Origin of the sequence: Pseudomonas sp. NPDC089554, assembly GCF_050280645.1 — a bacterium.
GTDB lineage: Bacteria > Pseudomonadota > Gammaproteobacteria > Pseudomonadales > Pseudomonadaceae > Aquipseudomonas.
Map to the genome: position 1 here is coordinate 1 of NZ_JBNNVR010000038.1, position 44,190 is coordinate 44,190.

General features: G+C 65.3%; 36 protein-coding genes. 30 read left to right on the top strand and 6 right to left on the bottom strand.

Annotated features, from left to right (window positions below; genetic code table 11):
* The 5 genes from ACQKPE_RS13365 to ACQKPE_RS13385 form a co-directional block, all read left to right on the top strand.
* Nucleotides 1–697: OmpA family protein (locus ACQKPE_RS13365; RefSeq protein WP_427666479.1), on the top strand; the 697-nt coding region annotated here is incomplete at its 5' end.
* Between the two features lie 49 nt (nt 698–746).
* Nucleotides 747–1,535: a ParA family protein gene (locus ACQKPE_RS13370; RefSeq protein WP_427666481.1), complete on the top strand. Its 789-nt coding sequence runs from the start codon at nt 747–749 to the stop codon at nt 1,533–1,535.
* Complete coding sequence (locus tag ACQKPE_RS13375) at nt 1,535–2,425, top strand: chemotaxis protein CheW (RefSeq protein WP_427666483.1); 891 nt, start codon at nt 1,535–1,537, stop codon at nt 2,423–2,425. Before ACQKPE_RS13370 ends, ACQKPE_RS13375 begins: the two co-directional genes overlap by 1 nt.
* 67 nt (nt 2,426–2,492) lie before the next feature.
* Nucleotides 2,493–2,972, top strand: a complete 480-nt coding sequence (locus ACQKPE_RS13380; protein ID WP_427666484.1) for a chemotaxis protein CheW — start codon at nt 2,493–2,495, stop codon at nt 2,970–2,972.
* A 1-nt stretch (nt 2,973) separates the two neighbouring features.
* Nucleotides 2,974–3,369: a DUF2802 domain-containing protein gene (locus tag ACQKPE_RS13385; protein WP_427666486.1), complete on the top strand. Its 396-nt coding sequence runs from the start codon at nt 2,974–2,976 to the stop codon at nt 3,367–3,369.
* Between the two features lie 68 nt (nt 3,370–3,437).
* Here the strand turns inward: ACQKPE_RS13385 and ACQKPE_RS13390 are convergent, their stop codons facing one another.
* The 4 genes from ACQKPE_RS13390 to ACQKPE_RS13405 form a co-directional block, all read right to left on the bottom strand.
* The gene (locus ACQKPE_RS13390) at nt 3,438–5,891 is read right to left on the bottom strand and encodes a dermonecrotic toxin domain-containing protein (RefSeq protein WP_427666488.1); all 2,454 of its coding nucleotides are present in this window, start codon (nt 5,889–5,891) and stop codon (nt 3,438–3,440) included.
* A 69-nt stretch (nt 5,892–5,960) separates the two neighbouring features.
* On the bottom strand, nt 5,961–6,167 hold the full coding sequence (locus ACQKPE_RS13395; protein ID WP_427666490.1) for a hypothetical protein: 207 nt from the start codon (nt 6,165–6,167) through the stop codon (nt 5,961–5,963).
* A gap of 68 nt (nt 6,168–6,235) precedes the next feature.
* Nucleotides 6,236–6,568: an EscU/YscU/HrcU family type III secretion system export apparatus switch protein gene (locus ACQKPE_RS13400; protein WP_427666492.1), complete on the bottom strand. Its 333-nt coding sequence runs from the start codon at nt 6,566–6,568 to the stop codon at nt 6,236–6,238.
* Nucleotides 6,565–8,130, bottom strand: coding sequence for a flagellar hook-length control protein FliK (locus ACQKPE_RS13405; protein ID WP_427666494.1), 1,566 nt, complete (start codon nt 8,128–8,130; stop codon nt 6,565–6,567). The genes ACQKPE_RS13400 and ACQKPE_RS13405 overlap by 4 nt, the downstream gene beginning before the upstream one ends.
* 185 nt (nt 8,131–8,315) lie before the next feature.
* On the opposite strand from ACQKPE_RS13405, the gene ccmA reads away from it, so the two are divergent.
* From ccmA to ACQKPE_RS13490, 17 genes are all read left to right on the top strand, one after another.
* Complete coding sequence (gene ccmA / locus ACQKPE_RS13410; protein ID WP_427666496.1) at nt 8,316–8,948, top strand: cytochrome c biogenesis heme-transporting ATPase CcmA; 633 nt, start codon at nt 8,316–8,318, stop codon at nt 8,946–8,948.
* Complete coding sequence (gene ccmB, locus ACQKPE_RS13415; protein WP_427666497.1) at nt 8,945–9,613, top strand: heme exporter protein CcmB; 669 nt, start codon at nt 8,945–8,947, stop codon at nt 9,611–9,613. The genes ccmA and ccmB overlap by 4 nt, the downstream gene beginning before the upstream one ends.
* A gap of 47 nt (nt 9,614–9,660) precedes the next feature.
* Nucleotides 9,661–10,428: a heme ABC transporter permease gene (locus tag ACQKPE_RS13420; RefSeq protein WP_427666499.1), complete on the top strand. Its 768-nt coding sequence runs from the start codon at nt 9,661–9,663 to the stop codon at nt 10,426–10,428.
* Complete coding sequence (gene ccmD, locus ACQKPE_RS13425; protein WP_375101224.1) at nt 10,425–10,601, top strand: heme exporter protein CcmD; 177 nt, start codon at nt 10,425–10,427, stop codon at nt 10,599–10,601. Before ACQKPE_RS13420 ends, ccmD begins: the two co-directional genes overlap by 4 nt.
* The gene (ccmE, locus tag ACQKPE_RS13430) at nt 10,598–11,050 is read left to right on the top strand and encodes a cytochrome c maturation protein CcmE (protein ID WP_427666502.1); all 453 of its coding nucleotides are present in this window, start codon (nt 10,598–10,600) and stop codon (nt 11,048–11,050) included. The genes ccmD and ccmE overlap by 4 nt, the downstream gene beginning before the upstream one ends.
* Nucleotides 11,051–11,061: 11 nt before the next feature.
* Nucleotides 11,062–13,035: a heme lyase CcmF/NrfE family subunit gene (locus ACQKPE_RS13435; protein WP_427666543.1), complete on the top strand. Its 1,974-nt coding sequence runs from the start codon at nt 11,062–11,064 to the stop codon at nt 13,033–13,035.
* On the top strand, nt 13,032–13,571 hold the full coding sequence (locus ACQKPE_RS13440) for a DsbE family thiol:disulfide interchange protein (RefSeq protein ID WP_427666504.1): 540 nt from the start codon (nt 13,032–13,034) through the stop codon (nt 13,569–13,571). The genes ACQKPE_RS13435 and ACQKPE_RS13440 overlap by 4 nt, the downstream gene beginning before the upstream one ends.
* Complete coding sequence (locus ACQKPE_RS13445) at nt 13,568–14,044, top strand: cytochrome c-type biogenesis protein (protein WP_427666506.1); 477 nt, start codon at nt 13,568–13,570, stop codon at nt 14,042–14,044. The genes ACQKPE_RS13440 and ACQKPE_RS13445 overlap by 4 nt, the downstream gene beginning before the upstream one ends.
* On the top strand, nt 14,037–15,221 hold the full coding sequence (gene ccmI, locus ACQKPE_RS13450) for a c-type cytochrome biogenesis protein CcmI (protein ID WP_427666508.1): 1,185 nt from the start codon (nt 14,037–14,039) through the stop codon (nt 15,219–15,221). Before ACQKPE_RS13445 ends, ccmI begins: the two co-directional genes overlap by 8 nt.
* Before the next feature lie 12 nt (nt 15,222–15,233).
* Complete coding sequence (locus ACQKPE_RS13455) at nt 15,234–15,659, top strand: hypothetical protein (protein ID WP_427666510.1); 426 nt, start codon at nt 15,234–15,236, stop codon at nt 15,657–15,659.
* Between the two features lie 57 nt (nt 15,660–15,716).
* Complete coding sequence (locus ACQKPE_RS13460; RefSeq protein WP_427666511.1) at nt 15,717–16,655, top strand: 2-hydroxyacid dehydrogenase; 939 nt, start codon at nt 15,717–15,719, stop codon at nt 16,653–16,655.
* Nucleotides 16,656–16,683: 28 nt separating this feature from the next.
* Nucleotides 16,684–17,472 carry a PhzF family phenazine biosynthesis protein gene (locus tag ACQKPE_RS13465; protein WP_427666513.1) on the top strand — a complete coding sequence of 263 codons (789 nt, stop codon included), beginning with the start codon at nt 16,684–16,686 and terminating at the stop codon, nt 17,470–17,472.
* A 104-nt stretch (nt 17,473–17,576) separates the two neighbouring features.
* Nucleotides 17,577–17,984, top strand: coding sequence for a GFA family protein (locus ACQKPE_RS13470; protein WP_427666515.1), 408 nt, complete (start codon nt 17,577–17,579; stop codon nt 17,982–17,984).
* 69 nt (nt 17,985–18,053) lie between these two features.
* Nucleotides 18,054–18,392: an FKBP-type peptidyl-prolyl cis-trans isomerase gene (locus ACQKPE_RS13475; protein WP_427666517.1), complete on the top strand. Its 339-nt coding sequence runs from the start codon at nt 18,054–18,056 to the stop codon at nt 18,390–18,392.
* Nucleotides 18,393–18,565: 173 nt separating this feature from the next.
* Entirely contained in the window at nt 18,566–19,225 is a 660-nt protein-coding gene (locus ACQKPE_RS13480) for a histidine phosphatase family protein (protein ID WP_427666518.1), read from the top strand.
* A gap of 122 nt (nt 19,226–19,347) precedes the next feature.
* Complete coding sequence (locus ACQKPE_RS13485; RefSeq protein ID WP_427666520.1) at nt 19,348–19,536, top strand: hypothetical protein; 189 nt, start codon at nt 19,348–19,350, stop codon at nt 19,534–19,536.
* Between the two features lie 6 nt (nt 19,537–19,542).
* The gene (locus ACQKPE_RS13490) at nt 19,543–20,055 is read left to right on the top strand and encodes a hypothetical protein (protein WP_427666522.1); all 513 of its coding nucleotides are present in this window, start codon (nt 19,543–19,545) and stop codon (nt 20,053–20,055) included.
* 47 nt (nt 20,056–20,102) lie between these two features.
* On the opposite strand, the gene ACQKPE_RS13495 is transcribed toward ACQKPE_RS13490, so the two are convergent.
* Together ACQKPE_RS13495 and ACQKPE_RS13500 are read right to left on the bottom strand one after the other, a co-directional pair.
* Nucleotides 20,103–20,831 (bottom strand): aspartate/glutamate racemase family protein, encoded by a 729-nt coding sequence (locus tag ACQKPE_RS13495; RefSeq protein ID WP_427666524.1) that lies wholly within the window; start codon nt 20,829–20,831, stop codon nt 20,103–20,105.
* A 16-nt stretch (nt 20,832–20,847) separates the two neighbouring features.
* On the bottom strand, nt 20,848–22,383 hold the full coding sequence (locus ACQKPE_RS13500) for an NCS1 family nucleobase:cation symporter-1 (protein WP_427666526.1): 1,536 nt from the start codon (nt 22,381–22,383) through the stop codon (nt 20,848–20,850).
* A gap of 538 nt (nt 22,384–22,921) precedes the next feature.
* Between ACQKPE_RS13500 and ACQKPE_RS13505 the strand changes: the two genes are divergently transcribed.
* The 8 genes from ACQKPE_RS13505 to ACQKPE_RS13540 all read left to right on the top strand — a co-directional run.
* The gene (locus ACQKPE_RS13505) at nt 22,922–23,860 is read left to right on the top strand and encodes a class I SAM-dependent methyltransferase (protein WP_427666527.1); all 939 of its coding nucleotides are present in this window, start codon (nt 22,922–22,924) and stop codon (nt 23,858–23,860) included.
* Nucleotides 23,861–24,076: 216 nt separating this feature from the next.
* Complete coding sequence (locus tag ACQKPE_RS13510; RefSeq protein WP_427666529.1) at nt 24,077–25,588, top strand: MFS transporter; 1,512 nt, start codon at nt 24,077–24,079, stop codon at nt 25,586–25,588.
* A gap of 84 nt (nt 25,589–25,672) precedes the next feature.
* Nucleotides 25,673–26,956: a condensation domain-containing protein gene (locus ACQKPE_RS13515; protein ID WP_427666531.1), complete on the top strand. Its 1,284-nt coding sequence runs from the start codon at nt 25,673–25,675 to the stop codon at nt 26,954–26,956.
* A gap of 58 nt (nt 26,957–27,014) precedes the next feature.
* On the top strand, nt 27,015–32,051 hold the full coding sequence (locus tag ACQKPE_RS13520) for a beta-ketoacyl synthase N-terminal-like domain-containing protein (protein ID WP_427666533.1): 5,037 nt from the start codon (nt 27,015–27,017) through the stop codon (nt 32,049–32,051).
* Nucleotides 32,051–37,006, top strand: coding sequence for an SDR family NAD(P)-dependent oxidoreductase (locus ACQKPE_RS13525; protein ID WP_427666535.1), 4,956 nt, complete (start codon nt 32,051–32,053; stop codon nt 37,004–37,006). The genes ACQKPE_RS13520 and ACQKPE_RS13525 overlap by 1 nt, the downstream gene beginning before the upstream one ends.
* 37 nt (nt 37,007–37,043) lie before the next feature.
* Complete coding sequence (locus ACQKPE_RS13530) at nt 37,044–40,304, top strand: non-ribosomal peptide synthetase (protein WP_427666537.1); 3,261 nt, start codon at nt 37,044–37,046, stop codon at nt 40,302–40,304.
* Nucleotides 40,297–43,893: a beta-ketoacyl synthase N-terminal-like domain-containing protein gene (locus ACQKPE_RS13535; RefSeq protein ID WP_427666539.1), complete on the top strand. Its 3,597-nt coding sequence runs from the start codon at nt 40,297–40,299 to the stop codon at nt 43,891–43,893. Before ACQKPE_RS13530 ends, ACQKPE_RS13535 begins: the two co-directional genes overlap by 8 nt.
* On the top strand, nt 43,886–44,190 hold a 305-nt coding region (locus ACQKPE_RS13540; protein WP_427666541.1), incomplete at its 3' end, for a beta-ketoacyl synthase N-terminal-like domain-containing protein. The genes ACQKPE_RS13535 and ACQKPE_RS13540, both read left to right, overlap by 8 nt.

Below are 44,190 nucleotides of genomic sequence, written 5' to 3' on the forward strand. Positions count from 1 at the left end.
GCCGATTCCCATCGGTGACGAGCGCCCGGTCACGGTCAAACCGGCCGAGCCGCTGGTCAAGGACAGCGAGCAGACCGACGCGGCCCTGGCGCAGAACAGTGCCGACCCGCTCAAGACCATCACCGAGGATGTGCGCGAAGCCTTCGGCGACCTGATCAGCTCCAACCAGATGACCGTGCGCGGCAACGAGCTGTGGGTCGAGATCGAACTCAACTCGGCGCTGCTGTTCGGCAGCGGTGATGCCATGCCCAGCGATATCGCCTTCGATATCGTCGAGAAGGTGGCGAAGATTCTCAGGCCGTTCGCCAACCCGGTGCATGTCGAAGGTTTCACTGACAACCTGCCGATTCGCACGGCCCAGTACCCGACCAACTGGGAGCTGTCCTCGGCGCGTGCGGCGAGCATCGTGCGTCTGCTGGCCATGGAAGGCGTGAGCCCGGGGCGCATGGCCTCGGTGGGTTATGGCGAGTACCAGCCGGTGGCCAGCAACGACACCGCCGACGGCCGTTCGCGTAACCGCCGGGTGGTGCTGGTGATTTCCCGTAACCTGGAGGTGCGCCGCAGCCTGACCGGCTCGGGCAGTGCCAACGCGACACCGGACGCTGCGTTGCGACGGGCTGGCACACAAAGTGCACCGCCATCGTCAGCCACGGCGGTCGGGCGCAATCCCGTCAATTCTCCGTCACCGAACCTATAGAACCGTTCCCGGCAGGGCACTTGACCATACCGGGAGGAAGCAACGCACGATGAGAGTCTGGGCAGTAGCCAATCAAAAAGGTGGCGTAGGCAAGACCACCACCACCATCGCTTTGGCCGGTCTGCTGGCTGAGGCGGGCAAGCGCGTGGTCGTCGTCGACCTCGACCCGCACGGCTCGATGACCAGCTATTTCGGGCATAACCCCGATGCCCTGGAACACAGCTGCTACGACCTGTTTCTGCACAAGGGTGCGGTGCCCGAGGGCTTGCCGGGACAGTTGTTGCTGCCGACCAGCCATGAGCGTATTTCGCTGCTGCCGTCGAGCACCGCGTTGGCGGTGCTCGAGCGCCAGTCGCCGGGGCAGGGTGGCTTGGGCCTGGTGATCGCCAAGAGTCTGGCGCAGCTTTGGCAGGATTTCGACTTCGCCTTGATCGACAGCCCGCCATTGCTCGGTGTGCTGATGGTCAACGCCCTGGCCGCCAGCCAGCAGTTGGTGATCCCGGTGCAGACCGAGTTTCTCGCGGTGAAGGGCCTGGAGCGCATGGTCGGTACCCTGGCGATGGTCAACCGCTCGCGCAAGCAGGCGTTGCCCTACCAGATCATCCCGACCCTGTTCGACCGCCGCACCCAGGCCTCGCTCGGCACCCTCAAGGTGCTGCGCGACACCTATGGCGAGCAGGTCTGGCAGGGCTACATTCCGGTCGACACGCGCCTGCGCGATGCCAGCCGCAATGGCGTCACGCCTTCGCAGTTCGACGGCAAGAGCCGTGGCGTGACCGCCTACCGGGCGCTGCTCAAGCACCTGTTGACCTACCGCAACGCGTTGCAGGTGGCCTGATGAACCAAGCCCGGATCACCAGCAAACCGCAATTGGCCTTGCAGACCTACCTGGACGGCCTGCTTCAGGAGGCCACCGAAACCCTCGACTTGCCCGAGCCTGAAGCGCTGGCGCCGCCGGTTCAGGCGCCGGTCGACGAATTCGCCGCTGCCGTGCGCGAAGAGCAGGCCCGCGATGCCCAGCGCCATGCCGCGCCGCCGGTGGCGCCAAGGCCTTTTGCCGAGCCGGTCGCCAAGGTATTGCCGACGGTGCTGGCCCCGGTGGAGCCGGTGCTCAGTGTGGTGGAGGACCAGGTGGTGGCCGAGGCGGCTATCCCGGTCCTGACCGAGACCCAAACCATCGAGCCGGTGGCGCCGCTGGTCGAAGTGCATCTGCCCGCGCCAAACCTGCCCGTGCCACCGGCCACCGGCGACGGTCGCCCCGCCTGGGCCGCAGAACCCTTCGAGTGCCTGCTGTTCGACGTCGCCGGCCTGACCCTGGCCGTGCCGCTGGTGTGCCTGGGCTCGATCTACAGCCTGGCGGGCCAGGAGCTGACACCACTGTTCGGCCAGCCGGACTGGTTCCTTGGCATCCTCACCTGCCAGGCTGGCAACCTGAAAGTATTGGACACCGCGCGTTGGGTGATGCCCGACCGCTACCGCGACGATTTGCGCCAGGGCCTGCAGTACGTGATTTCCGTGCAGGGCTACGAGTGGGGGCTGGCGGTGCACCAGGTCAGCCGTTCGCTGCGCCTGGACCCGTCCGAGATCAAGTGGCGCAGCCACCGCGGCCAGCGCCCGTGGCTGGCCGGTACGGTGATCGAGCACATGTGCGCCTTGCTCGATGTTGCCGAGTTGGCCGAGCTGATCGCCAGTGGTGCGGTCAAGCAACTGAACACCAAACACACATAACACAACGCCGCTACTGCCGCGGCCATACCGCACACACCGCCAACGGCGGGTTTAGAGGGCTAGGGGAATGAAAAAGTCGTCTGCACAAGGTTCCGAAGATCCGATCCTGCAGTGGGTTACCTTCAAGCTGGACAACGAGTCCTATGGCATCAATGTGATGCAGGTGCAGGAAGTGCTGCGCTACACCGAGATCGCACCGGTGCCGGGCGCGCCGAGCTACGTGCTGGGCATCATCAACCTGCGCGGCAACGTGGTGACGGTGATCGACACCCGCCAGCGCTTCGGCCTGGTGCCTACCGAAGTCACCGACAACACCCGTATCGTGATCATCGAGGCGGACAAGCAGGTGGTCGGGATCCTGGTCGACAGCGTTGCCGAAGTGGTGTACTTGCGTCAGTCTGAAATCGAGACCGCGCCGAACGTGGGCAACGAAGAGTCGGCCAAGTTCATCCAGGGCGTGTGCAACAAGAATGGCGAGCTGCTGATCCTGGTCGAACTGGACAAGATGATGACCGAGGAAGAGTGGTCCGAGCTGGAGAACATCTGAGTTGATCTTCGAGGTTGCTGTCATCTTCCTGGCGCTGCTGTGGGCGCTGAGCCTGTGGTTCTTCCTCAACTACAGCAAGCGCCAGCGCGAGGTGGCCGCCCAGCAGGCGGTGGGTGATGCCCTGCGTGACCAGCGCATCAAGGACCTGGCCAAGCGCCTGGATGACTACCAGAACGGTAGCGTGCGCATGGGTGAGGCTATCCACGAGCTGCGTGCGGCGGTGGCGCCGTTGCCCGAAAAGCTCCTGCAACTGGAGCAGCGCGACCCCAACAGTGTCACCTTCGTGCAGGCGGCCAAGCTGGTGGGCATGGGCGCCAGTGTCGAGGAACTGACGCAAAGCTGCGGCCTGACCCAGGCCGAGGCGGAGCTGATGAGCAAGCTGCACCGCACTCAATGAAAACCGGGGCATATGCCCCGGTTTTCTTGTTGGCCAGCGATTTCGAACAGACGCCAGGTACTTTGCTATCAGGCGCGCGCCCAGGACTTCAACCCCCCCACTGCAACTGCCTGGTCCAGCGGCAGGTACTGGTCCAATGCCTGCCTGAAACGGGCCAGGTCCACCACGCTGAAGAGCTGTCGCGTGCCCATGCTCATGGCATTGAATACCTGGCGCAAGGCCGCAAGCTCCGGCAGCCGCTGATCCACCACATGGCTCAGCACGCCTGGGCCGGTGAGGTCGCGCAGCTTGAGCGCGTATTCACCGAAAGCCACCGGGTCTTCCTCGAGCAAGGGCCGAGGTTGCGTGTAGAAGTCCGGCGCCTCGAGCAAGCGGCGATGGATTTCCTCGGAAACTGCCTCCAGCACGGGGTTGCCCGCGTGGCTGCCGATCAGGCTGTTGTTGTAGAGGCAGTCCATGTGCATGCTCGCATTGGACATCGGGGGGTTGAGCAGCAAACCGTCCGCAGCGGCGCGCAGGTCCAGCTGGTCCAGCGATTTGCTCAGTTGCGATGCAGTGATCGGCTCACCGGCCACGAGCACGGCGTCATCGATGTCCATGTACAGCCCACCTTCATGTAGAATTGCCTGGTAACGCAGGATGTCCGTGGCACTGGCGAAGTTGCTGCCAGGGCCGCTCATGGCAGCCGTGAATTGATCGAAGTAACGGCTTTGCGTGAACGCGAGGTAGAAGGGCTGTTCTTCTAGCGCCAGCACCTCAAGGTTGGGGGCGTGCTGGCCCAGCAGCCGCAGGTTTTCCTCGAAGGCGGCGGGCGTTGCCCTCGACAGGTACAAGCGATAGGCAAAGGTGGACTGCTCCAAGCGGCTGCTGTTCTGGGCGATGTTGCGCAATATGTCATCCCTGATTACTTTGTCGCCGACCCAGAAACTCATGACCTGGGAAGGGATGGGGTCGAGGGTTTGCTTGTCGGGCAGTTGCAGGTCGAAGGGCAGTTTCAGATCGATGCCCATGGCGCGCAGGCTGCTCATGCGGGTGGCATCGGTCACGACCCGATCGCTGGGCACTGGGATGAGGCTGTCTGCACCGGGCGTAGCGCAGTAGTACTGCGGCGAAATTTCGTTCAGGTCTTCCATGCGCATGAACGCATCCTCTACCAAGTCATAGCAGGCCGTTTCCTGGAAGCCTTCGATGAACGCTATCCGCAACTCGTCGGTCTGGCCGGTATAGAGCGGTGTCCGCTCGACCAGCCGGGCGATGTCGGGGTTGGCATCGGGCAACGCGGCGAGCGTCACCGGTTCGTCGAACAAGGCCAGCACTTGTGGGTCTGGCCAGTGCGGTGGGGTGATCGGGCCGAGCGAGTAGCCAAGCTGGTCATTGATGTGCCCTGGGGCGACGAAGCGGTCTTGCCAGAAGCGGAACAGCAGCGGCTTTTCCTGGGCCAGGTCCTGTACTACCGGCAAGGCATTGAGCAGGCCGAACGCCGAGGCCTTCACGCCTTCGGCTTGCTCCTGCATCGACTTGCCGTTGATTGCCCTGTCCAGGCCCAGGCCGAACTGGGCGATGCCGCCAGCGGCGAACAGCGGCCACAGTGCCGGAACCGCCAGCGCCAACGGCGCGAGGTAGGTCATGGCGGCGCTGAGGTAGCCTGCCCAGCGGGCCTTGGTTACTGCACTGTCGCTTTCGATAAGGAAGTCCGCATCGTGGTAGCTGCGCGTGCGATAACGGTCGGCAAGGGCTTCGAACAATTCGCCGGTTAGCGGCGGGCTGTAGGTCTTCATCTTGTAATTGACGTACTCGCGCGGCGTCCATATGCCGTCGGTGGTGAACCCTGGGCGGTCGCTGTCGAGGCGATAGGGCTCGGGGTATGCCGCCAGGCCATTGAGCGCAGTGCCCAGGCCGCTGAAGCTCAAGCCGTCGGGGGTGTCGGCGGCGTTGAAGTGAGCCTCGAGCGCTGCGCGCCTGGCCGGGTCGCGGCACTGCTCGGCGAACCAGTCCTGCATCGCCGCCTCGCTGTCGAACGCGTGCAGGGGCGAGGCGTTGCCGGGTATGTACAGCAACAGCAGCAGGCTGTCCTTGCGCCTGAAGCACAGCAGGTCGGTGGCCGGGTAGCCATAGACGTTCAAGGCACGGGCCTGGAGGGGAGCCGGTGGCGTTTGCAGGCCCGCCACTTGCCAGGCGAGCGTCACCGCCTCGCGGGTCAGGCTACCCTCGGCCGCCTGCTTGTTGCACGCGGCGATGAAGTTGAGCTTCAGGCATTGGCGGTAGGCGTCGAAGTGATCGTTCCAGTAGGTGTCCAGGGTGGCCTTGTAGGCATTGGCGAAGTCCTGCTGCCAGGTGAAGGCTTCGAGCGTTGCTACCGGCAGGTTGACGAAGGTTTCGTGGTCATAGCGTTGTGGCTCGGTGCGACGGAAGAAGCCACTGAGCACGTAGTGGTTCTGGGCGCCGGGTTCGGACGGCGGCCGCAGGGCGTCAATGATGCGTATCTGTCGGTCGCTGCCTTGCGGTTGGTCTGGGCCGAGCAAGTGCGGGACTGCTTCCAGGTTGCGCTCGGCCTGCCAGTTGCCCAGTAGCGCCTGGGTGATGCTCTGGCGCTAGGCGACGATACCCGTCCAGCCATAGTCGCTGCCTTCCTGGTAATGCAGGGTGACGGCGTCGATCTGCTCAGGGGCGAGATCGACGCCCTGGCTGGGCAGCCAGTGGGCCAAGGTGTCTCGGGCGGCTTGGTCCGGGCGCGGAAAATCGGCCAGATGGTGGCGGGCGAAGCCGACCGCTGCCGGGCTCAGGTAGGGAATTGCCATGGTGTCACCTCTGCGATGGGAAAAACCGCGAAGGTGAACCAGATGCCGGGCGCAACCGTGGTAGTGGGTTATCTACCGGGCAGACGTGGCATGTCGGGGGTGATGTCGCGCTCGGTGGGCGGGGCGTCGTCGAAGCCTACCGGCACCTTGCCACGCAGTTGCCAGGCGAAGGCGATGATCTCGGCGATGGTCAGGTACAGCGCCTCGGGAATCTGCTCGCCCAGCTCAAGGCGCGCCAGCAGGCGTACCAGTTCGGCGTTCTCGTAGATCGGCACCTCGTGCTCGCGGGCCAGGGCCAGGATGGCCTCGGCCAGTTCGTCATCGCCCTTGGCGCTGAGGGTCGGGGCCTGCTGGCCATCGTAGGTCAGGGCGATGGCCTGGCGGGGTTGTTTGGCAGTCATGCGGTTTCATCCACCCAGCGTTGTTCCAGACGGGTACGCGGGCCTTGCGGCGGGGTGCCTGGGTGGCATTCCAGCTCGCCGACATCCAGGCCCCGGGCCAGCAGGCGTTCGCGCAGGTTGGCCAGTTGGCTGTCGATCAATTTTGCGGTGGCCGGGTGTTCGGCCCACAGTTGCCCGGACAAGCGCCCCTGGCTCAATTGCGCTTGCACTTGCAATGGGCCCAGCGGCGCCAGGTCGAAGGCCAGCTCGATACGCCACAGCGACTCCAGCGGGTTGCGCTGTTCACGTTGCGCGTCGGCCTGCTGCTCGGGGGTATCCTCGCGTTGCAGCTTGACCTGCAACGGGATGAAGTCCTGGCCGTGGCGAATGGGGATCTCGGTTTGCCAGGTAGTCTGCAGGTTGCCGCTCTCGGTGGTACCGGTCTGTTGCAGGCTGGCCAGTTGATGGCTCTGCAGGCGAGAGATAGCGGCAGCGGCCAGGCGCAGCAACTGTTGCAGGTCGCCTTTGTCTTCCAGGCTTTGCAGCTGTCGCGAGGGCAGGGGGAACATGCCGGGTTGCGGGCGCGGGCTGACCCGGTCGAGCATGCCCAGCGCGCCGCGCACCATGCCTGGAAGGGCCTGGGCCACGGTAGCAGGCAGGCTGACCGGGTTGAAGGCGGCGTTGGGCGTGGCGGCCTGGGCCTGGGCCACCAGTCGCACCAGTTGAGCCTTGAGGTCCGGTGCCAGGGTGGCGCCCAGCCCGCCGAGCAGTTTCGCTTCGAGAAACGCACCGCTGTTGTTCAGGGCCTGGGCCACGGCCTTGGGGTCGGACAATTGACGAGCATCTGGCAGGCTGGCCAGCAGGCGCTCGGCGAGGCCGCGCAGTTCAGCGCCGGCGCCGGAGGTGTTGTTGATTTGCTGCAAGGCCGTGAGCAGGCCGGGCAGCGAGGCCTGGCGACTTTGCTGGGCCGGCAGTTGCTGGGCGATGGTCAGTTGGTCCTGGCGCCCGCTCAAAGGCACGAAGCGCAACGACTGGTCACTCTGCACCAAGGCGCTGAGCAGGCTGCCGACCGCCAGCGGGCGCGGGCTGTCGATGGCCAAGGTGGCCCCGGCCTGGCTGCTGTTGAGCAGGTTGACCAGCGAACGGAACACCGTCGCTTGCCCAGGATCGCTGGGCAGCGCCTGGCTGGTCAGCACCTTGCCCTGCAACAGGGTGCCGAGAGGAATCTTGCTGGTGTCGAGCTGGGTGAGGGTGGCAATGTTGCTGGCGCTGGCTTGCTGTAGCAGCACCGCCAGGCGGTTGCTCTCGGGCTGGCTGACCGTGACCTGGCTGCCCTGGGGCAGGGGTTGCGGGGCGGTGGTCTGCACCTGGGCCCGGTTGCCATTGGGCAGGGTCAGGCGCAGCAGCATCTGGAAGTCCTGGCCCACCTGGCGCAGGCTCAATACCTCGGCCTGGGCGGTGGAGCCTGCGGGCAACAGGTTTGGCTGGGGTTGCAGCAGGCGCAGCAGTTCGCCGGTCATCGCTGCCTTGGCAATGTGCGGTGCGAGGGTGCTTTGTGCAGGGAGACTATTGATTTCGGTCATGATTGTATACAACCTGTCGGTCCAGCCCTCTTGGCAGCGGGTCAGTGCGTGTAATAATGCGGGCCGCCTGCCATTGCCAGTATAACGGCAGGGCATGGAGTGACTTGAGACAACGGCTCTAGGTCGGGTTCACCCGCCAGCAGGCAACACCGACCTACAGCGATACAACAGCATAAGGCGAAACCGTGACCCTTCACCTCCAAGCCGTGGGCCTGGCCTGCGAGCGCGACTGGCGCCTGCTCTTCGAGTACCTGGACTTCGAGCTGCGCCCCGGCGACATGCTGCAGGTCAGCGGCCCCAACGGCAGCGGCAAGACCAGCCTGTTGCGCTTGTTGGCCGGGTTGATGCAGCCCACCGCCGGGCAGATCCTGCTCGGCGGCCAGCCGTTGAGCGAGCAACGCCATGCCCTGGCCAGTATCCTGCTGTGGATCGGCCACGCTGCGGGCATCAAGGACCTGCTCAGCGCCGAGGAAAACCTCGCCTGGCTCTGCGCGCTGCACCAACCGGCCGAACGCCAGGCCATCTGGCAGGCGCTGGAGGCGGTGGGCCTGCGCGGTTTCGAAGATGTGCCGTGCCATACCCTCTCGGCCGGCCAGCAACGCCGCGTGGCCTTGGCCCGCTTGCACCTGGCCAGCCCGCCCTTGTGGATTCTCGACGAGCCCTTCACCGCCCTCGACAAGCAAGGGGTGGCCCAGCTCGAGGCGCACCTGGCGGCGCACTGCGAGCAAGGCGGCACGGTGGTGCTGACCACCCACCACCCGCTCGAACGACGTCCCTCGGGCTACCGCGAACTGAACCTGGGGCAGTGGGCCGCATGAGCGTATTCATCCTGTTGCTGCGCCGCGAAGCGCGCTTGCTGTTCCGTCGTCCCGCAGAGTTGGCCAACCCCTTGGTGTTCTTTGCCATCGTGGTGGCGATGTTCCCGCTGGCGGTTGGCCCTGAAACGCAATTGTTGCAAACCTTGTCCCCTGGCCTGGTGTGGGTGGCGGCGCTGCTGGCGGTCTTGCTGTCGCTGGACGGCCTGTTTCGTAGCGATTTCGAGGACGGTTCGCTCGAACAATGGGTGCTGTCACCGCATCCGCTGGCGTTGCTGGTGCTGGCCAAGGTGCTGGCGCACTGGACTTTTTCCGGGCTTGCGCTGGTATTGTTGGCGCCGCTGCTCGCTTTGATGCTGGGTTTGCCAGCCAGTTGCTTGCCGGTGCTGCTCGGCTCGCTGCTGCTGGGCACCCCGGTGCTGAGCCTGCTGGGGGCAGTGGGGGCAGCGTTGACGGTGGGGCTCAAGCGCGGCGGTTTGTTGCTGGCGTTGCTAATTCTGCCGTTGTATATCCCTGTATTGATCCTGGGCAGTGGCGCGTTGCAGGCCGCGTTGCAGAATATGCCCGCGACCGGCCACTTGCTGTGGCTGGCCAGCCTGACGGCCCTGGCCGTGACCCTGGCACCCTTTGCGATAGCGGCTGGCCTCAAGATCAGCGTCGGCGAATAACGAGTCCTGGGCGCCCAAGCCCGGCCAATACCCTGAGATGTACCCTGATGAAAATAAGCTGGACGTGGTTCCACAAACTGGGTTCCCCCAAATGGTTCTATGCCATCAGCGGCCGCATGCTGCCCTGGCTGGCCCTTGCCGCTGCGCTGCTGTTGCTGGTCGGCTTCACCTGGGGCCTGGCCTTCGCGCCCCAGGACTACCAGCAGGGCAACAGCTTCCGCATCATCTATATCCACGTGCCGGCGGCCATGCTGGCGCAGTCGTGCTACGTGCTGCTGGCGGTGGCCGGGGTGGTGGGGCTGGTGTGGAAGATGAAGCTGGCCGACGTCGCCCTGCAATGCGCCGCGCCCATCGGCGCCTGGATGACCGCCGTGGCGCTGGTCACCGGGGCCATCTGGGGCAAGCCGACCTGGGGCAGCTGGTGGGTGTGGGATGCGCGCCTGACCTCGATGCTGATCCTGCTGTTCCTGTATTTCGGCATCATTGCCCTGGGCCAGGCCATCAGTAACCGCGACAGCGCCGCCAAGGCCTGCGCAGTGCTGGCTATCGTCGGCGTGGTGAACATCCCGATCATCAAGTACTCGGTGGAGTGGTGGAATACCCTGCACCAGGGCGCGACCTTCACCCTCACCGAAAAGCCTGCCATGCCCGCCGAGATGTGGCTGCCCTTGCTGCTGACGGTGCTGGGTTTCTACTGTTTCTTCGGTGCCGTGCTGCTGCTGCGCATGCGCCTTGAAGTGCTCAAGCGCGAGGCGCGTGCCAGCTGGGTGCGCGAAGAAGTGCTGAGCAGCCTGGGCCGGGAGACCGTGCGATGAGTTTCGCCTCCTTCAGTGATTTCCTCGCCATGGGCCACCATGGCCTGTACGTGTGGTCGGCCTACGGCATCTGCCTGGCGGTGCTGGCGCTCAATGTCGCCCTGCCGCTGGCCGCGCGCCGTCGCTACCTGCAAGAAGAGGCGCGTCGCCTGCGCCGGGAGAACAACCAGTGAATCCGCAGCGCAAGAAACGCCTGTTGCTCATCCTTGGCCTGCTGGTCGGGGTCGGCGTCGCCGTGGGCTTTGCCCTGAGCGCTCTGCAACAGAACATCAACCTGTTCTACACCCCCACCCAGATCGCCAACGGCGAAGCGCCGCTGGACACCCGCATCCGCGCCGGCGGCATGGTCGAGAAGGGCTCGGTACAGCGCTCGCCCGACTCGCTGGACGTGCGCTTCGTGGTCACCGACTTCAGCAAGTCGGTACCCATCACCTACCGCGGCATCCTCCCCGACCTGTTCCGTGAAGGGCAGGGCATCGTCGCCCTGGGCAAGCTCAACGCCGAGGGCGTGGTGGTGGCCGACGAAGTGCTGGCCAAGCACGACGAGAAGTACATGCCGCCTGAAGTGACCAAGGCGTTGCAGGAGAGCGGCAAGGCCGCCAACTACGAGGCCAAGCCATGAACGCGACGCTGATGATTCCGGAACTGGGCCAGTTGGCGATGATCCTGGCGATCTGCTTCGCCATCGTCCAGGCCACCCTGCCGCTGCTCGGCGCCTGGCGCGGCGACCGCCTGTGGATGAGCCTGGCCCGCCCGGCCGCCTGGGGGCAGTTCGCCTTCCTGGCGTTCGCTTTCGCCTGCCTGACCCACGCCTTCATGACCGACAACTTCTCGGTCGCCTACGTCGCCAACAACTCCAACACCGCGCTGCCCTGGTACTACAAGTTCAGCGCCGTGTGGGGCGCGCACGAAGGCTCGCTGCTGCTCTGGGCCCTGATTCTCGGGGCCTGGACCTTCGCTGTCTCGGTGTTCTCGCGTCAGTTGCCGCAGGTGATGCTGGCGCGAGTGCTGGCCGTGATGGGCATGATCAGCGTGGGCTTCTTGTCGTTCCTGATCATCACCTCCAACCCCTTCGAGCGCCTGCTGCCGCAGATGCCAATGAACGGCCGCGACCTCAACCCGCTGCTGCAGGACTTCGGCCTGATCGTCCACCCGCCGATGCTGTACATGGGCTACGTGGGCTTCTCGGTGGCCTTCGCCTTCGCCATCGCCGCCTTGCTCGGCGGGCGGCTGGACGCCGCCTGGGCACGTTGGTCGCGGCCCTGGACCATCGTCGCCTGGGCCTTCCTCGGCATCGGCATCACCCTCGGCTCGTGGTGGGCCTACTACGAACTGGGCTGGGGCGGCTGGTGGTTCTGGGACCCGGTCGAGAACGCCTCGTTCATGCCCTGGCTGGTGGGCACGGCGCTGATCCACTCGCTGGCGGTCACCGAGAAGCGCGGGGTGTTCAAGAGCTGGACCGTGCTGCTGGCCATCGCCGCCTTCTCCCTGAGCCTGTTGGGCACCTTCCTGGTCCGCTCCGGGGTGCTGACCTCGGTGCACGCCTTTGCCTCCGACCCGTCGCGCGGCGTGTTCATCCTGATCTTCCTGTTGTTCGTGGTCGGCGGTTCGCTGACCCTGTTCGCCCTGCGCGCACCCGTGGTCAAGAGCCAGGTGGGCTTTGCCCTGTGGTCGCGGGAAACCCTGCTGCTGGCCAATAACCTGGTGCTGGTGGTGGCGGCCTCGATGATTCTGCTCGGCACCCTCTACCCACTGGTGCTCGATGCCCTGACCGGCGCCAAGCTGTCGGTAGGCCCGCCTTACTTCGATGCCCTGTTCCTGCCGCTGATGGCGCTGCTGATGGTGGTCATGGCCATCGGCGTGCTGGTGCGCTGGAAAGACACCCCCGGCAAGTGGCTGGCCAGCATGCTCACCCCGGTGCTGATCGGCAGCGCGATCATCGCACCGCTGGCCGGGTGGCTGGTCGACGACTTCGACTGGCCGGCACTGACCGTGTTTGCCCTGGCCGCCTGGGTGGTGCTGGGCGGCGTGCGCGACATCCTCGACAAGACCCGCCACAAGGGCCTGCTCAAGGGCCTGCGCGGCCTGAACCGCAGCTACTGGGGCATGCAGCTGGCGCACCTGGGCCTGGCGGTCTGCGCCCTGGGCGTGGTGATGTCCAGCAACAACAGCGCCGAACGCGACCTGCGCATGGCACCGGGCGAAAGCGTCGAGCTTGGCGGCTATCACTTCCTGTTCGAAGGCGCCAAGCACTTCGAGGGGCCGAACTTCATTTCCGACAAAGGCACTATTCGTGTTTCTCGAGAAGGCCGCGAGATCGCCGTGCTGCACCCGGAGAAACGCCTGTACACCGTGCAGCAATCGATGATGACCGAGGCCGGTATCGATGCCGGCTTTACCCGCGACCTCTACGTCGCCCTCGGCGAGCCCCTGGAAAACGGCGCCTGGGCGGTGCGGGTACATATCAAGCCTTATGTCCGCTGGATCTGGCTGGGCGGTCTGTTGACCGGCCTTGGCGGTTTCCTGGCGGCCCTCGACCGGCGCTACCGCGTCAAGGTCAAGGCCCGGGTGCGTGACGCCCTGGGCATGTCTGGAGCCCCTGCATGAAGCGTTGGATCATGGTGTTGCCACTGGCAGTGTTCCTGCTGATGGCGCTGTTCCTCTACAAGGGCCTGTTCCTCAAGCCCGACGAGCTGCCCTCGGCAATGATCGGCAAGCCGTTCCCGGCATTCTCCCTGCCCGAAGTGCAGGAGGGCGGGCGGACCCTGACCCAGGCCGACCTGCTGGGCCGACCGGCCTTGGTCAATGTGTGGGGCACCTGGTGCCCGGCGTGCAAGGTCGAGCACCCGTTCCTGAACCAACTGGCCCAGCAGGGCGTGGTGATCCACGGCATCAACTACAAGGACGACAATGCCGCCGCGCTGAAATGGCTGGCGGAGTTCCACAACCCCTACCAGCTGGGTATCCGCGACGAGCAAGGCACCCTGGGCCTGGACCTGGGCGTGTACGGTGCCCCGGAAACCTTCCTGATCGATGCCCAGGGCGTGATCCGCTACAAGCATGTGGGCATCGTCGATGCCACCGTGTGGCGCGAGCAGTTGGCGCCGTTGTACCAGGGCCTGGTCGACGAGGCCCAGCCATGAAGCGCTGGTTGGCAGCGGCCGTGCTGGGCATGAGCCTGGCCGGTGTGGCCAAGGCGGCCATCGACACCTACCAGTTTCGCGACGATGCCGAGCGCGAGCGCTACCAGCAACTGACCAAGGAACTGCGCTGCCCCAAGTGCCAGAACCAGGACATCGCCGACTCCAATGCGCCGATCGCCGCCGACCTGCGCCGGGAAATCTTCCGCATGCTCGGCGAGGGCAAGAACAACGAGCAGATCGTCGACTTCATGGTCGACCGCTATGGCGACTTCGTGCGCTACAAGCCGGCCCTGGACGGGCGTACCTGGTTACTGTGGTTCGGCCCGGGCATTCTCCTGGCCGGTGGCTTCGTGGTGCTGGCGCTGATCGTGCGCAAGCGCCGCAGCCAAGGCCCGGCTGCAACCTCGGAGCTGTCTACCGACGAACGCGAGCGTCTCGCCAAACTGCTGGATAAAGAACCTACCCATGATTGAATTCTGGCTGAGTGCGGGCCTGCTGCTGCTCGCTGCCCTGGCATTCCTGCTGTTGCCCATCCTGCGTGGTCGCCGCCAGCAGGCCGAAGAAGACCGTACCGCGCTGAACGTCGCCTTGTACCAGGAGCGCATCGCCGAGCTTGCGGCCCAGCAGGCCGCGGGCACCCTCGACGCAGCGCAACTGGCCAAGGGCCGCGACGAAGCCGCCCGCGAGCTGCTGGCCGATACCGAGGGCGCCGAGCCACTGCGCCAGGGCCACCTGGGCAAGGCGCTGCCAATCGTGGTTGCGCTGCTGGTGCCGTTGCTGGGGCTGGGGCTCTACCTGCATTACGGCGCGGCCGACAAGGTTGAACTGACCCAGGAGTTCGCCCAGGCACCACAGTCGCCGCAAGACATGATCAGCCGCCTCGAGCGCGCCGTGCAGGCCCAGCCGGATTCGGTCGAGGGCCTGTACTTCCTTGGTCGCGCCTACATGGCCGAGCAGCGCCCGGCGGATGCTGCCAAGGTATTCGAGCGCGCCGTGGCCCTGGCCGGTCGCCTGCCAGACCTGCTGGGCCAGTGGGCCCAGGCCCAGTATTTCGCCGCCAACAAGCAGTGGACCCCACAGTTGCAGGCGCTGACCGACGAAGCGCTCAAGGCCGACCCTAACGACGTCACCAGCCTTGGCCTGCGTGGCATCGCGGCCTTCGAGCAGGCGCGCTACCAGGAGGCCATCGACTACTGGCAGCGCCTGAGCCTGCAATTGCCTGAGGGCGACGCGTCGCGTGCGGCATTGCAAGGCGGTATCGACCGCGCCACCGAACGCCTCAAGGCCGCCGGCGGCAAGCCGGTCGAAGCCGCCAAGCTGACGGTGCGGGTAGAGCTGGCAGCAGCGCTCAAGGACAAGGTCAAGCCGGACGACAGCGTGTTCATCTTCGCCCGCGCCAGCAATGGTCCGCCCATGCCGCTGGCGGCCAAGCGGGTGAGCGTGGCGCAGTTGCCGATCGAGGTGGAGCTTTCCGATGCCGATGCGATGCTGGCACAGATGAAACTGTCGGACTTCAGTGAAGTCCAACTGGTTGCACGCGTGTCGCGCGCCGGCCAGCCGACCCAAGGCGAGTGGATCGGCCAGGGCGCGCCAATTCCCAGCCGTGGCCAGGGCCTGCAGCACCTGACCATCGACCGCCCCGACCAGTAAGAGAGCCACGCCATGAACAGTCCCGTACGCCTGACCCTGATCGCCTTGGCTATGGGGCTGTCCGCGTGTACGGTGCACCCGCCGACCGAGCAGCAAGAGCCGTTGCCGCCGATCGAGACCATCCCACCGCGCCAGGGGCCGGTGGTAACGCCCCTGCCAGGCAGCAAGCCTGCGCCCCAACCAGGCAAGCCTGCCGCGATTCCCAAGCCCATGCCGCGCACCTCCGCAAGCTTCGCGCCGCCGCCCGGTGGCGCCAGCCATTGGGACCCGAAGCTCGGCGTGTATGTGCTGGAGAAACAGCCCAACACCTTCTACCGCCAGCGCACCTATTACCGCTGGAATAACGGCTGGAGCTGGTCACTGAGCCCCAACGGGCCATGGCAGGAAACCGATGCCAGCGGTGTGCCGGGTGGTCTGGGCCGGGCGTTCGGGCAGTAGCTCACAGGCAACTGACGAACTGGCATAATGCCCCTTCCCATTGATTCGGAGGGTGGCATGAGCAAGACCGTTCTGGTGCTGGTAGAAACCGTCAACGATTACCTCCCATTGCTCGAACAGGCCGGTTACCGCCTGATACGTGCCCCCACTGCGCAACTGCGCGCCGACGCCATCGCCCGCCATGCCCAGGAGGTCGACGCAGTCCTCACCCGTGGCCCGCTGGGGCTCACCGCCGCCGAGATCGACGCACTGCCCAAGTTGCAGATCATCTGCGTGATCGGCGCCGGCTACGAACAAGTCGACCTTCGCGCGGCGGCCGCGCGCGGTATCACCGTTACCAATGGCGCTGGGGCCAACGCCTCGGCCGTCGCCGACCACACCATGGCCCTGCTGCTGGCGCTGCTGCGCGACATTCCCCGGGCCGATGCCAGCACTCGGCGTGGCGAGTGGAACCGGGTCATCACCCCGTCGATCAGCGGCAAGCGCCTGGGTATCGTCGGCCTGGGCGCCGTCGGCCAGGCCATCGCCAAGCGTGCGGCGCAAGGCTTCGACATGAATGTCAGCTACCACAGCCGCAAACCCCGCGAGGCATCGCCCTACACCTGGTACGACAGCCCCCTGCACCTGGCCGAGAACGTCGACATCCTGGTAGTCGCCACCCCAGGCGGTGCGGGCACCCGGCACCTGGTCGACGGGCCGGTGCTCAAGGCCTTGGGCGCCGAGGGTTACCTGGTGAATATCGCCCGTGCCAGCGTGGTCGATACCCAGGCCCTGGTCCAGGCCTTGACCGAAGGCACCATCGCTGGCGCCGGGCTGGATGTGTTCGATGACGAACCTGCTGTGCCCGATGCCTTGAAAGCGTTGACCAATACCGTGCTGACCCCCCACGTGGCGGGCCAGTCGCCGGAGGCGGCGCGCGATACCGTGACCTTGGTGCTGCGTAACCTGCAAGCGTTCTTCGCCGGTGAGCCGGTGCTGACCCCGGTGCGTCAGTAAGCCCTTTTTCGAAACCAGGAGTGTTTGCATGGAGCTTCAAATCTTCCAGGTCGATGCCTTTTCGGCCGAACCCTTTGGTGGTAACCCTGCGGCGGTGATCCGGCTGGAAAGCTGGTTGCCAGATGCGCAACTGCAACGTATCGCCGAAGAGAACAACCTGTCCGAGACCGCCTACCTCGTGCGCAACGGCGAAACCTTCGACCTGCGCTGGTTCACCCCGGCGGTGGAAGTGGACCTGTGCGGTCACGCCACGCTGGCAGCGGCCTGGGTGTTGTTCGAGCAACTGGACGAGCAGGCCGAGGTGCTGCGCTTCAACACCCGCAGTGGCGAGCTGCGCGTCAGCCGCGGCGCCGATGGCCTGCTGGCCATGGACTTCCCGGCCAAGGATCCGCAACCGGTGGACATTCCCCAGGCCCTGCTCGACGCCTTGCGCTTGACCGAGGCGCGCGCGCTGTATCGCTCCGATGACTACGTGCTGGTGATCGACGATGCCGAGCTGATCGCCACCTTGCTGCCGGACTTCGCCGCGTTGTCGGTCTTCGATGTGCGGGGTATCGCGGTGACGGCGCCGGGCCGAGGCTTCGATTTCGTCACTCGCTGGTTCGGGCCGCGCGTGGGTATCAACGAAGACCCGGTCACCGGTTCTGCGCACACCTCGCTGGCGCCGTACTGGGCCGAGCGCCTGGGCAAGACCACGCTGAGCTGCGAGCAGGGCGGGGCGCGCAAAGGGCAGTTGCAGTGCGAGGTGCCGGGTAATGGGCGGGTGGTGATCAGTGGGCGTGCGGCGTTGTATATGCGGGGCACGGTGTATCTATGACTTAGGTGCGGCTGTGCGGGCCTCATCGCGGGCTTGTCCCGCGAAGAGGCCCGCACAGCCCCCGCTATACTTGGCAATCCTTCCCTCAGCACGGAGCCTCCAACATGCCACTGGAAAAACAGGGTACCTGCCTGTGCGGCGCCACCACGTTGCGCATCCTTATCGACGAACCCCAGGTCAGCGCCTGCCATTGCAGCATGTGCCGCAAATGGACCGGCGGCCCGCTGCTGTGCGTGCATAGCGACCACGCCCCCACCTTCGAAGGCCGCGCGCCAAGCGTCTACGATTCTTCCGAATGGGCCCAGCGCGGCTTCTGCGGCCAGTGTGGCACCCACCTTTACTACCGCCTTACCGACAAGACGTCCTACGCCATTCCCGCAGGCCTGTTCGACGGCGACGAGGCCTGGGACTTCAACCTGCAAATCTTCGTCGAGCAGAAACCCGCCTGGTACTGCTTTGCCAACCAAACCACCGAGCTCACCGGCGAGCAGGCCTTCGAGCAACTCGGCTGAGTCTTGCCAAAGCCCGGCATTCCTGCGAAAAGGGCCGCCTCGTACTATTCACCCGCGCAAGAGGCCAGCATGAGCAACGAACTCCAGATCACCGACCTGCAAGAAGGCGACGGCAAGGCCGTGGTCAAGGGCGCATTGATCACCACCCAGTACACTGGCTGGCTGGCCGATGGCAGCGAGTTCGACTCATCCTGGTCGCGCGGCAAGCCATTCCAGTGCGTGATCGGCACCGGCCGCGTCATCAAAGGTTGGGACCAGGGCCTGATGGGCATGCGCGTAGGCGGCAAGCGCAAATTGCAGGTGCCGGCGCATTTGGGCTATGGCGAAAGGTCAGTAGGTTCGATACCGCCGAACTCTGACCTCACTTTTGTTGTCGAAGTGCTCGAAGTGCTGACCCGAGACGATTAAAGCTTGTTTCGGCACAGTCGTAATTTGGCAATACAGCTTCTCTAGAGTGGCTATTGCCCAAGGACGGAACCCCAAGGACGAGCCCTATCGGGCGGTCGGTGCCCGGCACCGGACCGCCGCAGGGATGAACTACAGGCAAGGATGCCCCGCCTTTTGCCGGACGACCCCTAGCCATGAAGTTGATGCAGTACCTGCGACGTCGCCACCTGCTGCTCGGTGCAGCCCTTGCCGCTGTGGCGGTACCTCTGACCCTCGGTATGGTCCAAAGCCACGACCACCCTGCCGATGGCACCCAGACCCTGGTGTTCATGCGCCACGCAGAGAAACCCAGCGAAGGTCTGGGCCAACTGAATTGCCAAGGCCTGAACCGCGCCCTGGACCTTGCCACGCTGCTGCCCGAGCGTTTCGGCGACGCCGACTACGTGTTCGCGGCCAACCCGTCGCGGCATGTGGAAGAGGGTAGCCAAGACCTGCGCTATAGCTATATCCGCCCGCTGATGACCATCACCCCCAGCGCCATTCGCCTGGGTCTGCCGGTCAATATCGATTTCGGTGCCAACGACTACAACGATCTGGCCGATGAGCTGCTGAGCGCCAAGTACCGCAATGCGACCGTCTATACCGCCTGGTCCCACGGCTATCTGCCCGACCTGCTCAATGCCGTGGCCGGCAAGGCCTTGGGCGAGAAACGTGTGATCATCGACGATTGGCAAGGCGAGGATTTCGACACCCTCTACGTAATCACCCTGACCTGGCACGACGGCAAGGCCAGCCTGCTCAGCCGCAACGTGCGGCAGGGATTGGATGGCGGGGCGAAGACCTGCCCAACCTGATGAATGTAGGCAGAGGCTGACGCGAATCAGCGATTCGGGCTACAGCTTGAGCTTGTGCCCTGTCATTGAGACACGAGCTTCAGGACTTTACGATTACCGGGTCGGTAATCAGGAGTCTACGAATGCCTATCAAGTCCTACTTCTCTTCCAAAGTGGTCAAGGCTGCCAACGCACGGCTCTGCGAAAGTGGGGTGGCGTTGGAGCCTGATCTTCCACAAGAGCTGCTTGGCGTGGTGTCCAGCGCGCGCAAGACCCGAGCCGAGCTCAGAGCAGCATTCGAGCTAGCGTATACCCGGCTGCGTGAAGGCTGATTACGCATGGCCCGTAAAGGTTTCAACACCATCTACTCAATGCTCGTCACCCACGAGGAAGGCATGCTCGGTGTCGTGGCCTACTCGTTATATAAACGGCAGAAAATCGAGTTCATCCAATCCTTCAAAGAGCGCCATGGCCGGGATCCTGATGATGAAGATCTGAGCCATTTCCACCATCTGAGCAACAGCCCCACGCAGCTGGAAAGCTACCGACGTCAGGCGGATTTGTTATCTCAGGGGTTTCTATATGTGTCTCTAGAGAAGCAAGCAGCAGAGCTTGAAGCTTTCTATGCCAGCAAGGCCGATGGCGAAATCAGAAGCGCTCGCCCAGGCTTCTGGAAGGGTGTGATGCAGAGTGTCGTGGGGTCGTTGCTTTTCGTGTTCATGCTTGGCTTCCTGGTGTTTTTCACCTGGAGCCTCAATCAGGGACCAAAACAGGTGATCGAACAGGTATTCGACGTCACCATCATTGATGGTCTGCCCGCGACCCCCGACATCTTGCAAGCCCAGCCCTAGCCATCGCGAACAAGCCTGCTTCGCGATGGCTCAGCATCGGATAAAGCCTACCGCCCCACCCTCATCGGCCAGCCCACCACCTTCTTGGCCCTGGGCGTGGCATAGGTGCGTACCTTGGAGGTGCTCAACCCCAAGCGCACCAGCGACTCGGCGATGGTCACCGCCGCGCTCACGCCATCGACCACCGGCACGCCGGTGCGTTGGCGAATCTGCTCATCCAACCCGGCCATGCCGCCGCAGCCCAGGCAGATCACCTCGGCCTTGTCGTCTCGCACCGCGCGTTCGGCCTGCTCGACGATGGCCTCGACGGCACGCCGTGGGTCTTGCTCCAGCTCCAGCACCGCCAGGCCGCTAGCCCGCACCGAGGCGCAGCGGTCATAAAGGCCCGAGAGCTTCAGGCGGTCCTCGATCAGGGGCACCGTGCGGTCCAGGGTGGTCACCACCGAATAGGCATGGCCCAGGTACATCGCCGTGCTGGCGGCGGCATCGGTAATGTCCACCACCGGTACGTTCAACAGCTCTTGCAAACCTTCGCGGCCGTGCTCGCCGTAGCCGGCCTGGATCACCGCATCGTACGGCTGGTCGTAGGCCAGCACGCGGTCCATCACCGCGATGGCCGCCAGGTAACTTTCGAAATTGCCCTCCACCGATTCGGCGCCGAACCAGGGCGTCAGGCCGACGATCTCGGTCCCCGGCGCGGCCACGCTGCGCGCCTGCTCGGCGATGGCCTCGGTGATGGCCTCGGTGGTATTGACGTTAACGATCAGAATACGCATCTACAGATTTCCTTGATCAGTGGCTGCTGTGGTCGACGGCGATGGCTTCGCCGCTCACATCGAGGTATTGGCGGTTGCGCGGGGCGATCAGCAGGTACAGCGCAGCGGCGCTGCCAGCACCGATCAGCCAGGAGAACGGCGCAATGTTGTGGAACTGCGGCACCAGCGCCAGCACGATGGCCAACACCGCCGCAGGAATGAACGCAGCCACCGCGCGCAGGTTGACGCCACGGCTGTAGTGGTAGGCCGCTTCAGGGTGCTCGCTGTACAGTTCCGGCACGTTGATGCGGCCTTTGCGCAGCAACCAGTAGTCGGACATGATCACGCCGTACAGCGGGCCGAGCAGGGCGCCCAGGCCTGAGAGGAAGTACACGATCACCAGCGGGCTGTTGTAGAGGTTCCACGGCAGGATCAACACCGCCACGGTGGCGCTGATCAGCCCGGCACGGCGGAAATTCAGATGGCGCGGCGCCAGGTTGCTGAGCACGAAGGCCGGGGCGACGAAGTTGGCCATGATGTTCACCGCCACGGTGACGATCAGGAAGGCCAGGCAGCCGAGCACCAGGAAGGCGGTGTTGGGAATGGTGGCGACGATCTGCGTCGGGCTGTCGATGATCTGCCCGTTGATCTGGAACTGCGCGCCGCACAGCACCACAGTGATCACCGCGAACACCAGGATGTTCACCGGCAGGCCCCAGAAGTTGCCTACGCGGATGGTCCTGCGGCACGGCGAGGAGCGGGCGAAGTCGCAGAAGTTGAGTACCAGGGTGCCGTAGATCGCCAGCCACAGCGAACCACCGGCGAAGATGTTGCGCCACATATCAACGCCTTGCAGCGGCTCGGCCACCGACCAGGCGATGCGCGTGTCGGTCTTGAAGTACATCCAGGCTGCAAGGCTGGCCACGGTCAGCAGGATCACCGGGCCCGCGAAGCCTTCATAGCGGCGCACCATTTCCATGCCGTAGGCGAGGATCACCAGCTGCACCAGCCAGATCGCCACGAAGCATACCCAGCCCAGGCTCGACAGCCCGAGGATGCTGTCCTGGTCGTAGGCGGCCACTTGTGGCCACACCGCCGTGAGCAGCACGCGCAGTACCACCGAGGCCAGGTAGGTCTGGATACCGAACCAGGCGATGGCGATGACCGCGCGGATCAATGCCGGAATTTGCGCACCATGGATACCGAAAGAGATGCGGCTGATGACCGGGAACGGCACGCCGGTCTTCTGCCCCATGTAGCCGGACAGGTTCATGAAGAAGTACACCAGCACCGCGCCGATCGCCAGCGACAGCAGGATCTGCCAGCCGCCCAGGCCAAGGGCGAACAAGCCCATGGCGAACGAGTAGTTGGCGATGTTGTGCACATCGTTGGTCCACAGCGCGAAGATGCTGTAGCCGCCCCAGCGCCGGCCTTCCTGGCGGGTGGGCGCGAGGTCGCGGTTGTGCAGGCGCGGGCTGAGTTCTAAAGGCGTGGCAGCGCCGGACAGGGGCGCGGCGGTGGGACTGGTGCTGGCAACGGATAGTTCAGGGGCAAGGTCGAGGCTACTACTCATTCCGGCGGCTCCTGATGCGCGAAGACTGCGATGAGGCGGGCATGCGCACGGGCTCGCCATCTCGTCGGTGCAGGCGTTGGCATCACTGGGTTCTGGGCGCTACGGCCTGTTTAGGGCAGGCGTCGCGGGTTCTTGTGTATTTATGTTTTGCAAAATTTGTATACAAAACATGAACACACAAAAGCCAATTCCATGCCAGCGAGGAACCGATTAGAGAGTGGCTATCATTATGAATCTATGTGTTTGAAATATAAGCTGTTGAAATTAATTGGTTATAAATTGACCTCTAGGTCAGTTTTATTTTTTGAGTTGCCATTTAGTTGATCGATTAGTCAGTTTTAGTTAAGCGGTTTGTGTAACCTGGTGGTGCGTTACTGTAGGAAAGTGCACACAAAAATGGCACCTATAGTTACATTCTTGTGTACAAAAAATAGTCACCTGGGGTCGGGTTGATGACGTTGCATCATTCCCTCAGGGGCGGACGGCGCTGGCCGAGCAGACCGGGTAGAATGCTGGCTTTTTCGTACATAACGCCGCCATGACTTCGCCTATCGCTACCCTTCAGCAACACCTACTCACTGCCCTCGACCCCGCTCCCCGCGAGACCCGACGCTTGTTTCACGGCCGTGGCCGGTGTTGGCCGGGGCTGGAGCAGGTCACCGTCGACTGGCTCGACGGGGTGCTGCTGGTGGCGCTGTTCCGCGAGCCGGCCGAAGACCAGCTGGCCGAGTTGCAAGCCATGCTCAAGGCACTGGCCGAGAGCCCGCAATGGACTGGCCAGGCGGTGTTGATCCAGCACCGTTACCTGCCCGACAGCCCAGGCCAGTGGTTGCTCGGCGAGCCGTGCCAGCAGCGCGAAGTGACCGAGGACGGCCTGAAGTACTTGCTCGACCTTGGCGTGCGCCAGAACAACGGCCTGTTCCTCGACATGCGCTACGGCCGACGTTGGGTGCGTGAGCAGGCACAGGGCAAGCGGGTGTTGAACCTGTTCGCCTACACCTGTGGTTTCTCGGTGGCGGCGATTGCCGGCGGCGCCGAGCAGGTGGTCAACCTGGACATGGCCAAGTCCGCGTTGTCGCGAGGCCGGGAGAACCACCGACTCAATGGCCATGACGCGTCTCGGGTGGCGTACCTGGGGCACGAGCTGTTCAAGTCATGGGGCAAGGTGCGCAAGTATGGGCCTTATGACCTGATCATCATCGACCCACCGACCTTCCAGCGCGGCAGCTTTGTGCTGACGCAGGACTACGCGAAAATCCTACGCCGTTTGCCTGAGTTGCTTTGTGAGGGGGGGACTGTGTTGGCCTGCGTCAACGACCCCGGTATCGGACCGGCCTTCCTGGTCGAAGGTATGGCGGCACATGCCCCGGAGTTGGCCTTTGTCGAGCGCCTGGACAATCCGCCCGAGTTTCCCGACAGCGATATTGAGGGTGGTTTGAAAGCAATGGTTTTCAGCCATTGCAAGCGTTCTATGTAGGTATGTGGCGTAAGTTATTTCTCACATTCTTATCGTTCATATCTTCGACCCCTTAGGTTTATCGACTGAATTTTTTGTTGGTCTGAATTTTCATGAGTCACATTTTTTAATATTTTGATTTTTTGCAATGTAACAGTTTCTCAACTAGGATCGGTGCTCTTGTTTCACAGTGGGCTGGCAATGATTGCCGGCTAACCACGGCAGGGAGAATGCCAAATGTTTTACGCTTATCGGCGATGGCTGGTATTGGCCGTTGTGTCTTTTGCGTTGTTGTTGGTGGCAATCGATATGACGGTGCTCTATATCGCGTTGCCTGTGCTTACCCATGCGCTCGGTGCATCGACCTCCGAGAAACTGTGGATCATCAACATGTATCCACTGGTGGTCGCCGGCTTGCTGCTGGGGGCGGGCACCCTGGGTGATCGCATTGGTCATCAGCGCCTGTTCGTCATCGGCCTGGCGCTGTTCGGCCTGGCCTCGTTGCTGGCAGCGTTCGCCCCGTCCTCCACCGCCTTGATCGTGGCCAGGGGCTTCCTTGGCGTCGGTGCGGCGGCGATGATGCCGGCCACGCTGGCCATCATCAGCCTGACCTTCGAGGATGAGCGCGAGCGCGGCGTCGCCATTGGTATCTGGACCTCCGTGGCCTCCGGCGGTGCCGCGATAGGGCCGCTGCTGGGCGGCGCGCTGCTGGAGCACTTCTGGTGGGGGTCGGTGTTCCTGATCAATGTGCCCATCGTCCTGGTGGCCTTGGTGCTGTCGTTGCGCTGGATCGACAATGCCCCGCAGGCCAACGCCAGCCCTTGGGACCTGGTGGGCTCGTTGCAGGCGATGGTCGGGCTGATCAGCCTGGCGTACCTGATCAAGGAGTTCGCCAAGCCCGAGCCCTCGCTGGTCGAGGCCCTGGTAGCCTTGCTCCTGTGCCTGGGGTTCGCCTGGCTGTTCGTGCGAGGGCAGCGCAAGCGTGGCTACCCGTTGATCGACGTGCAGATATTCCGCAGCCCGGCGTTTTCCTCGGCGGTCATTGCCAGCTTGGCGGCCGCGGGCTGTCTGATGGGGGTCAACCTGGTCCTGAGCCAGCGCTTGCAGTTGGTCGTCGGCCTTTCCCCCCTCGAGACGGGCCTTTATTTCCTGCCGCTTTCGCTGGGTGCGATCGTCGCCGGCCCACTCAGTGGCTGGCTGTTGCCCAAGGTACGTTGCGACCGGTTCCTGGTGCTGGCGCTGTTGATCTATGCCGCTGCCATCGGGTTGTTCATGTACAGCTTCAACCATGCGGTGGCGTTGCAACTGGCGTTGCTATTCGTCATGGGGGCCTGTGTAGGGGCGAGCATGACCGGCGCCTCCACCACCATCATGGCCAGCGCGCCCCCCGAGCGTGCGGGCATGGCGGCCTCCGCCGAAGAGATTTCCTATGAATTGGGTGGGGGGCTGGGTATCGCCTTCATGGGTAGCCTGATGGCAGCAGTATACAGCCGGTCCCTGGTCGTACCGGCCCAGGCCACCGACCCTGCGGGCCTGCGCGACGGTATCGACAGCGCACTGGCCAGCGCCGCGCAACTGCCGGGCCCATTGGGCGAGGAAATCAGCGCCAACGCCCGCGTGGCCTTCGACAGCGCGGTGTTCTCGGTGATGACCGCCACCATGGTGGTATTGGTGGTGGTAGCGCTGGTGGTGTTCTTGAACTTTCGAAGGTATTCGGCACTGTCGGCCGAACAGAAAGTTTCCTCTTAGTTAATCCAGAACTCTGCGTTCGACGTCATCCAAATGGATGACGTCGACTGTGGCTGCGTGCAACTTTTAAAAGGGAGGTGAGTCATGCGGCTGCTATTGGGCCAGTTGTATGATCAGCGAACGGCAGCGCAATTGGAAAGTTTCTACGTCGGTGAAGTATTGATTCCGCAAGAGCGGCTCAATCCGCTGTATCTGCGAGAAGCCGTCTGTTTCATCCTGCATAAGTACCCGGTGCTGCGCGCTAGTTTCACTCGGAACGAAGGAGAGTGGAACATGCACTTCCTGGCGCCGGATCAACTGCCAGGCGAGGTGGCATTCAGCGTACTTGACGAGGCCGCAGGCCTGTCGATCGACGCGCGGCTCCAGGCGGGTATCGATGCTCTGCTCGCGTCGCCGTCCATGACGCCACCCTTGATCCGCTATGTGTTGCTCGATGCCGAGCAGGCCGAGCGACAACGCCTGCTGGTGATCTTCCATCATCTGGTCTGTGACGGTATTTCCAGCCGTATCCTGTGGCGCGACATTTCCAGGGCCTACCGCGCGGCGGCCCAAGGCGAACCGTTGCCGACGGAAACCTGCGACAGCTACCCGGCGTTCGCCCAGGAGCTCGCTGAGCGCTATCGCGCCTTGCCTGCGGCGACGCAGCCATCGCCTGAGCCGCTGGCCGCGTTGGGCACCCTTGACCGGGTTGCGCATGAACTGTCCGGCAAGACCCTGGCCAGTACGCAGACCTGCCATTGCCTGCATTTGCAGGCGGCTGAGTTGCAAGCCTTGAGAGCCTGCGCGGCAGCCTGGCAGCTCAGCCTGAGCGACTGCCTGCTCGGGTGCTGGTTGCACGCGTTGAGCAGCGTCCAGGCGCAGGGTTCGGTAGACCTGATGATGTGGGTCAGCCCGCATTTCATTGGCGACTGGCACACACCTGTCGCCGAGTTGGTGGGCTCGGTGTCGTTCCCGTTACCGGTGCGCGTGAATTTGCAGGCTGGAGAAGGCCCACGCGAGGCGGCGCACGCGGCCGTGGCCCAAGTCCAGCAGGCAATGGCATCCGCGCAGGATTTCGCGATTCGGCATTTCAGCGGCGTGCCCGGTGCGCCGGTGCCGCCGCTTGCGGCTATCGGCTTCAACTTCATTTCGTCACCGCGCCCCAATGCCAACCTGATCGGCTACCAGCTCGCGCCCGAGCCACTACGCCTGGCGTCTGCAGAGCAACAGATGGCCCACCTGCCGTTGAGCTTCGAGGCCGAGATACATGCGCACACCTTGCGTATCACAGTGCTGGTATCGCCGCAGATGACGCATCGACTAGCGCTGGACGCCGTGATCGATCGGTTGTTCGGCCATGTGCAGTCAATGGCCACGACCTGCAACTGAGACTTAACGCCCCAACACCCTGAAAGGAATTCAGGGTGAACCTGATAGGGAAATGTGCATGAGTGCTGGATACGAGCAAGTACTGGCCATCGTGCTGACGCAACTGGCGTCGGCCTGTGGTGTGGAGCGGGTAGACGAGGAGCAGCGCCTGGGCAGCCTGGGCCTGGACTCGATCGAAGTGACCGGGTTGCTGGCCGCGCTCGGCGCGCAATTGGAGCGCGACCTCGACCCAACGCTGTTCTGGCGCTTCGCCACCCCCGCGCAATTGTGTCGCTACCTGTGCAGCCTGGAGGGCGGCGCTACCCAGGCACCGCGCCGCGCACCGGTCAATAGCACCCAGCCCGTGGCGGTGACCGGCTTGGCGTGTCGCTTCCCCGGCGCACGGGACAGCCTGGCGTTCTGGACGTTGCTCGAGAGCGGCGGCCAGGGGGTCGGCCCGTTGCCTGAAGGTCATTTTTCCGAGCGCCGGGAAAGCGGCTGGCATGTCGCCTTCGATGAGGTCGCAGGCTTTCTCGACAGTACCTGCGACTTCGACCACTCACGCTTCGGCCTGGGGGCGCACGAGGCCTCGCAGATGGACCCGCAGCAACGGCTGCTGTTGACCCTGGCCTGGGACGCCCTGGAGCAAGCCGGCATGCCACCTGCCACGTTGCGTGGGCAACGCGGCGGTGTTTATGTCGGGGCCATGTGGTCGGACTTCGCTCATCATGTCGCGCCGCAGCAGATGACCGCGCAGAGCGCCACGGGGCTGGACACCAGCATTCTCTCGGCGAGGATTTCCTTCACCTTGGGGCTCGATGGTCCGAGCATGACGGTCAATACTGCGTGTTCGTCGTCACTGGTGGCCGTGCACCTGGCCTGCCAGGCACTCAGGCAAGGGGAGTGCGATTTCGCCATCGTCGGTGGGGTCAATTTGTTGCTGGCGGCGCAGAGCTTCGAGGCCATGCGGCGCTTCGGCGGGCTGTCGCAAACCGCCACCTGCCATACCTTCGACGCTGCTGCCGACGGCTATGTCAGGGCCGAGGGCGCCGGGGTGCTGGTGCTGCGTCGACTACCCGAAGCGTTGGCGGCAGGCGCGTCGGTCTGGGGCGTGATCCGCGCCTCGGTGGTCAACAACAACGGTTTTCACAACAGCCTCACTGCGCCGTCGATGCACGCCCAGCAAGCGCTGCTGAACGAAGCCATTCGCCAGGCTGGCATCGCGCCCGCTGACGTCGAGTACCTGGAGGCCCATGGTACGGGCACCGCCATGGGCGACCCGATAGAAGCCAGCGCCATCGCCGCTGCCTATTGCCCGCGCGGTGCACGCCAGCAGGCGCTGCTGATCGGCTCGGTGAAGACCAACATCGGCCACAGTGAAGCCGCAGCAGGGATGGCCGGGTTGATCAAAGTGCTGCTGGCGCTGCAGCACGGGGCGATTCCCGCACACCTGAACTACCGCACGCCCAACCCGGCAATCGATTGGTCGCAATTGGCCTTGCAGCCAGTGCTGGAGCGCACGCGCTGGTCCTCGGCGCAGCCCCTGGCTGGCGTCAGTTCGTTTGGTTTCGGCGGCACCAATGCCCACGTCATCGTGGGTCGGCAATGGCCGGTCGACTCGCCCGAGGGCTTTGAACGTTCCGGCAATGCGCAGCCCTCGCTGGTGGTGCAGGCACCCGCCAGCAAGGCCAAGGGCGGTGTGCTGGTGTTTTCCGGGCAGGGCGCGCAGTGGCAGGGAATGGGCTTGCACCTGGCCCGCCTGGACCCGCTGTTCAGCGCCTGCATCGCCCGCTGCGACCGCGAGTTCATGAGCCTGGCAAGTTGGTCGTTGGCCGAGCGCCTGTATGACGCCGGGCAGGTGTTCGATGACGTGGAAGTGGCCTGGCCCTGTCATTTCGCCGTGCAGGTGGCGCTGGCCGAGGTGTGGATCGCCAAGGGCCTGCGGCCGCTCGCGGTGATCGGGCACAGTATCGGCGAGGTGGCCGCCGCCCATGTGGCGGGGGTGCTGAACCTGCGTGATGCCTTGCGGGTGAGTCTTGCTCAGGCGCGCTGGGCCGCAGGGCAACCGGGTGCCATGGCGCTGCTGGAGATGGGCTGGGAGCCTGCCCAGGCGTTGTTGCAGAGGCTGCAAGTGCCTGTGCAAGTGGCCATCCAGCATACCGAGGACGCGACCGTGATCACCGGCCCTGGCGCCGCGATCGCTGCGGTTGAGCAGTATTGCGAGCAGAGCAAGCTGCGTTTGCGCCGGGTTCGCTGCGACGTTGCCGTGCATGCCGGAAGCGATGAGCAGGGCTACCAGGCCCTGTGCGAGGCGCTCGAGGACATCGTACCGTGTAGCCCGCAGTTGCCGTTTCATGGCGCATGCGCCGGAGGGACCGGCGGCGGGCCTGCGAGCACCGCCTACTGGGCTGACGTGGTGGCACGGCCCGTGCGGTGGTTCGATGCGTTGCGCACGGCCTTGCAGCAGACCGAGGGTGTGCTGGTCGAGGTGTCCAGCCACCCGGTGCTGCTGCGCAGTTTGCGCGATGCCGCGCCGTCGCGAGGCGTGCTGGTCAGTGCCCGCCGTGGTTGGTGCGACGCCAGTGCCATGCAGCAAGGGCTGGACGAATGTTGTGAGGCTCAGGCCGCGCCGAGTGGCGCTGTGCAGGTGCTGCTGCTGTCAGGGCACAACCAGCAGGCCTTGCAGGCGCGCTGCGCGAGCATCGCAAGCTGGCTCGCGCAAGACACGCCGCCAAGCCTTGCAGACTGCGCCCAGGCGCTGCGCGAGGCTTGCAGCCATGAACGCCATCGCCTGGCCTTGGTGGTCGAGTCCCGCGAGCAGGCGCTGGTCGAGTTGCGTGCTGCCGCGCAGGCACCAGCGTGGGACAGCAAGGTCTGCGCTGCACCCTTGTTGCAAGTTCGCCGTCAGGCACCGCTTTCTGCCCGGCAACGGGATGCGCTGCTGGCCGTGCCAGCCTTCGCCAGCGGTTACGCACGGGTGTTGCAGGTGGCCCGCGAACTGGGCGTGGAGCCTGCCCGAGTGAAGGGCGTGGCGATGTACATCGGTTGCGCCGACTACCTGCGCAGCGAGGGCATGATGGTCTCGCGCTACGCGGTCGCAGGCATGGTCGGCAGCATCGAAGACCTCACCACAGGGCGGCTTGGGCTTGGCCTGCTGGTCCAGGGCATCCGCGACCTGGAGTGGGGCGAGGGGGAAAGCGAAGGCGACGATGATACCTTGCGCATCGAGGGCCTTACTGGCGAGACCATTGGACATCTGTGCTCGGCGCTGCTGGCCCGCGCCTACCAGGCGGGTGTGAGCGTGACAGCACGGCCCTCTACGCGTCAGCCACCTTTGTCGCTGCCAGCCGCGTATACGGCAACGCAGGTTTCGTCAGGCGGGCCGAGCCTTTATGGCATTGGCTGGCAAGAGGTCCAGTCTGAGCCGGGAGCTGCCCTTGACTCCAAGGGCCTGCTGGTGGTCGGGCCTGAACCGGCGTTGGCGGGCCTGCGCCACCATCCGAGCCTTGCCAACGCGCAATGGCACGTTCTGGAACAGTCCAGTGAGGGGGATGCTGATTATCGAACCTTCCTCGAGCTGCTCGACTGCACGCCCATCGAGCATCTGGTGTTGCTGGCCCAGCCAAACGCGGCAGGTGAGCACCTTGCTTGCGTCGTGCTGGGCTTGTTGCGGGCCCTGGCCAAGGCCCCGCGGTCGGCGATCACGGTGCATGTGCTGACCCACGCTGCGCAGCACCTGCCGAAGGACAGCGAAGTGTGCGTTGACGCCGCCCTGCTGTGGGGGCTGCTCAGGACTGCCCAATTGGAACTGGACGGCCAACGCTTGTGCGTGAGCGACCTGGGGCCACAGGTCGACAACGCGGACGGGGCAGTTGCCCAGGCGTTGCTGGCCAGCCTGGTGACGCCCATGACCCAATGCGCATGGCGCAAGGGCGTGCGTTATGTGCCGGTGCTGCAAGCCGCCACCGGACTGAGCGCCGCGACGCGCGCGGCACCTGCCGACGACATCGGTTTCCACCTGATCAGCGGCGGCCTGGGCGCACTAGGCCAGGCAATGTTGGGCTGGCGTATCGCTCAAGGCGAGCGGCGTTTCCTGCTGATAAGCCGAAGGCCGCCGAGCCCGCCTGTTGCCGAGGCGCTGGAGGCGTGGCGCCGACAAGGCGTGCAGATACGCGTCGAAACCTTCGACATCGCCGAGGCCAGGGCGCTGGACGATGCCGTGGCACGCACCGCGCAACAGCTCGGGCCGTTGTCCGCGATCACCCATGCCGCCGGGGTGCTGCACCCTGAGGCGCTGGCCACGATGACCCCGGCGAGCTTGAGCGTCGGGCTGCGTGCCAAACGCGAGGGCGCCTGGAACCTGCATCGGCTGAGCGAGCACTGGCCGGTACGGCGGTTCCTGCTGGTGTCGTCCGTCTCGAGCCTGTTCGGCTTCCCCGGCCACGCGGCCTATGCCGCTGGCAACGCCTACCTCGATGGCCTGGCCGAATACCGCATCAGCCAGGGCTTGCCTGCCACCAGCGTTGGCTTCGGGCCGTTCGCCGACGAAGGCTTGCTGGCGCACGAAGGCGCCGCGCAGGTGTTCGAGCACCTGCCGGCGATCGGCATGCAAGAAGCCTTGGCCTGCCTGGCGCACTGGCAGGCGCGCGATGGGTGCGTGGTGATCATGCGCTACCGCGGGCCGAGCGCATTGGCGCACGGCTTGCCCGCCTTGGCGGTGGGCGTCGAGGCGCTGGCCCAGGCCGGTGACCGCCATGGGCAACTCTGCGCCATCGTCGGCCGCTTCGTGGCGGCCCTGTTGCAAGTGCCCGTGGAATCGATCGCCCAGGACGCCCCCCTGAGCGAGCTGGGCATCAGCTCACTGTTGGGCGTTGAAATTCGCAACCGTCTACAGGCCGAGTTGCAGGTGCACATGCCCGCCACCGTGCTGTGGAACTACCCCACCATCACGGCGCTGGCGACCTACCTGGAGTCGCTGTTGTGGCCTCTGGAAGAGGGCCTGCAAGGTCGCTCGGAACGGATCGATGCGCCCGACGAGGACGATGACGCGTTGATGGCGGAGCTGCTCAGGGAGCTGGCCACGATCAAGGATAAATTCAGTGGAGACCTGCATTGATGGAACGATCGAACAAGCCCGATAGCGCATCGGCATTGCAGCAAGCGCTCGTCAGTGTTCGCCAGCTCAAAGCGGCCCTGCAGCGCCATGAAGAGCCCATTGCCATCGTTGGTGCAGCCTGTCGTCTGCCGGGCGCCGATTCGCTGGCGGCGTATTGGTCGCTGATGACGCAACAGCGCGATGCCATCGAGGAAGTGCCCAGCGCACGCTGGAGCAACACGCAGTTCTACGACCCCGACCCCATGGCCGCCGGCAAGCTCAGCACGCGCTGGGCGGGCGTGATCGACGAGCGCGCGTTCGATGCCGGGTTCTTCGGCATCAGCGATGTCGAGGCCGAGCATATGGATGCCCAGCAGCGCATCTTCCTCGAGGTCGCCTGGGAAGCCCTGGTGCACGCCGGGCAAACCCGTGAACGCCTGCGCGGCAGCCAGACCGGCGTGTATGTCGGGGTGGTGAACTACAACGATGGTTACGCACGGCGGCTGTTCGACGATATCGAGCGGGTCAATGCCTTCAGCGGCCCGGGCGTGTCCAACAGCGTGCTGGCCGGGCGGCTGGCGTACCTGTTCGACCTGAAGGGCCCGTGCCTTGCGATCGATACCGCTTGCTCTTCATCGTTGGTTGCCGTGCATCAGGCCTGCCAGAGCCTGCGCAACAGCGAATGCGAGCAAGCCATCGCTGGCGGTGTGAACCTGGTACTGAGCCCTGATTTCACCGTGGCCACCTCGCGCATGGGCCTGATGGCCGCCGACGGGCGCTGCAAGCCGTTCGACGAGCGCGCCGATGGCATCGTGCGCAGTGACGGCTGTGGGGTGATCGTGCTCAAGCGCCTGAGCGACGCCCGGCGTGATGGCGACCAGGTGCTGGCGTTGATCCAGGCCTCGGCGGTCAACCAGGACGGCCGCACCAATGGCATGACCGCACCCAATGGCCTAGCCCAGGAAGCCCTGCTGCGTGGGTTGCTGGCCCGGGCAGGGCTGAGCGCCGACAGCCTGGGCTATGTCGAGACGCATGGCACCGGGACGAAACTGGGCGACCCCATCGAGGTGACAGCCTTGGCCAATGTGCTGGGGCGCCGGGCGCAAGCGGCTCGCTGCCTGGTCGGCTCGGTCAAGGGCAACATCGGCCACTGCGAGGCAGCCGCCGGTATCGCGTCGTTGATCAAGACCGTGTTGTGCCTGCAACACCGGAGCGTACCGGGCTTTGCCGACCTCAGGTCGTTGAACCGTCACATCGATGCACAAGTGCCCCTGGCGTTCCCGCAAACCCACCAGCCCTGGCCAACTGCCGATGGCACGCCGCTGTATGCGTTGGTCAGTTCGTTCGGCTGGTCCGGTACCAATGCCCAGGTGATTCTCGGCAGCGCGCCCCAGGACGCGGCAACGGTGATGACAGCACCGCCGACTGGCTCGGCGCAGAAGCTCGCACTGGTGTTTTCGGGGCAGGGCAGCCAGTGGCCGGGCATGGTCGACCAGCTGTTGGCGCAGGACGAGGTGTTCCGCGACAGCCTGCAACGCAGCGAGGCGATCATCCAGCGTCTGGATGGCTGGTCACTGCTGCGGGCGATTGCCGCCCAGAGCGAGACGGACCTTGCGCAGACGCGTTGGGCACAACCCTGTGTGGTGGCGATCCAACTGGCGTTGTTCGACATGCTGCTGAGTTGGGGCGTGGAACCTGCGGCAGTCGCTGGGCACAGCATCGGCGAGCTCTCCGCTGCCTGTTGCGCAGGGATCTTGAGCCGCGAGCAAACCTTGCAGGCGGCGTTGGCGCGTGGGCGCTGCATGGCGAAGCTGCATGGGCAAGGCAGCATGCAGGCGTTGCTGGCCCCCATGGAAACGGTCGAGCAGGTACTGGCCGACTGCCCTGGTGCCTCGGTTTCTGCCTTCAACAGCCCCGGAGCCAGCATCGTTTCGGTTGCGGCGGGCGCATTGACGCAGTTCCGGTCGTGTTGCGCCGCCGCCGGGGTCGAGGCCATCACGGTCAATGAGCACTACCCGTTCCACTGCGCGTTGCTCAACCCGCTGGAGCATGAATTGCTGGCGGCCTTCGGGCCGCTGAGTCACGGGCAGGCGCTGCTACCCTTCGTTTCGTCCAGCCATGGCCAGGATGAGGCGCAATTGCCTGACGATGCTGGCTACTGGGTACGCAATGCCTTGCGTCCAGTGCGCTTCGACCTGGCTATAGCGCGGCTGGCCGAGCTGGGTTGCGAAACCTTCATCGAACTGGGGCCGCATGCGTCGCTGGTCCAGCACATCCAGCGCTGCTTGGGCGTCTCCCACCCTGGCCTGCGGGCCATGGCGGTGCTCAATCGGCACAAGCCCTTGCAGCAATCGCTCAACGCCCTGCGGGCGGGGTTGCATGAGGCGGGGCATGCGCTGGCTGCGAACCTGGATGACGCGACCCGACATCACACCTGGCAGCACTCGTACTTCGCGCTGCCCAGCCTGGCCGTGGCCAAGGCGCCGCCAGCGCAAGGGCTTACCGGGCGTCTGCGGGACAACGATGGCGCACACCGCCGGCTGTTCGAGGCGAGCTGGCAGGGGGCAGGGCTGTTGGCCGACCATTGCCTGTTCGACCGCGTGGTGGTGCCGGGCGCCTTGCACCTGGGCGTGATCGCCACCCAGGCCATGCGCAGCTTGCAGATGTCTGCGGTGTGCATCCGCGATGTGCGTTTCCTGCGGCCCCTGCTGATGGCGCAGGGCGCGCAGTGCGATATCCGTATCGAATGGTCCGCTGCGGGAGGTGAGGGCGAGTATCAGGTGGCTGTGTCGGCAAACGCCGAGGGGACCACGCAGGTGCTCTCCAGTGGTACGGCGCTGCCGGTGGCCGCGTCGTCGGGCGAAGCGCTTCCTGCCATGGGGGCCGCCGCCCAACCCTTGGACGCTGTGGCGTTCTATGCACGTGCCCGTGCCAATGGCTTGCAGCTGGGGCCATTGTTCCGTCGGATCGCTACGATGCACCTCGACGAACATGCGCAGCTCATGCAAGTGCAACTGTTGGCCAGCAGCGAGGTCGCGCAGGGCGAGGGTCTGGTGCTCGACCCCGGCATGCTCGATGCCTGTTTCCAGGCGTTGTTCGCAGGCTATTGGCAGCAGTGTCCGCAGATGGCGTTGTACATTCCCCTGGCGGTCGAGGAGATGACCCTCTACACCGCGGTTGAAGGGGCGTTGACCGCGATCATCCGCCTGACCACCAAGGTTTTCGACCCGGACACCCAGATCCTCCAGGGTGACATCCTGTTGCAGGATGACCAGGGGCGTCAGGTGGCGTTCCTGCGCAACGTCCAGCTCAAACGCGCCCAGCGTGGCGCATTGCTCAGTGCCGAACACGGCATTGCCACCCAGGTTTGCCGCTTGGCCTGGCGTGAGCGAGCGACACCTGCGCCTACGGCCGACAGCGCCTTGCCTGTGGTGTTGGACGACGAGCCCTTGGCAGGCCTGCTCGCGTCCCGGCTCGTGCAGGCCGGGCGGCTCCTGGCAAACCATGCCAACCCGTCGGCGCAGCCCGCGCAGTGGGTCGATACCGGCGGGCAAGGCCTTGGCCCGGTCCAGGATTGGTCGCAGGCACTCGGTGAGCGTTTGCAGCGACTGCGACACCTGTGCCTGCACCTGGATGCCAGCGCCACCGAGCCGGTGCACTTGAGCGTGGTGACCCGAGGCGCTCACGATCCCGAGGCCGGTGACAACCACCTGTTGGGGGCGGCCACCCTGGCGGTGCTGCGGGTGATCGCCAGTGAATTCCCGAACGTTCGTTGCCAGGCCATCGACCTGCCTGCGCAGTGGCCCCCAGCTCCGGAAGACCTCGACACCTTGGTGGTATTGCTGGGGCAACACCCTGCGGCGAATGCGCTGCGCGTGGCTGGCGGGCAGGTGTACGAGCAGGTCGTGGAACCGTTGGCGGACGAACCGGCCCAGGCGCTGCCGGTCCAGCCTGATGGCCGCTACCTGGTCACCGGTGGCTTCGGTGACACCGGGCAGGCGCTGCTCCAGGCCCTGGTCGCGCGTGGCGCACGCCAGGTCACGCTGATGGGGCGTAGCCGCCCACCGCAGCCGTTGCTCGAAGCAGCCAGGCGCTTGAACCAGGAAGGCGTGGAGGTGCACCTGTTCCAGGGCGACCTGGCCAGTGCCGCCGATGTCGAGGCGTTGATGCGTCACGTGCAGCGCAAAGGGCAGCCTGTGGTGGGCGTGCTGCATCTGGCTGGCGTCGTCGAAGATGGCTTGCTGTCTCGCTTGGACCCACAGGCGGTGCAGCGGGTGCTGGCGCCCAAGGTCAATGGCACGCTCAATTTGCACGCCGCCCTGCAGGGTCAGCCGCTACAATGGTTCGTCGCCTTCTCGTCACTGTCGGCCTGCATTGGCCTGGCAGGGCAGTCCGCCTACGCGGCGGCCAATGCCTTCGTTCAGGCCTTCATGGCCCAGCGCCAGGGTGCCGGCCAGGTGGGCCACGCCATCGCCTGGGGGCCATGGGCAGCGGGCATGACTGCGCGCCTCTCGCTGGAACACCAGCAACACCTTCAGGCGCTGGGGCTTGGGCAGATGCAAACCGACGAGGTGGTGCGTTGGGCCTTGGCTGGCGGTCAAGTTACGCCGCAGGCGACGACGATCATTGCCAAAGCGCTGCCTGGCACCTTGGACAAAAGGTTGAGCTTGCAAGGGCGGGCGGCGCCCACCGCGCATGCGGATGAAAGCCTGGGCGACCCGGTGGCACTGCAAGGCAGCCCCGATCAACTACGCGCCGCGATGACCCGCCTGGTGATCGAAGAGCTGAGCGGTACCGCGCGTAACGCAGCGCTGGCCGGCGACACCCCCCTGGCGGGGTTGGGCCTGGATTCGCTGGGTGCAGTCGCCATTGTCCAGCGTATTCGCCAACGCACCGGCAAGACCCTGCCGATTACCGCGTTCTTCGACAGCCCCACACTGGATGACGTGGTGGCCAAGCTGCTGGTCCATGCCTGAAGCGAACACGGCCCATTACAAGGAGTTTGTACCGTTCATGGATACTTCGAAAACACTGGCGACACGCTTGACCCCGCAGGAGCGTGCGCAATGGTTGATGGCGCGGATGCAGCCGCAAGACACGCGCTACAACATCGGCCTGGCCATTCGCATCGACGGTGACCTGCAACGCCAGGCGCTGCATTTTGCCTGGCAGCGCCTGGTGGCAGGCCACGAGATTCTGCGCACTACCTATCCCGGCGACGCTGGCGTGCCCGTGGCGGTCTGCGCCCCAGGTTTGCAAGCGCCGCTGTCGTTCTTCGATGACCCAGGCCTTGACGACATGGCCCTCAAGGCGAGCACCGACGCCTGGTTCGACTCGCCCTTCGACCTGGCCCATGGCCCTTGCCTGCGCCTGGGGTGCTTCGCCCGAGGTGCGGGCAGCCAGGTGCTGGTGCTGTGCGCGCACCACATCATCGCGGACTTCACCTCCCTGGGCCTGCTGCTCGATGAGCTGGAGGCGCTCTACCTGGATGAGATCGGCAGCGAAGCCGAGCACTGGCGCGACACGCCCATGCCGTTTGGCGACTACCGTCGCCAGGTGTGTGCGACAGCTGACGGGCAGCCCAGTGCAAGCCAGGCGCATTGGCTGCACTACCTGGAAAACGCCCCTGCGCCACTCGAATGGCCGGACCACTGGCGCCAGGGCGGCAGCGGTGTCGCCAGCCACTACCTGACCCTGGACGGCGAGCGCCTGCGTGGGGTCAGGCGCTGGGTGGAGAACACCGGGGCGTCGCTGTACGCGGTGGTCCTCGCGACCTGGGCGGTGGCGGTCAGCAGGGCGTGCGCGCAGCCGCAGATCATGGTCGGCATGCCCATGTCGATGCGTGACTCAGCGTCTGCTCGCACCCTGGGCAGCCTGTTCAACGTGCTGCCCTTGCGGGTCTGTGCGCAGGGGTCGCTGCAGGCGTTGATACGGGCCATCCGCAATGACCTGCACAGGGCGCTGGACCACCGTGACTTCGACCTCGGCGCCGCACTGGAAACCCTGGTGCTGCCCCGGCCCGAGGGGCGCAACCCGCTGTTCCAGACCACCGTCAACCTGCTTGGCCAGGCCGAGCACTCGCGCTGGCTGGCCTTGCAGATGGCGGGTGCGGATGCCCAGGCCGGTTGGGCAGGGCTGCGTGCCGCGCCCTGGCCGCTGGCGCAACAACAAGGGCAGGTGGATATCGCCCTGGAACTGGTCGATGCACACGAGCGCTTGCGCTGCGTGATCAAGGCCGATCAGCGGACGTTTTCCGCCTCGGGCCTTGAGCGCTTCGCCGCGCACTGGCTGGCCACCGTCGATGCATTGATGGGGGCGCAAGGTGATGTCGATTGCGCCGCCCCTGCGGCCTGCGAGGCCGACTACAACAGTGTCCCCGGGCCGCTGAACAGCCTGCCCAGCGCGAGCGCGCCTGCGCCCACGCTGGTGGCCTGGTTCGATAGGCAGGCAAGCCGGTACCCCGACGCGCCTGCGCTGCGCGACGAGGCGGGTGCCCTGGATTACCGCGGCACCCAGGCCCGCAGCGTGAAACTTGCCCGGCACCTGGAAACGCTCGGCGTGGTGCCGGGCGACCGGGTCGGCGTGCTGCTCGCCCCCGGCATCGATGCGTTGCTGGCGATGCTCGCGGTGATGCGCGCGGGGGCTGCCTATGTTCCCCTGGACCCCAGCCTGCCGAGCGAGCGCCTGGCACTGATCGTACGCAGCTCGGCAATCGCCGTGGTGGTCGCCGACGGCCAGTTGCCGTTGCTCGACGAGCTGGGTGTGCGTGGCTGCCAGGTAGGCGCCTGCACCCACGACGACCTGACGGCCGCGTTGCCGTTGTTCGACCGCAGCACGCCCGATACCTGTGCCTACAGCGTGTTCACCTCCGGCTCCACCGGCCAACCCAAGGGCATCGATGTGGCCCAGGCCAATGTGGTGGCGTTGCTCGCATCGATGTACCACGCGCTGCAGATGCCGGAGCAGTTGCTCTGGAGCTGGTCGCATGCCGCCAGCTTCGACCTGTCCGTCTGGGAAATCTGGGGCGCGCTGTGTTCAGGCGGGTGCCTGCTGGTCATTCCGTCCAGCGTTCGCTCGCGTCCTGACGTGCTGCTCGAATGGCTGATCCGGCATCAGGTCGGGGTGATCACCCAGACGCCTTCCGGGCTACGGCAGTTGTCGGCGGACTTCCTCCAGCATTCGTCGCGGCTCGTCGCGCAGCACTGGGTGGTGTGTGGCGAAGCCTTGCCCGGCGCGGTGGCCCGGCAGTACCTGAGCGACCGTTGGGCCTTGTGGAACCTCTACGGCCCGGCGGAAACCACGGTGTTCGCAACCCTGGAGCGGGTGACGCCAGCGCTTGCCGATGAGGCGATCGTTCCCATCGGCCGGCCACTGTCATTGGCCACGGTGTACCTGCGCGAGGGTGAAACCTGCCCTGCCAAGGGGACGCTTGGCGAAATCGTGATCGGCGGGGCAGGGGTATCGCTGGGGTATGTCGGGTTGGCGCAGCAGAACCGCGAACGCTTCATCGTCGACCCTTATCGCCAGGACGCGATCGCCTACCGCACCGGCGACTTGGGGTATTGGGACGGCGAGCGCCTGCGTTTCGCTGGCCGGATCGACGAGCAGGTCAAGTTCAATGGCTACCGCATCGAGCTGGGCGAAATCGAGCGGTGCCTGGAGGCATGTGCAGAAGTACGCCAGGCGGCGGTGCTGCTGGAAGAGGTGGATGGGCACATGCGCCTGGTGGCGCTGGTGAGCTGCCATGACGCGGTCGCAGGCTTCGACGAAAAAGCGCTGCGCGAGTACCTGCGAGGCAAGTTGCCAGGCTACATGCAGCCCACCCGCGTACTGCCGGTGGCGCAGCTGCCGCTGAACCGGCATGCCAAGCTCGATCGCAAGGCCGCACGCCACCTGCTCGAGACCCTTGTGCCCAGTACCGCCGCTGCAGTGGCCGATGTCGATGGCTGGCGCGAGCGGGTCGTGGCTATCTGGGCATCCGTGCTGGGGCGTCCCGAGGTGGGGCTGGACGATGCATTCTTTGACCTGGGCGGTAATTCGATGGCCCTGCTCGAAGTGCATGCCCAACTGCAACGCTGGCCCGAGGCGCAGCACCTGCGCCCCTCCGACCTGTTCCGCTGGGTGACGCCGAGAATGCTGGCCAACGCCCTTCAAGGCGATGCCGTCGTCACGGCCGAGGCCGCGCCCGTGGGGCTGGCTCGGCGCAGCGCTGCATTGCAGCGGCGCAGGCAACTGACCGAGGCGAACCTCGCCGAAGGGGGCCGCCATGAATGACCAGGCCATCGCCATCATTGGCATGAGCTGCCGCCTGCCCGCAGCGCGCGACGCACAGGCGCTGTGGCGCAACTTGCTGGCCGGCAAGGTCTGCTCCACCCGTTACGACGCGGCGCAATTGCGGCGCATGGGGGTAAGCGATGCCTTGATCGACGACCCAGCCTTCGTGCCCGTCGATGCGCGGCTGGCCGATGCCGACCAGTTCGACCCCGAGTTCTTCGCCATGAGCCAGCGCGAGGCGCAATTGCTCGACCCGCAGCATCGCCTGCTGCTGGAGTGCGCCTGGGAGCTGACCCAGACCACCGGCCTGGGCAACCCGCTGCGTCGCCCACGCATCGGCCTGTTCGCCGGCTGTTCGCTCAATACCTACCTGCTCAATGTGATCGGCGGTGAGTGCGACCTGATGTCGGCGGCCGGTACCGAGCGGATGCTGGCCAACGACAAGGACTACATGACCGCTCGCGTGTCCTACAAGTTGGGGCTGGAGGGGCCGAGTGTCAGTGTCCAGACCGGCTGTTCGTCTTCGTTGAGTGCTGTGCACCTGGCGGTCAACAGCCTGCTGCTGGGCGAGTGTGAGATTGCCTTCGCCGGCGGCGTCTCGTTTCATGCCTTGGCCCGCCCCGGCTACCTCTATCAACCGGACCTGATGTTCTCCCGCGACGGCAGTTGCCGACCGTTCGACGCCCAGGCCAGCGGCACCTTCTTCGGCGATGGCGTGGGCCTGGTGGCCCTGCGGCCGTTGGAAGATGCCTTGCTGGCCGGTGACAGCATCCGGGCGGTGATCCTCGGTTCGGCAGCGAACAACGACGGTGCCGGGCGCGCCGGATTCACCGCGCCAGGGGTCGACGGCCAGCGACAACTGATTCTCCAGGCGCTGGCGCTGGCCCAGGTCGATGCCCAGTCCATCGGCATGATCGAGGCCCATGGCACCGCAACCTCGCTGGGCGACCCGGTGGAGTTCGATGCCCTGTGCCAGGCCTTCGCGCAGCACACCGAGCGCCAGGGCTTCTGTGCACTGGGCTCGATCAAGGCCAACGTGGGGCACCTGGCCGCTGCGGCAGGCTTTGCCGGCCTGGCTCGCGGGGTGTTGTCGGTGAGCCATGGCTGTATCCCGCCTCACCCTACCTTCGAACGTGCCAACCCGGCCTGCGACCTGGCGCGCAGCCCATTCCTGATCAATACCCGGCCGATGGAATGGCTTCAGGCGCCGGTGCGCCGCGCTGGGGTGAGTTCGTTCGGGGCTGGTGGCAGCAACGTCCACCTGGTGCTCGAGCAGGCACCTGCGCGGCCTGTTCAGGTGGCCCTGGGGCAACCGCAGGTGGTGGTGCTCAGCGGGCGTGACCAGGCGGATGTGCATACCGTGGCCGATGCCTTGGCCGAGCAGGTGGCTCGAGAGCCGGGCCTTGCGCTCGAACAGGTGGCCCGTGGTTTTGCCGAGGGGCGTGCCAGCCTTGCGTGGCGTGCGGTGCTCGAGGTTAGCGACCTGGCGCAGTTGAGGCATGAGGTGCAGGCGCGGCGTTTTCGTGTGACGAAGGTGCACGCCGAGCCGCGATCGCTCTGCATTGCAGTGAACGAGTCACTGATGCAGGCCATGGCGCAAGAGCCCGGCTATCAGCTTTGCCTGCGCCAATCGCCTGACCAGGGCCAGGCGCGCCTCGAGGCATTGGCGCGTTTTCTCGGGCAACTGCTGCCTGGGCACGTGCTGGTGTTCGCCTTGGAGGCGTCTGACAGCGTCCTCGATGTGGACCTGCCTCGCGCCGATGAGCACCCTCAAGCCGACGCGCTGCTCGACCTCAACACCTGTGGGCACTCCCTGCGTGCGGGGTTGGGGCGCTTCTGGGCGCAGGGTGGCCGGGTGGACTGGGCGCTGCTTCGCGCTGGCCGTCTGGTGGCCCAGCGCGAGCTACCGTTCGCCCCCTTGCGGCCAAGGCGTTGCTGGTTCACCCCGCAGGCGCCCAATGAAGTCGCTGCACCGCACCGCGCGACAGTGTATGTGGAGCAGTGGGCTCAGCAGGGGCTGCTGCACGGCTTCGCCTCAACCCAGGTGCCGGAAACCCTGCAACTGCTGGGCGCCAGCCAAGGCCTGCGCCAGGCGTTGCGCGACGCCCTGGGGCGCAAGGGTGTGCGCACCATGGATGACGACCTGGGCGTGGCCAGCGACGCACGGGTGATCTGGTTGCTCGACGAGCGGGCGGCCGAGCTGGACGCGCCGAGCTTGGCGTGGCGCGTGTGCGAGCAGGTCAGGCAGTTCATAGAACAGGGCCGCGAGGCGCTAGAGCTGGTGCTGATTGGCGCAGGCTTCGTCGACCCGCTGGCGGCAGGCAACGTGCGAGTGGGCGCCAGTGCGGCGCTGGCCTGCGTGGCGGCCATCGGTCATGAACACCCGGCGCTGAACATCCGTGTCGTCGATGTGCCTGCGACGCTGCTCGATGAGCCAGGCCAGGCCCAAGACCTGGCCGAGGTGGTGCTGCGCAGCCGCGCATTGCCACGGCTCTGCGCCTTGCGCTCTGGGCATGTCTGGACGCGTGAGCACGAGGTGCTGCCTGTGCTTGCAGGCACATCCGAGGGCGATGGGCCGCTGGTCTGCCTGGTCAGCGGTGGGCTGGGTACGGTGGGCTTCGGCATGGCCAGCTACCTGGCCCGTCACCACGGCGCCGACCTGGTGCTGGTGCAACGGCCGGACTCGGGCGACAGCGCCCGCCGCCAACTGCGTCAGCAACGCTTGCAGGCGCTGCGTGACCTGGGGGTACGGGTAGATGTGGTCGACGCCGACATCACCGAGCGCGATGCCCTGTTCGCGGCGCTCGCGCAGTTGCAAGTCGAAGGCGTCGAGCCCAATGCCTTCGTGCATGCGGCCGGGCCGTCGGGCAACCTCACCCAGCAATGGTTGATGCGTTCGACGGCGCAGCAGTGGCAAACGCTGCTGGCCGCCAAATGGCAAGGTGCCTGCCTGCTGCATGAGTGGTTCAGCGACCGGCCGACGCGTTTTGGCTGCTTCGTTTCCTCGTTGGCCGTGCTGGCGGGCGGACTGGGCCTTGCGCCCTACGCGGCGGCCAACGAAGCGTGTGCCTACTGGCACCATCGCGGCAGCACGCAGAGGCCTTATTTCGCCATCGACTGGGATGGCTGGGAGGGCTGGGAACACAGCGAAGGCTTCATCTATGGCGAAGGTCGTGGCACTGGGCTGGCCGCCGCCGAGGTCGAGCAGGTACTCACTGCTATTTTCTCGGCTCTGGGGCGCTATCGCCGTTTCATCGTTTCAAGCACGCCGCTGGCGGCACGTCTGAACCCTGGTGCTCAGGCCGCCGTGGTAGCGGCAACGGCGCAGCCGAACAAGCAATTGTGCGACGTCGAGGCAATGACGCAAGTGTGGCAACAGGTGTTGCACGGCCAGGTCACTGCCGAGGCCAATTTCTTCGACCTGGGCGGCGACTCGCTGGTCGGCAGCGAGCTGATCCGGCAGGTCAATCTGCGCTTTGGCGTGAGCTTGTCGATGGTCGATCTGTTCGAGTTTTCCAACGCCCGCGCACTGGCCGCGCAGGTGGTGGCACGCCAGGGTGAAGCCAGGGAAGGAGATGAGCATGAATAACCTCGATGACATCGCGGTGGTCAGCATGGCCGGGCGTTTTCCCGGCGCTGAAGATTGCGACGCGCTGTGGCAGGCGATCTGCGAGGCGCAAGAGCTGGTAGAGACGTACCCAACGACGCAACGGCCCGATGATGGCGACGGCGTGTTCGTGCCACGTGGGGCGTTTCTCCACGCACCGGAGCAGTTCGACGCTGGCGCGTTTCGCTACACCCCCCGCGAGGCCTCGCGCATGGACCCGCAACAGCGCCAATGCCTGGTGCTGTGCCAGGCTGCGTTGCACGCGGCGGGGTATCGGTC

What these genes read in the sequence shown, in the direction of transcription:
- ACQKPE_RS13370 (WP_427666481.1), top strand. Translation starts at nt 747, where the DNA reads ATGAGAGTCTGGGCAGTAGCCAATCAAAAAGGTGGCGTAGGCAAGACC.
- ACQKPE_RS13375 (WP_427666483.1), top strand. Translation starts at nt 1,535, where the DNA reads ATGAACCAAGCCCGGATCACCAGCAAACCGCAATTGGCCTTGCAGACC.
- ACQKPE_RS13380 (WP_427666484.1), top strand. Translation starts at nt 2,493, where the DNA reads ATGAAAAAGTCGTCTGCACAAGGTTCCGAAGATCCGATCCTGCAGTGG.
- ACQKPE_RS13395 (WP_427666490.1), bottom strand. Translation starts at nt 6,167, where the DNA reads ATGGCAATTCCCTACCTGAGCCCGGCAGCGGTCGGCTTCGCCCGCCAC.
- ACQKPE_RS13400 (WP_427666492.1), bottom strand. Translation starts at nt 6,568, where the DNA reads ATGACTGCCAAACAACCCCGCCAGGCCATCGCCCTGACCTACGATGGC.
- ACQKPE_RS13405 (WP_427666494.1), bottom strand. Translation starts at nt 8,130, where the DNA reads ATGACCGAAATCAATAGTCTCCCTGCACAAAGCACCCTCGCACCGCAC.
- ccmB (WP_427666497.1), top strand. Translation starts at nt 8,945, where the DNA reads ATGAGCGTATTCATCCTGTTGCTGCGCCGCGAAGCGCGCTTGCTGTTC.
- ACQKPE_RS13420 (WP_427666499.1), top strand. Translation starts at nt 9,661, where the DNA reads ATGAAAATAAGCTGGACGTGGTTCCACAAACTGGGTTCCCCCAAATGG.
- ccmD (WP_375101224.1), top strand. Translation starts at nt 10,425, where the DNA reads ATGAGTTTCGCCTCCTTCAGTGATTTCCTCGCCATGGGCCACCATGGC.
- ACQKPE_RS13435 (WP_427666543.1), top strand. Translation starts at nt 11,062, where the DNA reads ATGATTCCGGAACTGGGCCAGTTGGCGATGATCCTGGCGATCTGCTTC.
- ACQKPE_RS13440 (WP_427666504.1), top strand. Translation starts at nt 13,032, where the DNA reads ATGAAGCGTTGGATCATGGTGTTGCCACTGGCAGTGTTCCTGCTGATG.
- ACQKPE_RS13445 (WP_427666506.1), top strand. Translation starts at nt 13,568, where the DNA reads ATGAAGCGCTGGTTGGCAGCGGCCGTGCTGGGCATGAGCCTGGCCGGT.
- ccmI (WP_427666508.1), top strand. Translation starts at nt 14,037, where the DNA reads ATGATTGAATTCTGGCTGAGTGCGGGCCTGCTGCTGCTCGCTGCCCTG.
- ACQKPE_RS13455 (WP_427666510.1), top strand. Translation starts at nt 15,234, where the DNA reads ATGAACAGTCCCGTACGCCTGACCCTGATCGCCTTGGCTATGGGGCTG.
- ACQKPE_RS13460 (WP_427666511.1), top strand. Translation starts at nt 15,717, where the DNA reads ATGAGCAAGACCGTTCTGGTGCTGGTAGAAACCGTCAACGATTACCTC.
- ACQKPE_RS13465 (WP_427666513.1), top strand. Translation starts at nt 16,684, where the DNA reads ATGGAGCTTCAAATCTTCCAGGTCGATGCCTTTTCGGCCGAACCCTTT.
- ACQKPE_RS13470 (WP_427666515.1), top strand. Translation starts at nt 17,577, where the DNA reads ATGCCACTGGAAAAACAGGGTACCTGCCTGTGCGGCGCCACCACGTTG.
- ACQKPE_RS13475 (WP_427666517.1), top strand. Translation starts at nt 18,054, where the DNA reads ATGAGCAACGAACTCCAGATCACCGACCTGCAAGAAGGCGACGGCAAG.
- ACQKPE_RS13480 (WP_427666518.1), top strand. Translation starts at nt 18,566, where the DNA reads ATGAAGTTGATGCAGTACCTGCGACGTCGCCACCTGCTGCTCGGTGCA.
- ACQKPE_RS13485 (WP_427666520.1), top strand. Translation starts at nt 19,348, where the DNA reads ATGCCTATCAAGTCCTACTTCTCTTCCAAAGTGGTCAAGGCTGCCAAC.
- ACQKPE_RS13490 (WP_427666522.1), top strand. Translation starts at nt 19,543, where the DNA reads ATGGCCCGTAAAGGTTTCAACACCATCTACTCAATGCTCGTCACCCAC.
- ACQKPE_RS13495 (WP_427666524.1), bottom strand. Translation starts at nt 20,831, where the DNA reads ATGCGTATTCTGATCGTTAACGTCAATACCACCGAGGCCATCACCGAG.
- ACQKPE_RS13500 (WP_427666526.1), bottom strand. Translation starts at nt 22,383, where the DNA reads ATGAGTAGTAGCCTCGACCTTGCCCCTGAACTATCCGTTGCCAGCACC.
- ACQKPE_RS13505 (WP_427666527.1), top strand. Translation starts at nt 22,922, where the DNA reads ATGACTTCGCCTATCGCTACCCTTCAGCAACACCTACTCACTGCCCTC.
- ACQKPE_RS13510 (WP_427666529.1), top strand. Translation starts at nt 24,077, where the DNA reads ATGTTTTACGCTTATCGGCGATGGCTGGTATTGGCCGTTGTGTCTTTT.
- ACQKPE_RS13515 (WP_427666531.1), top strand. Translation starts at nt 25,673, where the DNA reads ATGCGGCTGCTATTGGGCCAGTTGTATGATCAGCGAACGGCAGCGCAA.
- ACQKPE_RS13520 (WP_427666533.1), top strand. Translation starts at nt 27,015, where the DNA reads ATGAGTGCTGGATACGAGCAAGTACTGGCCATCGTGCTGACGCAACTG.
- ACQKPE_RS13525 (WP_427666535.1), top strand. Translation starts at nt 32,051, where the DNA reads ATGGAACGATCGAACAAGCCCGATAGCGCATCGGCATTGCAGCAAGCG.
- ACQKPE_RS13530 (WP_427666537.1), top strand. Translation starts at nt 37,044, where the DNA reads ATGGATACTTCGAAAACACTGGCGACACGCTTGACCCCGCAGGAGCGT.
- ACQKPE_RS13535 (WP_427666539.1), top strand. Translation starts at nt 40,297, where the DNA reads ATGAATGACCAGGCCATCGCCATCATTGGCATGAGCTGCCGCCTGCCC.